Origin of the sequence: Mucilaginibacter sp. Bleaf8, from assembly GCF_018390515.1 — a bacterium.
In the GTDB taxonomy this organism is placed as follows: Bacteria; Bacteroidota; Bacteroidia; order Sphingobacteriales; family Sphingobacteriaceae; genus Mucilaginibacter.
The window spans coordinates 115,344-173,014 of sequence record NZ_JAHBBK010000006.1; the positions used below are offsets into that span (position 1 = coordinate 115,344).

The 57,671-nt window shown below is 46.0% G+C and carries 47 protein-coding genes (2 of these 47 cut by a window edge); 14 read left to right on the plus strand and 33 right to left on the minus strand.

Going from position 1 to position 57,671, the window contains the following annotated elements; all coding sequences use genetic code 11:
* Together KHS38_RS20370 and KHS38_RS20375 are read right to left on the minus strand one after the other, a co-directional pair.
* Positions 1–507, minus strand: the 5' portion of a protein-coding gene (locus KHS38_RS20370; protein WP_213490453.1) for an ABC transporter ATP-binding protein. Its footprint begins 348 nt before the window's first position; only the first 507 of its 855 coding nucleotides appear in the window; its start codon is at positions 505–507; its stop codon lies off the left edge, out of view.
* Positions 507–1,052 (minus strand): hypothetical protein, encoded by a 546-nt coding sequence (locus KHS38_RS20375; protein WP_213490455.1) that lies wholly within the window; start codon positions 1,050–1,052, stop codon positions 507–509. The genes KHS38_RS20370 and KHS38_RS20375 overlap by 1 nt, the downstream gene beginning before the upstream one ends.
* Positions 1,053–1,406: 354 nt before the next feature.
* Between KHS38_RS20375 and KHS38_RS20380 the strand changes: the two genes are divergently transcribed.
* Together KHS38_RS20380 and KHS38_RS20385 are read left to right on the plus strand one after the other, a co-directional pair.
* Positions 1,407–2,165 (plus strand): hypothetical protein, encoded by a 759-nt coding sequence (locus tag KHS38_RS20380; protein WP_213490457.1) that lies wholly within the window; start codon positions 1,407–1,409, stop codon positions 2,163–2,165.
* Positions 2,166–2,526: 361 nt separating this feature from the next.
* Positions 2,527–3,915, plus strand: coding sequence for a peptide MFS transporter (locus KHS38_RS20385; protein ID WP_213490459.1), 1,389 nt, complete (start codon positions 2,527–2,529; stop codon positions 3,913–3,915).
* Positions 3,916–3,978: 63 nt separating this feature from the next.
* On the opposite strand, the gene KHS38_RS20390 is transcribed toward KHS38_RS20385, so the two are convergent.
* The 7 genes from KHS38_RS20390 to KHS38_RS20420 all read right to left on the minus strand — a co-directional run bounded on the left by KHS38_RS20390 (position 3,979) and on the right by KHS38_RS20420 (position 14,698).
* Positions 3,979–5,658, minus strand: a complete 1,680-nt coding sequence (locus tag KHS38_RS20390) for a M1 family metallopeptidase (protein WP_213490461.1) — start codon at positions 5,656–5,658, stop codon at positions 3,979–3,981.
* 24 nt (positions 5,659–5,682) lie between these two features.
* Positions 5,683–8,436, minus strand: a complete 2,754-nt coding sequence (locus tag KHS38_RS20395) for a DUF5695 domain-containing protein (RefSeq protein WP_213490463.1) — start codon at positions 8,434–8,436, stop codon at positions 5,683–5,685.
* A 208-nt stretch (positions 8,437–8,644) separates the two neighbouring features.
* Entirely contained in the window at positions 8,645–9,547 is a 903-nt protein-coding gene (locus KHS38_RS20400) for an AraC family transcriptional regulator (protein ID WP_213490465.1), read from the minus strand.
* Between the two features lie 322 nt (positions 9,548–9,869).
* The gene (locus tag KHS38_RS20405; RefSeq protein ID WP_349627947.1) at positions 9,870–11,153 is read right to left on the minus strand and encodes an NAD(P)/FAD-dependent oxidoreductase; all 1,284 of its coding nucleotides are present in this window, start codon (positions 11,151–11,153) and stop codon (positions 9,870–9,872) included.
* A gap of 17 nt (positions 11,154–11,170) precedes the next feature.
* Positions 11,171–12,172, minus strand: a complete 1,002-nt coding sequence (locus tag KHS38_RS20410) for a 4-hydroxyproline epimerase (protein WP_213490468.1) — start codon at positions 12,170–12,172, stop codon at positions 11,171–11,173.
* A 1-nt stretch (position 12,173) separates the two neighbouring features.
* On the minus strand, positions 12,174–13,754 hold the full coding sequence (locus KHS38_RS20415) for an aldehyde dehydrogenase (NADP(+)) (RefSeq protein ID WP_213490470.1): 1,581 nt from the start codon (positions 13,752–13,754) through the stop codon (positions 12,174–12,176).
* An 11-nt stretch (positions 13,755–13,765) separates the two neighbouring features.
* On the minus strand, positions 13,766–14,698 hold the full coding sequence (locus KHS38_RS20420) for a dihydrodipicolinate synthase family protein (protein ID WP_213490472.1): 933 nt from the start codon (positions 14,696–14,698) through the stop codon (positions 13,766–13,768).
* 240 nt (positions 14,699–14,938) lie between these two features.
* On the opposite strand from KHS38_RS20420, the gene KHS38_RS20425 reads away from it, so the two are divergent.
* The 5 genes from KHS38_RS20425 to KHS38_RS20445 all read left to right on the plus strand — a co-directional run bounded on the left by KHS38_RS20425 (position 14,939) and on the right by KHS38_RS20445 (position 24,210).
* The gene (locus tag KHS38_RS20425; RefSeq protein ID WP_213490474.1) at positions 14,939–17,305 is read left to right on the plus strand and encodes a glycoside hydrolase family 127 protein; all 2,367 of its coding nucleotides are present in this window, start codon (positions 14,939–14,941) and stop codon (positions 17,303–17,305) included.
* 126 nt (positions 17,306–17,431) lie between these two features.
* The gene (gene lacZ, locus KHS38_RS20430) at positions 17,432–20,557 is read left to right on the plus strand and encodes a beta-galactosidase, LacZ type (protein ID WP_213490475.1); all 3,126 of its coding nucleotides are present in this window, start codon (positions 17,432–17,434) and stop codon (positions 20,555–20,557) included.
* A gap of 126 nt (positions 20,558–20,683) precedes the next feature.
* Positions 20,684–21,232, plus strand: a complete 549-nt coding sequence (locus KHS38_RS20435; protein ID WP_213490476.1) for an RNA 2'-phosphotransferase — start codon at positions 20,684–20,686, stop codon at positions 21,230–21,232.
* A 147-nt stretch (positions 21,233–21,379) separates the two neighbouring features.
* Positions 21,380–23,197, plus strand: a complete 1,818-nt coding sequence (locus KHS38_RS20440) for an AAA domain-containing protein (protein ID WP_213490478.1) — start codon at positions 21,380–21,382, stop codon at positions 23,195–23,197.
* A gap of 173 nt (positions 23,198–23,370) precedes the next feature.
* Positions 23,371–24,210 carry an SDR family NAD(P)-dependent oxidoreductase gene (locus KHS38_RS20445; protein WP_213490480.1) on the plus strand — a complete coding sequence of 280 codons (840 nt, stop codon included), beginning with the start codon at positions 23,371–23,373 and terminating at the stop codon, positions 24,208–24,210.
* Between the two features lie 113 nt (positions 24,211–24,323).
* On the opposite strand, the gene KHS38_RS20450 is transcribed toward KHS38_RS20445, so the two are convergent.
* From KHS38_RS20450 to KHS38_RS20500, 11 genes are all read right to left on the minus strand, one after another.
* On the minus strand, positions 24,324–25,862 hold the full coding sequence (locus KHS38_RS20450) for an FtsX-like permease family protein (protein WP_213490482.1): 1,539 nt from the start codon (positions 25,860–25,862) through the stop codon (positions 24,324–24,326).
* A gap of 45 nt (positions 25,863–25,907) precedes the next feature.
* Positions 25,908–26,723 (minus strand): ABC transporter permease, encoded by an 816-nt coding sequence (locus tag KHS38_RS20455; RefSeq protein WP_213490484.1) that lies wholly within the window; start codon positions 26,721–26,723, stop codon positions 25,908–25,910.
* Between the two features lie 486 nt (positions 26,724–27,209).
* Positions 27,210–28,280, minus strand: a complete 1,071-nt coding sequence (locus KHS38_RS20460; protein WP_213490486.1) for a protein-glutamate methylesterase/protein-glutamine glutaminase — start codon at positions 28,278–28,280, stop codon at positions 27,210–27,212.
* 4 nt (positions 28,281–28,284) lie between these two features.
* Entirely contained in the window at positions 28,285–28,773 is a 489-nt protein-coding gene (locus KHS38_RS20465; protein WP_213490488.1) for a chemotaxis protein CheD, read from the minus strand.
* Positions 28,774–28,788: 15 nt separating this feature from the next.
* Complete coding sequence (locus KHS38_RS20470; protein ID WP_213490491.1) at positions 28,789–29,646, minus strand: CheR family methyltransferase; 858 nt, start codon at positions 29,644–29,646, stop codon at positions 28,789–28,791.
* A 15-nt stretch (positions 29,647–29,661) separates the two neighbouring features.
* A complete protein-coding gene (locus tag KHS38_RS20475; protein WP_213490493.1) occupies positions 29,662–31,308 on the minus strand; it encodes a methyl-accepting chemotaxis protein in 1,647 nt (548 codons plus the stop codon).
* A gap of 32 nt (positions 31,309–31,340) precedes the next feature.
* Positions 31,341–32,906 (minus strand): HAMP domain-containing methyl-accepting chemotaxis protein, encoded by a 1,566-nt coding sequence (locus KHS38_RS20480; RefSeq protein WP_213490495.1) that lies wholly within the window; start codon positions 32,904–32,906, stop codon positions 31,341–31,343.
* 12 nt (positions 32,907–32,918) lie between these two features.
* Positions 32,919–33,392, minus strand: coding sequence for a chemotaxis protein CheW (locus KHS38_RS20485; protein WP_213490497.1), 474 nt, complete (start codon positions 33,390–33,392; stop codon positions 32,919–32,921).
* A complete protein-coding gene (locus tag KHS38_RS20490) occupies positions 33,382–35,364 on the minus strand; it encodes a chemotaxis protein CheA (RefSeq protein ID WP_213490499.1) in 1,983 nt (660 codons plus the stop codon). Before KHS38_RS20490 ends, KHS38_RS20485 begins: the two co-directional genes overlap by 11 nt.
* A complete protein-coding gene (locus KHS38_RS20495) occupies positions 35,364–35,732 on the minus strand; it encodes a response regulator (protein WP_213490501.1) in 369 nt (122 codons plus the stop codon). Before KHS38_RS20495 ends, KHS38_RS20490 begins: the two co-directional genes overlap by 1 nt.
* The gene (locus KHS38_RS20500; RefSeq protein ID WP_213490502.1) at positions 35,729–36,046 is read right to left on the minus strand and encodes an STAS domain-containing protein; all 318 of its coding nucleotides are present in this window, start codon (positions 36,044–36,046) and stop codon (positions 35,729–35,731) included. The genes KHS38_RS20495 and KHS38_RS20500 overlap by 4 nt, the downstream gene beginning before the upstream one ends.
* A 262-nt stretch (positions 36,047–36,308) precedes the next feature.
* Here KHS38_RS20500 and KHS38_RS20505 point away from each other — a divergent pair, with 262 nt between their 5' ends.
* The 5 genes from KHS38_RS20505 to KHS38_RS20525 are packed head-to-tail and all read left to right on the plus strand — an operon-like array spanning position 36,309 to position 40,162.
* Positions 36,309–36,944 carry an RNA polymerase sigma factor gene (locus KHS38_RS20505; protein WP_249665502.1) on the plus strand — a complete coding sequence of 212 codons (636 nt, stop codon included), beginning with the start codon at positions 36,309–36,311 and terminating at the stop codon, positions 36,942–36,944.
* Positions 36,941–38,176, plus strand: a complete 1,236-nt coding sequence (locus tag KHS38_RS20510) for a hypothetical protein (protein ID WP_213490504.1) — start codon at positions 36,941–36,943, stop codon at positions 38,174–38,176. Before KHS38_RS20505 ends, KHS38_RS20510 begins: the two co-directional genes overlap by 4 nt.
* A gap of 4 nt (positions 38,177–38,180) precedes the next feature.
* Positions 38,181–38,723, plus strand: a complete 543-nt coding sequence (locus KHS38_RS20515; protein WP_213490505.1) for a YceI family protein — start codon at positions 38,181–38,183, stop codon at positions 38,721–38,723.
* A gap of 22 nt (positions 38,724–38,745) precedes the next feature.
* Entirely contained in the window at positions 38,746–39,696 is a 951-nt protein-coding gene (locus KHS38_RS20520; RefSeq protein ID WP_213490507.1) for a DUF5777 family beta-barrel protein, read from the plus strand.
* Between the two features lie 19 nt (positions 39,697–39,715).
* Complete coding sequence (locus KHS38_RS20525) at positions 39,716–40,162, plus strand: QcrA and Rieske domain-containing protein (protein WP_213490508.1); 447 nt, start codon at positions 39,716–39,718, stop codon at positions 40,160–40,162.
* Between the two features lie 125 nt (positions 40,163–40,287).
* Here the strand turns inward: KHS38_RS20525 and KHS38_RS20530 are convergent, their stop codons facing one another.
* Together KHS38_RS20530 and KHS38_RS20535 are read right to left on the minus strand one after the other, a co-directional pair.
* On the minus strand, positions 40,288–42,426 hold the full coding sequence (locus KHS38_RS20530; protein WP_213490510.1) for an HRDC domain-containing protein: 2,139 nt from the start codon (positions 42,424–42,426) through the stop codon (positions 40,288–40,290).
* Between the two features lie 92 nt (positions 42,427–42,518).
* Entirely contained in the window at positions 42,519–43,118 is a 600-nt protein-coding gene (locus KHS38_RS20535) for a GrpB family protein (protein ID WP_213490511.1), read from the minus strand.
* A 203-nt stretch (positions 43,119–43,321) separates the two neighbouring features.
* On the opposite strand from KHS38_RS20535, the gene uvrA reads away from it, so the two are divergent.
* Together uvrA and KHS38_RS20545 are read left to right on the plus strand one after the other, a co-directional pair.
* Positions 43,322–45,853: an excinuclease ABC subunit UvrA gene (gene uvrA / locus KHS38_RS20540; RefSeq protein WP_213490513.1), complete on the plus strand. Its 2,532-nt coding sequence runs from the start codon at positions 43,322–43,324 to the stop codon at positions 45,851–45,853.
* A 203-nt stretch (positions 45,854–46,056) separates the two neighbouring features.
* Positions 46,057–47,742, plus strand: coding sequence for a patatin-like phospholipase family protein (locus tag KHS38_RS20545; RefSeq protein WP_213490516.1), 1,686 nt, complete (start codon positions 46,057–46,059; stop codon positions 47,740–47,742).
* A gap of 247 nt (positions 47,743–47,989) precedes the next feature.
* Here the strand turns inward: KHS38_RS20545 and KHS38_RS20550 are convergent, their stop codons facing one another.
* From KHS38_RS20550 to KHS38_RS20600, 11 genes are all read right to left on the minus strand, one after another.
* Positions 47,990–49,327, minus strand: a complete 1,338-nt coding sequence (locus KHS38_RS20550) for an NAD(P)H-dependent oxidoreductase (RefSeq protein ID WP_213490517.1) — start codon at positions 49,325–49,327, stop codon at positions 47,990–47,992.
* Positions 49,328–49,358: 31 nt separating this feature from the next.
* Positions 49,359–49,901 carry a dTDP-4-dehydrorhamnose 3,5-epimerase gene (rfbC, locus tag KHS38_RS20555; protein WP_213490518.1) on the minus strand — a complete coding sequence of 181 codons (543 nt, stop codon included), beginning with the start codon at positions 49,899–49,901 and terminating at the stop codon, positions 49,359–49,361.
* Positions 49,902–49,912: 11 nt separating this feature from the next.
* Complete coding sequence (locus tag KHS38_RS20560) at positions 49,913–50,992, minus strand: NAD-dependent epimerase/dehydratase family protein (protein ID WP_213490519.1); 1,080 nt, start codon at positions 50,990–50,992, stop codon at positions 49,913–49,915.
* 20 nt (positions 50,993–51,012) lie between these two features.
* The gene (gene rfbF, locus KHS38_RS20565; RefSeq protein WP_213490521.1) at positions 51,013–51,819 is read right to left on the minus strand and encodes a glucose-1-phosphate cytidylyltransferase; all 807 of its coding nucleotides are present in this window, start codon (positions 51,817–51,819) and stop codon (positions 51,013–51,015) included.
* A 164-nt stretch (positions 51,820–51,983) separates the two neighbouring features.
* Entirely contained in the window at positions 51,984–52,442 is a 459-nt protein-coding gene (locus tag KHS38_RS20570; RefSeq protein WP_213490523.1) for a hypothetical protein, read from the minus strand.
* A gap of 41 nt (positions 52,443–52,483) precedes the next feature.
* The gene (locus tag KHS38_RS20575) at positions 52,484–52,627 is read right to left on the minus strand and encodes a hypothetical protein (RefSeq protein WP_213490525.1); all 144 of its coding nucleotides are present in this window, start codon (positions 52,625–52,627) and stop codon (positions 52,484–52,486) included.
* The gene (locus KHS38_RS20580) at positions 52,617–54,011 is read right to left on the minus strand and encodes an exopolysaccharide biosynthesis polyprenyl glycosylphosphotransferase (protein ID WP_213490527.1); all 1,395 of its coding nucleotides are present in this window, start codon (positions 54,009–54,011) and stop codon (positions 52,617–52,619) included. The genes KHS38_RS20575 and KHS38_RS20580 overlap by 11 nt, the downstream gene beginning before the upstream one ends.
* A 187-nt stretch (positions 54,012–54,198) precedes the next feature.
* Entirely contained in the window at positions 54,199–55,314 is a 1,116-nt protein-coding gene (gene gmd / locus KHS38_RS20585; RefSeq protein WP_213490529.1) for a GDP-mannose 4,6-dehydratase, read from the minus strand.
* A 63-nt stretch (positions 55,315–55,377) separates the two neighbouring features.
* Complete coding sequence (locus tag KHS38_RS20590) at positions 55,378–56,109, minus strand: WecB/TagA/CpsF family glycosyltransferase (RefSeq protein ID WP_213490531.1); 732 nt, start codon at positions 56,107–56,109, stop codon at positions 55,378–55,380.
* 93 nt (positions 56,110–56,202) lie between these two features.
* Positions 56,203–57,066 (minus strand): phytanoyl-CoA dioxygenase family protein, encoded by an 864-nt coding sequence (locus KHS38_RS20595; RefSeq protein WP_213490533.1) that lies wholly within the window; start codon positions 57,064–57,066, stop codon positions 56,203–56,205.
* 47 nt (positions 57,067–57,113) lie between these two features.
* A protein-coding gene (locus KHS38_RS20600; RefSeq protein WP_213490535.1) for a glycosyltransferase family 4 protein crosses the window boundary here: on the minus strand, positions 57,114–57,671 show its end. 615 nt of this gene lie beyond the right edge of the window; the window shows 558 of its 1,173 coding nt (coding positions 616–1,173); its start codon lies off the right edge, out of view — the gene reads right to left on this strand; its stop codon occupies positions 57,114–57,116.

The window sequence follows — 57,671 nt, forward strand, 5'->3', positions numbered from 1 at the left end:
AGCCAGCCGGGTAATCAGCTCAATAAGTGCAGCTACCCCGATTGGATCCAGCCCGGAAAAAGGCTCGTCCAGTACCAGGTATTCTGGCTGACCTAATAAGGCAATGCCAATACCCAGCCGTTGCTTCATACCCAGCGAAAAATTGCGTACAGGATCAGTACGATCCAGCGGCAGGCCCACCTTAATTAAAGTTTGCTCCGTAATCTCCCTGCTCAGCTTTGTGCCTGGCATGCCTGCAAAAATGCGGATATTATCAAATGCATTGAGGTACGGGTAAAGGCCGGGGCGCTCAATAATGCCCCCAACAGGTTTTAACCTGTTCGAGTTCACTGTTATGGAACCCGAATCTGGCTTTACCAAGCCGCAAAGTATTCGAAACAGCGTTGTTTTACCGGCACCATTTCGGCCCAACAGGCCGCATACCTGGCCTGGTTGCAATGTTATAGACACTTTGTTGAGCGCCAGGCGCGCACCATAAGTTTTAGTCAGTTCTTTTCCGCTCAGCATCAGGCAACCGTTTGTGCACCGAGTGCTCTGTAATCAAACTTAGATTTGTAATATTTTTCGGTAAATGTGCGCGACCAGTAATAACTTTTAAACATAAAAAGCGGATCCTTAATCATAAAATTTGGCACAAAGTGATACCACCTGACGCCCAGCCGGCGATAATAGCGCAACGTCTCTTGTTCCAGCCCCAATTCGCGGGCTGCAACCAGAAATGCGGTGCGCTGGCACTTAGAGCCGCTGTACAAGCGGGCAATTTTGGGTTTAAACCCTTGTACAAACAGGTAGTCTTTAATTCTTTTATAATTTTGATAGCGCGACCAGCTATCCATCAGCACCAAAAATATGTGGCTAAATGCAAACAGAACGCTGCCAAACCAGAATGTGCTGAGCCAAAGTTCTTCCTGCTCATAATAATGCCGGAACCTGTCCCAATAAAACCAGGATTCCACAACGAATAGCGCCGCAGAGTAATACAGCAGGCTTCCTACATTCCAGACGGATTGCAGAACAGGCGGTTGTTTGGGCAGCTGATGAACTTCGATCATGAACAAAAACAGTATAACGGAAAATAACCGAATTTATGCCGGGGTATGACACAAATTGTGTTAAAATCTTATTTCGGTACCTATATAGGAAAACCTGATAAACCAGACATTTAAGCCGACACCTTTACAGGTTTTAAATGGGAAGTTAACATTTTGTATGAGGATTGCAAAATTCACCCCTTTGCTGTAATGCGGCAATCAATTACTGACCCTGTTATAACCTATTGATTTCTTAAAGATTAAACTTATTTACAGCATAAGTTAAGTCACAACATATAAAAGGGTTAAATCACCTATTACCTTGTTTCTGAGTTTATTAATTGTAGTTTTGTGTACCGAAAGCTTATCACAACGATGAATATTTTAAAGAAAAAATCACTTTTTGCTGTTTTAATATTAACAGGTATTGCTACGCTATACTTTTCCTGCAAAAAGAATGATGCGATTATAGAAAAGACTGAAATCAATAAAAAAGACTTTGCCTTACAAATAGCTAAAAGCCTGTACGAAAGCTTTGCCCAGGATGGAAATAAGGCCAGCTTAGCTAAGAAAAACGCTTCTAACAGGCAAGCAACCAGCGCCTCACTATGCGGAACAACCCGCGATTCTATCGTTAATAGTCAGAAAACATTAACAGGTAACATCTCGGAGATAGCCAAAGGATACATTCAGTTCACCTACCTTTGCTTACCTAATACCACAGTGCCAAACAGCTACCACCTGAAGGATAGCATACACACCATCAGGGAATCGGCTGTGGCCAGGCAGGAATCAACCGTGAGAGAGGATTACGACGCCATTGGCACAGCATCTTCTTTCGGCGTGGTTTCCGTTACCGGCAAGCAGTTGTCTCACATTAATTACACTACCAAATCAGGCACACCGAAAGTGATAGATCAGTATAACGATTTCACTTTGCAAAACCTGCAAGTTATTTTTGGCGGCATTCAGCTTGGCCGTGTGCCGTTCACGGCAAAAGGTACTATCGATGGTACACCGTTTGATTTTCAGGGAACCGTTACCTTTAACTATGGCGTCAAAATCGTCGTGTCAATTTCGGGCGAAGGTTATATTGTGAACAGCGAAGACTGGACCATTACTGAAGGGGAATAACTCCTTAATACCCCTTCTTTTATTTAATATACTTACAGCGAAAGCTTACCTCATCAGGTAGGCTTTTGCTGTTTTATCGTTATCTATCCCCTGTTATAATTCACTTGGCTACCTGGAGAAAAGGCCGACACTTTGTCTTTCCGTTCCTAAGCCTATGTATTAAAGTTTGCCTTCGGCTGGCCTCCGTGGTACTTTAATCTGCTCCCCTGAAAAAACCGCAATACAAAATGATAAAAACCTGCTATAAGCAGGTAAAATGTTTAAGCTGACTATTTTATGTAATGGTTATTTTAAACGAATTGATAAGCGACGAAAAGTTACGTTATCAATAATTAGTTATTGCCAACTCAATTCGTTATCCATGCAGCAGCAAAAACAACTTTTTGGCCATCCGGTAGGCTTGTATGTACTTTTTATGACGGAACTGTGGGAACGGTTCAGCTACTACGGCATGCGGGCCATTCTGGTGCTTTTTATGGTTACATCCAGCACCAAAAATCCGGGGTTCGGGTGGACGGAAAGCAAAGCCCTTGAGGTGTACGGCACCTATACCTTTTTGGTTTACTTTTTTAATGTACCAGGTGGCATTATTGCCGATAAGTGGCTGGGGCAAAAACGCGCTGCTATGCTGGGCGGCATATTGCTGGTAGCTGGGCATAGTATATTAGCCCTGGCTTCTGTATGGGCATTTTATACCGGGTTGGCCTTTATCATTATGGGTGTTGGGTGCCTGAAAGCCAACGTATCTACCATGGTTGGCGAGTTGTATGCAAAAGGCGATGCCCGTCGGGATAAGGGCTTTTCGATCTTCTACATCGGTATTAATATTGGTGGTTTCATTGCTCCGCTGATGGTTGGCTATGTAGGTGAGGTTTACGGCTGGCATTACGGCTTCGGGTTGGCCGGTATTGGCATGACCTTCGGGTTAATCATTTTTGCCTTAGGGCAAAAATACCTTAAAGGCATTGGCAACACAGCCCAAAATGCCACCCCTGAAAAAATTGCTGCCCGTAATACAAGCTTAAGCAAAACAGACAAAGACCGGATGATAGTTATTGCTGTTACCTGTTTGTTGATTGTTTTGTTTTGGAGCGCTTATGAACAAGCCGGCGGCCTGATGAACCTGTATGCCGAACAAAAGACCAATCGCAGGCTTGCCTTTACCAATTGGACCGTACCAGCTTCCTGGTTTCAGTCAGTCACTTCATTTTTTATCATCCTGCTGGCAGCTCCCATCGCAGCCTTTTGGTATTGGTGGAAAAGAAAAGGGCGTGAAGCATCAGCTATCTTCAAAATGGCCTTGGGCATCATGATTATGGGCTGGGGGTTCTTATTCATGGTGGCTGCCGCTTACCAGTATAAGGCGGATGGCTCTTCTGCAATGTACTGGCTTGTATTAGCTTATTTTTTACATACCGTAGGCGAACTTTGTGCATCGCCGGTTGCGCTATCATTTATTACCAAACTGGCCCCGGCCAGGTATTGTTCCAGCATGATGGGCATATACTTTGCTGCAACGGGTTTGGGCAATTATGTAGCCGGCTGGTTAGGTATATGGTCGCGCTCGGCAGGCGAACTGCAGTTATTTGCCGGTATTGCCGTGGCCTGCACGCTGGCCGGTATACTGGTTATAGCTTTTCTGCCTGCTTTTAAACGGCTTTGCCATGGTGCCGAGAATGATTTAACGACAGATAGCACTCCTGCAGACGCCACCTTGCAAATCCAAATTACTAAACCTGCCCCTTTTTAATAAAAACGGGCGACTAAACTTTTAACGCTTAGCCGCCCGCCTGCTTATTGATTTGTAAAATCGCTATTTGACAATAGCGGCTGTTATATAGTACATCTTTGTGATAGCAGCCGTATCAAACAACATCTCATTACCGGCTTTCAAAGCAATAGTTTTCCATGTAGTACCCGGATATATTTTCAGCGCCGGCTGCGAACCATTGGTTAGATTTAGCGGCAGATTGAAGCCTGATATGCAGTTAGTCCAACGGTAGCTCACCTTGGTGCGGTTGGTGTTAAAGCGTAGTTCAAGTGCCGGTAACTGTGTGGTTTGCAGATATTGTTTAAATACCTTGCTATAATCAAAACCCGCCTTGGCAGATATATAATCTTCAATCTGTTTGGCAGTAACCGTTTGGTGATAAAAAGTTTTATTTAACCCGCGCATTATGCCCCTGAAAAGCTCATCGTTACCTATGCTATGGCGAATAGCGTGCAACATATTGCCCCCTTTCGGATACATATCGCCGCTGCCCTGGTCATTCACCCCATAAGCCGGAATGATGGGACTATCATTATGGATACCTTTACGGGTACCTTCATTATAAGCGTTTGCCGCATCTTTACCGAAAATATAGTCAACATACAAAGTTTCGGAGTAATTGGTGAAGCTTTCGTGTATCCACATATCGGCCAAATCTTTACTGGTGATGTTGTTACCAAACCATTCATGGCCACTCTCGTGTACGATAATAAAATCCCACTTCAGTCCCCAACCGGTTCCTGACCCATCGCGCAGGCGATAACCCGGTTTGTACCAATTGCCATACGCCACGGCACTTTGATGCTCCATACCGGTATGCGGCACATCAACCAGTTTATAGCCGTCTTCATAAAAAGGGTAAGCACCAAACCAATGCTCAAATGCTTTCAGCATCTGGTGTACTTCGTGCGGCATATACGTTTTCGCCTTTGGCAAATTATAATCCAACACCCAGTAGTTAAGATCAAGCTTACCTTTCTCCCCGGCATAAGTTTCACCGAAGTGTACATACTTGCCTATATAGGGAATGATATCATAATTGTTGATCGGATTGCTGACTGACCATTTGTAGGTAGCTGTACCATCGGCGTTTTTTACTTGTGATTGCAGGCGACCGTTGCCCACAGCCACCAGTGTATCAGGCACAATCATGGATAATGACGCACCGCGATCCGGCTCGTCCGACTGGTGGTCTTTACAAGGATACCATATCGAGGCCCCAAGTCCCTGGCAAGTTACCGTCATCCAGGGCCGCTTCAACGAATCCTGGTTAAATGACCAGCCGCCACTCCAAGGTGGCCGGGTACTTTCGTGTGGCTTACCCGAAAAATAAACAGTCACAACATGTTCCGATCCTTTACTTTGCTGCTGTGGTACCTGCACATGCCAGGCATTACCATCGCGGCTGTATTTAAGCGCAACCTTTTTATCCAGTAATATGCTATCAATATTCAGCGGCTCTTGCAAGTCAATTTGCATTGCAGGCACATGCTGTGTGTTCAGCACTTTATAGGTAATGATGTTTTGCCCTGATGTTGTTTTAGCGATATAATCGGGTTTTACGGTGATGTCATAACGCTGTACATCCCACCAGGCACGTTCGGGCGTGATACTGCCGCGCAGTGTATCGGCACGGGTAAAAGTTTTCGGCTTTGCTTCCTGTGCTTGCGAGCAAGCCGCAGTTAGCATTAAAAGAGTAAATATTTGATATAACTTATTCATAATGTAATTTAGCAGCTGTGGCGTTTACTTCCTCTCAGCTAACGTAAGCTGAGTTATTGTCTTTTTAAGCGGTATTGCAAAAGCACCTCTTTGTTGACTAAAAGACTTTGTCAACCCATATTTTTTTCCACCAGTTAAAGCCGTCGGCTGTTGAATGTGCAGATATGCTACCGGCGTATAAGCATCAGCAGCATTTAGGCTGATTTGCAATTGACGGGTTTTAGTATTGTAAGACGCACTTTTGAACGTCCCGGCATCCAGGGTAAGCCATAAACCCAATGGTGCGATATATAACTGTGATTGGGCAGCTGTAGTAACATTCACCTTCACCCAACTGCCGTTAAGTTCCAAATTACCACCAAAGGCCAGCCAACCCAATTCTTTATCGTGTGTAAGATAAGTTGCTGTGTTTACGGCATAGCCAAAAAAGTTGGAACCATAGTCGCCCGACAGGCCGTCTATTTTAAGCGTAGACGGAAAAGAGTGGAATGCTGCCGAACCAAAACCATCTTGCGTAATGTTAGAAATAGCACCCAGTGTACCACCATATCCTACACGGAGTAAATAAGTATCCTCAGGATGGTTTCTATACTCGCTCAGTACAGGGATAGCATTCAGCCCCGAGCCATAATGATGCAGTTGCCGCTCTACCCGCTGCAACTTGCCACCGTATAAAAAATCCCAGTACCGGCGCGCGGAGCCATTGTAGCCCCAGTGTGGCACCGTAGGCATATAAGCTAAGATAGCGTTCATCGTTACAGCAGCTTTATCGCCGTAACCGAAATATTTTGACCAGAGGTAAACCTCTTCCTGCCCGGTCGAATCCCAAGGCATTTCGCTGCCGAAAGGATATTGCAATGTACGCCAGTGGTTAGCGCGGGCCTTCATGGCATTTTCCAACTGGTTAGCCAGTGTAAACCATCCTTCGGCCTTTAAATCCATTAGTATCAGGTAAAATACCGTACCCTCCATTTGGCCAAACTGCGCATAGTAAGGTGCCAGCTTAACCATTGCCATTGAGGTATTATACGCCTTGTCCAGATACCATTGCCAGTTTTGTTCGGTAACCAAACCGGTATGATTACGGGCCAGCCGATACAGCGCCCAGTGAGCCGCAGCTACATGCGGATAGTTATAAGACCGGCCCACATCATTGGCATCCTTATGGCTCCAGGCCGCCCACGTTTTGTAGTTGATGGCTGTATTGTAAGTACCTGCCGGCATTTCATCAGGCTGGTAATAAAACAGGCTCTTTTTTACGCCGTATTTTTCCTTACCCTCACTATGCTGTAATTTTCCCCATAGGGTGTTGTTTACGAATTGTTGCAGCCTAGATACCTCTTGTTTATCGGGTTGCAATAATTCTTTCATCATAGCGCCCAGCCAACCACCAGCACCGCCTTCATCACTTAATCCGGCTATCCATGCCCGGCTATCTTGCGTCACCTGCTCGCCCTTTTCGTAATCGTAGCTGATAACCGAAGGTGAACGACCAAAAGGATCGGACTTATCATTAAACCACTGTTTTTGGGTCAGGAACCGGCCATAATCCTTAACAACTTCTTTTTCGGCCTTAATTACTTTGTAACTAATAGTTTGGCACAAGCCATCGTTGTAAGTGATGCTTAATCTTGCCCGCCCCCATTGGTTGCCTTTAACCTCATAAATGGCATAACCATTGGCAGCTTTACCTTTGGGCTGTAAGGTAAGCGCCCTCTGCGGCTCTACCTGTATCGATTTCACTTTTTCTTTATAACTTAAAAACAGTTGTGCGTTTACATCCTGCGGCAAAATATAGCCCGGCACTCCAATAGCTACAGGCCGGTTACTTTCGGCCAGTTTACGCTCAATACTTTTAACCGAACTGGCCAATAGAAATTGCAAAGCGTACTCCCGCACTTCGCCTGGCTTTAACATGTAAGAAGAGGTGGGCGTATTCCAGGGTTCGGCATCTTTCCACTCCTTATCTGCATATGCCCGGCTATAAATTGTCCATTCATGAAAACCCTCAAAGGTGATTCCTCTTGGCGTAGGGTCGTCCAGCAAAGGGTTATAAGCCTCTAATGATGCGTTTTTATAGGGTACTACCAAAAGTACCGGCCCATGTCCGCTTAAGCGGGTTACCTGCAGGTAGCCTGCATCTTTACCAATATAAGGGTCATAAAAAACATTGCCAGCATGCGCTTCTTCAAGCGATTTGCCTTCCATTATGTTATTAAACACCATAGGTATGCCTAAGGCTCCTATCTCCAACGCTTGCTGCGTTTTGTTTTGAAGCACAAAGCGCAACACCAGGTGATGATCACGTACCTCCCAATAGCGCTGCACAAGCAACGGCGCATCCTGCGGTAAGGTACCGGTCAAATCGGCCGCTGCTAATACCGGTGCGGTCGCAGCTATGGCCGTAACTGTCCCTCGTTTAGCGGCGGTTGAGTAACTTTTCCAATCTGTGGTACCGCCTGATCTTACTTTGAAAGTGATATCACCTAAATGGTACATGCCATCTTTGCTACGCAATTCCAACCTTTCACCAGGTGTGAAATCAAACTTATTTTCGCTGTTAGGATTTAGTGCAGCTACAGTTTGCGAAGCCTTTACTAGCTTTAGTTGAAAATCCGGCGTATTGAAAGCCATTAGTCCGCTGTCTAAACCGAGGGTTGATGGCTTTGCGGCTAATGCATCCCAGGGTGATTGTGCAAAAGCGGTGGGTGTGCCAAGCCAGGCAACGAGCAACATTAGCACATAACCGTATTTTTTATTGAAACAGATTTTCTTCATTTTGCATAGTATCTGATAGAAAGCTTTCGTGTAATATCAGCCGGGGCATCAATTGACCACTGTAAGCATAAAGCGGCATGCCGCCGCGAGAAACGATATTTTAAAATTTACTGAGAAATTGGGCCTTAAAAGTGGTGGCCGCGTTAGCTAACCAGCACTTGCTATGATGCTGCTCTGCCTAAAAGCTTATATCTAACAACGAGTTGTTTTAGCTGGCAAATTTAGTGAGACTACTTACGTTGCTCATATAATTGTCCATATAATCGCGAGGAGAAGTACCGACAATGCTCTTGAACACCCTGTTAAAGTTGGTTATGCTATTGAAGCCGCAACTGTAAGCCACGGTGGATATACATACAAATTTATGAGCCGTTAACTTCTTGCAGGCTTCATTAACCCTTACCTCATTCAGGAAAGAGATAAAGGTATGGCCTGTATGCTTTTTAAAATACCGGCAAAACGCCTGCGGAGTCATGTAAGCGGTGTTGGCCACATCTTCCAACGCAATAGATTCACTATGGTGCTGTATAATGTAATTGAAAATATTACTGATGCGGATGCCTTCACTCTCGGTAATAGAAGATGCATTGCCCCGTTCGCATAGCGGCTCCAGCTTTTGGTTCATATTCTGCAAAACTTTAATCAATTGCAAAAAAGATAAGAGTTGGTCGGAACCAGTGGTATTCTTGATAGAAAGCAGGCCGCTGGTAATGTCGTTAAAGTGCACCGCCGGCACTTTAAAGCCTTGCTGATGCTGTGTCAGAAAACTTTTGCATATTTTCATTTCCGGCAAATCAAATAACGGCTTCAAAACACCCTCCGGATCGAAGTAAATACTACAGGCTTTCACATTTTTAGTGCCCCCCTGTTCAAAGTACTCCGGATTACTTTTGAATAAATGAGGTGTATTGGCACCAATCAAATAAATCTCGCCACTGGTAAAAGTATGCATATTGTTACCTGTAATTAGCGTACCATCCCCTTCCTGTATCCAGGTAATTTGGGCTTCCTGGTGCCGGTGCAGATAAGGATAAAAATAAGGCAATGTTACCTGCTCTGCAATTACGCTTTTGTCGTGAGGAACAGGGAGGGTAAATTGTAATACTTTCATGGCTCAATCAATTGTTTTCGGAATTTACAGATATTAACTTCAAATTCACAAGGAAGCCATTAAAAATGTTAAAATACAACTATAATAAGCTAATTTTTTAAGCGCATTTCCCCTATTGCATTAACTACAGCCATATTTGGGTTAGAAAACACCCCAAAACAGCATCCATATCAAAAGAGCTATCAAAATCCAACAAGCAAATAAGAAATATCAGCCTTTAATCGCAATAGAACGTTAGTATTTTAGTATTCACACAATACATACGCCCCTTTCCCAAGAAAAACCTATCTGTTAACCGTATAATTTGACAGAAATTTAATCCTTAAGACCGATTTGGTGCAAATGCATCAACCGGAATAGTCGTTTTTAGTCCTGCCACTATTTCACTTACTAATTTGCCGGTTGCTGGGCCCAGGCTTAACCCCATCATGCCATGCCCTGTTGCAATAACCAGATTTTTGAATTTAGCCACGCGCCCTATGTAAGGTAAGCCATCCGGTGATGAGGGACGGAAACCAAACCAGATATCTTTGGTGTCGGGCAATTGCGGGTGCAAATCCGGGAAGTACTTAGGTACCGATTCAACAATACCTCTTACCCGGTTCATGTTGATACGATCATTTAGTTTATCAATTTCCATCGTACCACCATAACGGATGCTCCCGTTCATTGGCGTAATGGCCACCCGGGCTTCGCAAAGCAATGCAGGGATCTGCATGCGGTTCTGCTTTTCTTCGACCATAAACGAATAACCTTTCCCTGGCAACAAGGAAACCTTCAGGTTCAGCATCCGGGCAATGGCCGGCGACCACGAACCGCCTGCAATAATATATTCATCGGCATTGTAAGCATTGTTGCCGGCTATTACTTTGCTTATACTACCATTTATCGCTTCAATTTTGGTTACTTCTGTATTGCGCTGAATTTTAACTCCGGCCGCTTCCAAATGCGTTACCAAATCGGCAATGAGCTGGTTAGGATATAAATGAGCATCGCACCGGTAATGCACCGCCCCTAACACGTCGAGTTTTAAATCGGGTTGCAGGGCAGCACACTCGGCTGCCGACAGCACAGCCATATCCAAACCCAGCTTCCGGCCCTGTTCTGCCAGATGCGCTTCTTCTTCGCCTACTTTTTCCGTTTTATAAAATGCCAGTATACCGTTATTGGTTACCTTAAACGCAAAGCCCGGCTGGTTTTGCAGGTCCTGATACAGGCTTTTACTTAGCAAAGATAAATCGGTTAACGGTTGGGCTGATTGGGCCACGTGCTGCCGGGTGGCTTTTCGCATAAACTTTAACCCCCATGTTAGCAATTCAGGGTTGAGGGATGGCTTTACGTAGAATGGACTTTTGCTGTTAAACATCCACCGGATTCCCTGCTGTATCATACCCGGTGCAGCCAGCGGCACAAAATGGCTCGGCACAATCATACCGGCATTACCGAACGAGCAGTTATCCAGCAATTCTCCTTTTTCGAGAATGGTTACCTGATGACCTTGTTTATTTAAATAATAGGCGGAAGTTAAGCCTATGATACCGCCGCCTATGATGATTACTTTTGACATGTTATAATTGATCAGAAAATCAGCATGCGCCGATTCTATTAAGCCCTTGTATTTACTTAAATTACCTGAAACCCGTGTGCATACGGATCATCATCACTGATTTTGATGGTATTGTAACCATACACTTTAGCCCAGCCTTCCACACTTGGCACAATGGCATCATATTGAGCCAGCTCCACTACATCTTCTATATAACCGGTAAACTTGCTGCCGATAATACTTTCATGGATAAATGCTTCACCAAACTTTAATTTCCCCTTGGCATACCACTGCGCCATACGCGCAGAGGTACCGGTGCCACATGGTGAGCGGTCAATTGCTTTATCGCCATAAAATACTGCATTGCGGGCTGTAGCTTCGGGCGACAATGTAGCTCCGGCCCATAGCAGGTGGGTACAGGTATTAATTGTGGGATCTAAAGGGTGCACAAAAGTGTAACGTTCATTGATTTGCTTGCGCAGCACCTGGCTCCAGGCAATTAATTGCGAAGCGGTGTAGTTTTCGATTCCGCTAAAGTTTTGCTGCGGATCCACAATGGCGTAATAATTACCGCCATAAGCCACATCTACCGTAAGCTTGCCCAGATCGGGGCATTCAACCTCCAGGTTTTCGGCCGCCAGGTAAGCAGGTACGTTGCGCAGCTTTACAGATTTTACCTGTCCGCCTTCCTGCTTGTATTCAATAAGCACTAAACCTGCAGGTGCCTCCATACGCACAATGCCTGGCGTTTTAGGCTGGATAAGGCCTTCCTGAATAGCGATAGTGATGGTGCCGATGGTGCCATGCCCGCACATGGGCAAACAGCCACTGGTTTCAATAAACAGAACCGCAACATCGTTTTCGGGATTATGAGGCGGGTACAGAATGCTGCCCGACATCATATCATGCCCGCGGGGTTCAAACATCAGCCCTTTGCGTATCCAATCATAGTGTTGCAAAAAGTACTGTCGCTTCTCGCTCATGTTTTTTCCCTGCAGGTTTGGGCCGCCACCTGCCACCAGCCTAACCGGGTTGCCGCAGGTATGTGCATCTATACAAAAAAAGGTTTTATCGGCCATGTTAGTCTTTAGTGATATGATTATTAACTTGCCTCCATATGCGTAATGGATTGCTGTCTTTCAATTCATCCGGCAAGAGCGACGGATGCCAGTCCTGCCATGCCAGGGGACGTACAAACCGGTATATTGCTGTGGAGCCTACCGAGGTATACCTGCTATCGTTAGTGGCTGGGTAAGGACCGCCGTGCTGCATGGCGGCACAAACTTCAACGCCTGTGGGCACGCCGTTTAATATCAACCGGCCGGTAATATTGGCAAGTTTATTTAACAAACCGGTATACTCAGGCAATTCATCATCCTCGGCCATTATGGTGGTGGTAAGCTGGCCTTGCAAGGCATCGGCAACAGCGTTAAGCTGGGCCTCGTCATCAGCCACTACCAGTAATGAAAATGGCCCAAATACCTCTTCCATCAATTTTGGATTGGATAAAAATTCCTGCGCGGCAACCTCCGCCACCAATGCCGGGGCTTGGTTAACAGCACCACTTTCACCAGCTTCCGCCTGCGCCAGTACAGACACGCCTTTTTCGGCCGCAACAGCGGATGACAGCGTTTGGTAGTTGTTGAAAATCCCGGGCGTTAGCATAGTTGCCGGCTGTATGTTTTTGATGGCGGTAGCCAATGACGTTTTAAACTGATTCAACCCATCCGACCGAATAGCCAGCAGCAATCCCGGATTGGTGCAGAACTGGCCAGCCCCCAACGTGATAGACGCTGCATATTTAGCAGCCAGTTCATCCGCACGTTTATTTAGTGCCTGGGGTAGCAGAACAACCGGATTGATACTACCCATCTCAGCAAATACGGGAATAGGTACCGGTCTTTCCTGTGCCATCTTAATCAGTGCCGATCCGCCTTTGAAAGAACCAGTGAAGGTAACTGCTTTGGTTTGTGAATGCTTTACCAAAGCTGCACCAACCTCGTAGCCCGAATCATAAAGCAATGAAAATACTCCTTGGGGCAGGCCGCAGTGTTTGGCTGCTCTGCAAATTGCATCGCCTACCATGGCACTGGTGCCGGGGTGTGCGGGGTGCGCTTTTACGACAACCGGGCATCCGGCAGCTAACGCAGCAGCGGTATCCCCACCCGCTACCGAAAATGCCAGCGGAAAATTGCTTGCGCCAAATACCACCACCGGCCCCAGCGCAACCAGCATACGCCTGATATCGGGCCGTGGCAAAGGGGTACGTTCGAGCAAAGCAGTATCAATAATAGCGTTAACCCATGAGCCTTCTTGTACCAGATCAGCAAACATGCGTAATTGCCCGGTAGTACGCCCCATCTCGCCCAATAACCGGGCTGCAGGCAAGCCGCTCTCGGCCGATGCACGATCAACCAGGGCGCTACCCAGGCTTGTTATCTCCTCTGCAATCTGCCTTAAAAATGCAGCCTTTTTGTCTTTATCGAGTGATCTGTAAGCCTCGAAAGCTTCGGTAGCCTGTTGCAAAGCATTATTTACATCAGCATCTGTAGCAGGATAGAAATCGCCATCAAGATTTTTACCGGTTGCCGGGTTAATAGCGCTAAAGCTTTGGCCTGATGAAGCAACATATTCGCAGGCAACAATATTATTTCCGTTCATGCAAAACCTATTTAAGCAATAGCCTCAAGTATACCCCAGCTACCAACCGGTAATTCCGGGCGTTGTGCTAATGCATCGTTAATAATTTTTAATACTTTTTCGCGCTCGGCTCCTTTTACCGCTAAACGGGGGGCACGCGTTTTTTCGGTACCAATACCGGTAGCTACCTCGGCCAGCTTGATGTACTGCACCAGCTTAGGATGAATATCCAATTCCAACACCGGTAAAAACCAGCGGTATATAGCAAGCGCCTCATCATATCGTTTAGCTTTTACCAGGCGGTAAATAGCTACCGTTTCTTTTGGAAAAGCATCTACCAGGCCGGCTACCCAGCCATCGGCACCCATTACCAGGCTTTCCATCGCCAGTGGATCAACGCCTGTAAAAATTTTAAAACGGTCGCCAAACCGGTTAAACATGCGGGTGATGTTGGAGATATCACGGGTTGATTCTTTAACCGCCTGTATATTATCATACTTGGCCAAATGGGCAAACATATCCAGCGTTACCTCAATTTTATAATCAACAGGGTTATTATAGATCATGATAGGAAGGGGCGTGCTTTGGGCTACCTGCTCAAAATAATCGAGCGTTTCTTCTACATCAGCGTAGTAACGCATAGGGGGCAACAGCATCAGGCCGCTTGCGCCAAGTTCATGTGCTTTTTTAGCGCAGTTTACCGCATTTTTAGTGGTAGACTCGGCAATGTTTAACAGTACCGGTACCCGCCCTGCAACAAGTTGTAAAGTATGGGTCAGTAAATCATATTTTTCCTGTTCAGAAAGCACGCTGGCTTCGCCTAACGAGCCGCCTAAAATTATACCATCAACACCCGCCTCAAGCTGGGCTTCAATATTCTTATCAAAGGCATCAAAATCAAGTTCGTCGTTATCTTTAAACTTAGTAGTAACAGCCGGGAATACCCCTTTCCAATTAATGCTCATATGTGTTTCAGTTTGTTAAAACCAAAGCTACCGTGTAAAAAACAGGGATATCGCCTATAATTTATCAGGGTATAGCATCATTTTAACCATTAGATATTCGTACAAGCATGATTGAATTCAGCAGTGCTACAGCGCATAGTTAAAGGAGCTAAAATATGGGCAACTCCTGCAAATTATAATCTACTTCGCGCTGGCATATCTCCCTAATTTTACCTTACTTACCCCACCATACTTTAATTTATGCGTAACAAATACTTATTTATTATGCTGGCCGCTTTGGCAGGCAACCTATATAGTATAAATACACAAGCCCAATCTTATGTGCCGGAGCTGAACGATGGCCGCATGAAAATCAAACCTAAAGTTGCCATTAAAGCCTATTCGTTTGACTTGAAGGATGTGAAGCTGCTGGAAAGCCCCTTTAAGGAGGCTATGATCAAAGATGCTGCTTACCTTAAGTCCATTGATCCGGACAGACTATTGGCCGACTTTCGCTCCCACTCGGGTTTAAAGCCAAAGGGAAACATTTATGAGGGATGGGAATCATCCGGTTTGGCCGGGCACACGCTGGGCCACTACATTTCGGCCATTGCCATGCAGTATGCATCAACCGGTGATGTGGAATGCTTGAAACGCGTTAATTATATTACTAAGGAGCTTTATGATTGCCAGGTAGCACGCAAAACGGGTTATGTAGGCGCCATACCGAAAGAAGACACGCTGTGGGCAGAAGTTGCCACAGGCAATATTCGTTCAGGAGGGTTTGACCTGAATGGCGGATGGTCGCCCTGGTATACGGTACACAAGGTAATGGCCGGCTTACTGGATGCCTATTTATATACCGACAATAAGCAGGCGCTTACTGTGTGTAAAGGCATGGCCAACTGGACCGGCGAAACGCTAAAGAATTTGAAAGATGAGCAAATACAGAAAATGCTGCTGTGCGAGTACGGAGGCATGGCCGAAACCCTGGTTAATTTATATGCCATTACTGGTGATGAAAAATATCTAACCCTGTCCTACAAATTTTATGACAAGCGCGTTTTAGACCCGCTGGCCAGCAAGCAGGATATTTTACCAGGCAAACACTCCAACACCCAAATACCTAAAATAATTGCCAGCGCCCGCAGATATGAGCTAACCGGCGAACAGAAGGACCAGAATATTGCTGACTTTTTCTGGGAAACTATTGTTAACAACCACTCCTATGCTACAGGCGGCAACAGCAATTATGAGTACCTGAGTGAGCCGCGTAAGCTAAATGACAAGCTTACTGAAAACACGACCGAAACTTGCAATACCTACAACATGCTGAAGCTTACCCGGCATTTATTTTCGGTAAACCCGTCGGCCAGTTTGATGAATTATTACGAGAAGGGGCTATACAATCATATACTGGCTTCGCAAAACCATGATGATGGGATGATGTGCTACTTTGTGCCCCTGCGCATGGGTGGTAAAAAAGAATATAGTACACCTTTTACCACCTTTACCTGCTGCGTAGGTTCGGGGATGGAAAACCATGTAAAATACAATGAAAGTATTTATTTTCGTGGGAATGACGGCAGCTTGTACGTTAACCTGTTTATTCCATCGGTACTAAACTGGAAAGACAAAGGCATTTCAGTAAAGCAGGAAACCACCTTACCTGCTGACGATCATACCACGTTAACCATCACAGCAGCCAAACCAGCTACCTTTGCTGTTCGCTTACGTAAACCCAGCTGGGCCAGCACCTGCACGGTAAAAGTAAATGGCACCATACAGCAATTATTGCCCGATGCAGAGGGTTATCTGGTAATTAACCGTAAATGGAAAAACAATGACCGGATTGAGCTTACGCTACCCGAAACGATCTACACCGAGGCCATGCCTGACAATGGAAACCGCAGGGCTTTGTTTTACGGCCCGGTAGTACTGGCCGGTATTTTGGGCAACCAGGAGCCGGATCCGTTGAAGGGCATACCGGTGTTTGTAACCAGCGAAACCGATCCTAAACAATGGCTGCAAATGGTTGATAAAAATCAGCTACGCTTTCGCACCGTTAACATAGCCCAGCCAACCGAGGTGCAGCTTGTCCCCTTCAATCAAACCAAAAATGAATACTATTCGGTTTACTGGGATGTATTTACACCGCAGGCCTGGACAGTACAACAAAAGGCTTACGAGGAGCAAAAGAAGAAACAACAGGAACTGGAAGCCCGCACAACCGACGTGATACGTTTAGGTGAAATGCAACCCGAAAGAGACCACAACTTTACCGGCGAGCATGAAAGCATAGGAGAAGATCATCAGAAAAAATGGCGTTCAACCGAGAACGGCGGTTTTTTAACTTATACTATGAAAACTGACCCTACTACGCAAAACATGCTGATTAACACTTATTGGGGTATGGATAACCGCGGCCGGGTTTTCGATGTAATGATTGACGGCACAAAGGTTACGACCGAAGATTTGAACAAATACAAAGAAAGCCGCTTTTATGACATCTCATACGCAATACCGATGGAACTAACCAAAGGTAAGAAACAGGTTACGGTAAAACTGCTGGCCAGAGAAGGTAACAGCGCCGGACCGGTATATGGAAGCCGCATGGTAAAAAACTAATTCTGTTATTCTCAAAACAAGTTTTTTCTGATTTCTGCATTTCAATACCTGTAGCCGGGGTCAAGGCTACAGGTATCTTTTTTATTAATACTTCAAGCCTATCAGCACTTCTGCTCAATCAATATTATGCTTTCAAAGAAACATTTCGTTCTATTGTTACTTACCTGCTTAATTGCTTTTACTTCCCGGGCTCAAAAGCCATACTGGCTCGATGAAACTAAAAATGAGGAAAACCGCCTGCCCATGCATTCCTCCTACTTTGTTTACGAGAATGAAAAGCTTGCCCAAACCAACAACTGGCATGCATCCGCCAATTACCAAAGCCTGAACGGCGCGTGGAAATTTAAATGGGCCGAAAACCCGGCCGGCATCCCGGAACACTTTGAGGCCGTTAATTTTGATGACAGCGCCTGGAAAAACTTCAATGTACCGAGTAACTGGGAAATGAATGGCTATGGCTTTCCCATTTATACTACCTCAGGGTTTGAATTTGCTTACCTGATGAATAACCAGGTAAATCCGCCTGTGGTGCCGCTTAGTTTTGACCCGACTGCCGTTTACCGGCGCGAAGTTACCTTACCCGCCAATTGGCAGGGCAAACAAGTGGTGTTACATATCGGCGCTGCAAAATCCAACTTAGCAGTTTGGGTAAACGGCAGGTATGTAGGTTATGGAGAGGACAGCAAGTTGCCGTCTGAATTTGATGTTACTCCCTACCTCACCTCCGGTAAAAATTTGATTGTACTGAAAATCATGCGCTGGTGCGATGGTAACTATATCGAAGATCAGGACATGTGGCGACTGAGCGGCATTACACGCGACTGCTACCTCGTGGCACGCAATCCGGTTCACATCTACGATACCGAGGTAATTCCAGACCTGGACAGTACTTATCACAATGGACGATTATATATCAAGCTCCATCTCAACAAAAAACCCGTTGCTCCTGTTAATGCCGAGGTTGAACTGAAATACGGCACAGTAAAAGTTGCCATTGGTACCGTTGCATTTGATACCTCGGCCCTTGGCACAACGCAACTACAAGTATTGGCACCGCACTTATGGAGTGCTGAAATACCCAATTTATATCAACTCACTATCAGGCTTAAAAATAGTGATGGCCAGGTAACAGAGGTGATACCACAACGCGTGGGTTTCCGTAAAATTGAAATTAAAAATGGTGCATTTCTGGTAAACGGCAAGCCGGTATTAATTAAAGGTGTAAACCGGCACGAGACCGATCCGGTTACCGGGCAAACCATTTCAAAAGAAGCTATGCTGCGCGATATCAGGCTGATGAAGCTTTTTAATATCAACGCCGTACGCACAAGCCATTATCCCAATAGCGAATACTGGCTCGACCTGTGCGATCAGTATGGAATTTATGTTGTGGGCGAAGCCAATATCGAATCGCATGGTATGGGGTATGATATTACGCAAACCATGGCCAACCGCCCTACCTGGGTTAATGCCCATTTGATGCGGGTACAGCGCATGGTTGAGCGCGACAAGAACCATCCCGCCATCGTTATCTGGAGCATCGGTAATGAAGCCGGTAATGGGTATAATTTTTACAGCTGTTATTTGTGGATGAAAAACCGCGACCATAGCCGCCCCGTACAATACGAGCGCGCAGTGGCCGATTACAGAACTTACACCTGGGAGTGGAATTCGGACATTATATGCCCCATGTATCCTACGCCGGATGGAATGCTGGCCTATGCTAAGCGCAACCCAACGCCCAAGCGCCCGTTCATTATGTGTGAATATGCACATGCCATGGGCAACTCCTTAGGTAACTTCAAGGATTACTGGGATATTATACGCGGCAACAAGACCGTATTCCAAGGCGGGTTTATTTGGGATTTTGTTGATCAGTGCTTTCAGCGGGTAAATGCTAAAGGCGATACGGTATATACTTATGGTGGTGATTATGAGCCTAAAGAAGCCATTACCGATTGGAACTATGCTGCCAAAGGTATCTTTTACGCCAACCGCACGCCTTATCCCCATGCTTGGGAAATGAAAAAGCTTTATCAAAGCATCCAAACCAAATTTATTGACGGGCATACCATCGAGCTTTACAACGAAAACTTTTTTAAAGATCTCAGTAACGTTTCGCTGAACTGGGAGGTGATTGTAAACGGCAAAAAGCAGCAGAACGGTGATGTGCAAAATATAAGCGTTGCACCACAGCAAACCGGCCGGATCAGCTTACCGATTAAACCAACAGCCGACGGAGAAGCCTTTTTAAATGTCACTTATAAACTAAAAAAGGAAGAACCGCTTGTTGGCGCGGGCCATATCATAGCTACCGATCAGCTGAAATTACAGGGCAATTACCGAAATATCCTTCTCGTTGAAAGCAAAGGCAGGTTGAAAAAAGAGGAAAGCGAACATAGTATAACCTTCACCTCAACTATTGCCAGAATAGTTTTTGACAAGCAACAGGGTTGGATGCATAGCTACAGCTTGAAAGGAACGGCAATGTTGGATGACCAAGCAGCATTAAAGCCCAACTTTTGGCGCGCACCCAATGACAATGACTATGGAGCCAGCTTGCAAACCAAACTTAAAAAGTGGAAAACAGCAGTAAACAATGCCAAACTGATTAGCTTTACCAACCAGTTACAGCATGATGTAGCCACGATTAAAGCGGTTTACAGCCTGCCGGATGTGGCTTCTCAACTTACCCTATCTTATACCATCAATGCAGCGGGTGAGGTTCTCATCAACCAACAATTAAAAGCAGATACCACGCAAAAAACAGATATGCTGCCCCGTTTTGGCATGCAGTGGATTTTGCCCATAGGGTTTGAGCAGATCATTTACTATGGCCGCGGGCCTTTTGAAAACTATCAGGATCGTAATTACAGCGCACATGTTGGATTATATAAACAAACCGTTAGTTCGCAGTACTTCCATTACGTTACCCCACAGGAAACGGGCAATAAAACCGATATCCGCTGGTTTAGGATCACGAATAAAAACGGGAAAGGATTGGAAATTACATCCGACCAAAACTTAAGCATGAGTGCACTGCATTACCGCGACAGTGATTTGGACGATGGCGACAAACGCCACCAACGCCACGCTGCCGATCTGATTGCACGCCCGCAAACCCAGCTGAATATTGATTACAAACAAATGGGGGTAGGCGGTATTGACAGCTGGCATTCCCGGCCTATGGCTAAGTACCAGTTACCTTTTGGCAACTACCAATACAGCTTTATGATCCGTCCTATACTTTAAGTGTGGTACACATTCTTATTGATATATTAAGTCGGTGCCACAATGCATATCTACTATTGATTATTATATTCGCTGTAAAGTAATGCCATACTGTAAAAGCAGCTATCAAGTAATATCAAAGTAACTATGAACGAGAAAGAAACAACCAAGCTCAGTAAGTTTTTAAGCCTGGTGTTGCGGCATCAGCCCGATCTTATCGGTATTGAACTGGATGAACAGGGCTGGGTTAAGGTGGATGAGCTGCTGAAACAGTCCGCCAATCACGGACATTTGATTACCCTGGAGATGCTTAACCACGTTGTGGAAACCAATGCCAAAAAGCGCTTTGCCTTTAGTAATGATGGGCATAAAATTAGAGCAAACCAGGGGCATTCCGTTGAGGTAGACTTAGGTTACGAGCCGCAGGTTCCGCCTACTGTTTTATATCATGGTACCGGCAGCCAGTCAGTAGCCTCCATTCTGCAATCAGGCCTCGAAAAGCGCAGCAGGCAGCATGTACATTTGAGTGCAGACCGGGATACGGCCATCAAAGTAGGCAGCCGGCATGGCAAACCGGTAGTGCTTGAGGTGCTTGCCCTTGAGATGCATCAGAATGGCTATACATTTTTCTTATCTGCAAACGGCGTGTGGTTAACTGAAACCGTACCCGCGAACTTTTTGCAGTTATCACAATAACTAAGCAGATTCGGTTTATATCTGGCGAGATAACTGCAACAGGCTGAACAATGAGTTGCAGACAAAATATATACTTACGTTTACCACATGAACTCAAAATAGCTTAACTCACTTCCAAGCTATGCAATAATCCTACATTTGCAGGGCATGAACAGCTATTTTCAGGATCTCACAAATTTACTTTCGGCAGAACGTGCTGCCGATGAAGCTTCATTTGCGGGCTTAACAGCCGGTACAGGAGCGGCACAGCGCCGGGCGTTGGGCTTGTGCTGGTATCCAATTGCTATCCGCGGCACGGAGCCTGTACGTGGCGACTATCTCAGCATTGAGGTTGAACGTACCACCCATAAAGAACTGTCACATCAGATCCGCTTTGGCAGTTCGGTTGCCTTGTTTTCAAATCACGATCAGCAAGACAGGGCGCAAGGAACGGTAACTTATTTAGGCACTGACCGGATGAGGATTACCTTAACGGTGGAGGAACTGCCCGACTGGGCCGCCGACGGTAAGTTGGGTATCGACCTGTTGTTTGACGACTATAGTTACGACGAGATGCGCAATGCCTTGAAAAAAGCAGCGCAAACCGATTCCCGCATCATCAAGGTGCTAACAGGTGAAACAAGCCCATCGTTTGTTCCGGTAACTTATACAAATGCAAATTTAAACAAGTCGCAGGAGGCTGCTGTTCGCTGTATCTTAAGCGCACAGGATCTTGCTATTGTGCATGGCCCGCCCGGCACAGGTAAAACCACCACTTTAGTAGCAGCAATTCAAGCCTTAGTTGCGCAAGGCGACCAGCAGATACTGGTGGTTGCGCCCAGCAATACGGCAGTTGATCTGTTAAGCGAAAAACTGTCCGACACCGGCCTGAATGTACTGCGTATTGGCAACCCCGTCCGCGTGACCGAACGCCTGCAAAAACTTACCCTGGATAGCCGCGTCGCTTTACATGAGCAGGTTAAGGAAGTAAAAAAGCTACGGAAAATGGCTGCCGAGTACAAAAACATGGCGCACAAATATAAACGCAGCTTCGGCAAGGCAGAACGGGAGCAGCGTAAGGCACTTTTTGACGAAGCGCACCGCATTATGCGCGATGTGACTGCTATTGAAGAGTTTGTCAGCAATGATGTGATCAGCAAAGCACAAGTGATTACCGCCACGCTTGTTGGCTCGGTGCATCATACCATCAAAAAGTTGCAATTCCATACCGTGGTTATGGATGAAGCGGGCCAGGCCCTGGAACCTGCCGCCTGGATACCCATATTGAAAGCGCAGCGGGTTATCTTAGCAGGCGATCACCTGCAGCTACCGCCAACGGTTAAATCATCATCGAGCGCGCTAACCACAACCCTGTTAGAAAAATGCGTAGCCCTGCACCCTCAGGCGGTAACCTTGTTAGAGGAGCAGTACCGCATGAATACCCAGATCATGGGCTTTTCATCGCTCAAATTCTACAACAACAATCTTGTTGCACATCCTTCAGTGGCTAACCGTGTATTAGTGCCCGGCGACAAACCTTTTACCTTTATTGACACGGCCGGTGCAGGTTATGAAGAGCAGGCCGAAGGCACCAGCACTGCCAACCCCGAGGAAGCTGCCTTTATTATTCGGCATATCGACACTATGAATTATACAGGCGTAAGCGTTGCCGTTATTGCCCCTTACAAAGAACAAGTTACAATTTTAAAAGAGCAATTAGCCGGAACAACCGTAGAAGTAAATACCGTGGATGGCTTTCAGGGCCAAGAGCGGGATGTGGTTTATATCTCGCTTACGCGAAGCAACAGCAACGGCACTATCGGTTTCCTGTCAGATTACCGGCGCATGAATGTGGCCATGACCAGGGCAAGGCGAAAGCTGGTTTTAGTTGGTGATAGTGCCACCCTGGCGCAAACGCCGTTTTACGCAGAAATGATAGCCTATGCCGAAAAGCTGGGCGGCTATGAAAGTGTTTGGGAATATTGAAGTGATATAGATAACACTTAAGCATCCATTATAGAGGCTGCTTTTTAACCACTGTATGTGGCTAAATGATGAGCCGTATCAAATGATTGTTTGAATTTTGCAAGCTTTCGTTTGATGATCGCAAACGCCACAGGGCCATCCTGATGCACCTTTGCTTTATTAAATTTAAGCAAATGGATAAGAAAGTTTGGTATGTTACCGGTGCATCCAAAGGCTTGGGATTGGCATTGGTAAAACAATTATTAGCTGCTGGCTACAGGGTAGCGGCAACATCAAGATCAGCAGATGCCATGCAAAGCGCCGTTGGTGATACAAACAGCAACCAGTTCCTGCCACTGGAAGTTGACTTGGGCGATGCGGCCTCTGTTAACGGTTCTATTGAACAAACCGTAAGCAAATTTGGCCGTGTTGATGTTGTGGTAAACAATGCGGGTTTTGGTATTGGAGGTAGTTTAGAGGAGCTATCCGAAAAAGAAATAGTGGACAGTTTTGGCGTAAATGTATATGGTACGATTAAAGTAATCAAAGCAGCATTACCGGTGATGCGCAAGCAACGCTCGGGGCACATCATCAACATCTCTTCTATAGCCGGCTTTGCAGCAGCAACAGGCTGGTCGGTTTATGCAGCTACCAAGTTTGCAGTTATAGGCCTGTCGGAAGTACTGGCAGATGATGTACGCGAATTTGGCATTAATGTAACGGTAGTTGCGCCGGGCGCATTCCGCACAGAATTCCTGAGCGAACAATCGTTGGTTTTAGCCGAAAACAAGATGGAAGAATATGAGGCCGTAAGGGCATCGCACACTCGCTACCTTACCATGAACGGCAAGCAGGCCGGCGATCCGCAAAAAGCAGCCGAGGTGTTCATCCGCTTGGCGGAAATGCCCGAGCCTCCCGTCCGGTTCTTTATGGGTACGGATGCCTATAACCGGGCCTTGCAGAAAACCGATCAGCTTAAAGCCAACCTGGAGCAGTGGAAAGAGTTATCGTCAATTACCGATTTTGGTGCGTAATACCAACTTATACTTTTGTAAGCAGTAAAAGAGGCTGATTGATTATTTGTATATTCACTACCCGGTTCCCAAAAGGAAAATTGGGTAGTGAATATTCAAACTATTATCTGCAATTACTCGCTTCTTAAACTATTTACCGGGTTAGCCACAGCCGCTTTGATAGCATGCGAGCTAATGGTAAGCAGCGCAAATACAATAGCAGTGATTCCCGCAATAACAAAAGCCCAGGCGTTTATGTGTATGCGGTAACTGAATGCCATTAGCCATTGGTTCATGATATACCAGGCTATTGGTGAGGCAATCAGGATGGAAAGTGTTACGAGTTTCAGAAAATCGCCTGTCAGTAATTTGGCAATGCCCGGTACGCTTGCGCCCAGCACTTTGCGAATGCCTATCTCCTTGGTTCTTTGCTCGGCTATAAAAGCCGCCAGGCCAAACAGCCCTAAGCAAGCCACAAATATGGCCAGTATGGAGAAAACGGTAGCTGTTGTGGCCATATGCTGTTCGGCATTATATAAGTTTTGAATATGGCTGTCCAAAAATTCGTAATCAAAGCTCGAGTTGGACATATCCGCTTTAAAATCGTTCTGTATTTGTTGCACAAAGCGGGGGATATCTTTAGTGTTATAACGGATCAGTAACGTGCGCAATGATTCCGGTGCCTCATTCATCGTATAGTAAACATAGCCGCCTACCTCGCTTTTAAGCGACTGGTAATTAAAGTCTTTAACTACACCGGTTACAATGGCTTTGCTGCCCATCTCTGTGCCAATGTACTTACCCACGGCATCCTGCGGCGACTGAAAGCCAAGATATTTGATAACGGCCTCATTTAATAAAACATAGCAAGTGGTATCGCCAGCCGCAACAGTATGCGGCAAACTATTGCCTGCCAGCAGCTTCAGCCGCATGGTTTTTACGATGGAGCCATCAGTATGGCAGGTTTTTACCGGCATACCTTTATCATCGCCTCCTAATTTCCATACGCTTCTGCCACTCTCTACATCGCCCGGAATAGACTGTACCGCCGAAACGCTTTCTACACCGGATAGCCCCTGCAAATTGTTCATGAACGCCGTTACCTGCTGCTGGCTTTGTGCAGCTTTAATGTTCACGGCAACTATACCCTTCGGGTTATACCCCAAATCCTTGTTACGGATAAACTGGATCTGCTGCAGGATAATGATCACAGCTATAATCAGAATAATAGAAGCGGAAAACTGGAATACCACCAACGACCGGCGGATAAAATCGGCAACGGAATGTTTTAACTTCAGTTTATTCATTAAAACCAATGGGGAAATGCGTGACATTGAAAATGCCGGGTAACTGCCTGCTATAACAGTTACCAGCAGCCATGTTACAAACAGGCAAAGTAATATAGGCACAGCAAAAAATGCCGTTGAACTTAACACAATACCTGTAACGCGCTGAAATAGCGGCTGTAATATAAAGGCAAAACCATATCCTATAAGTATAGCAACTAAGGACAGTAAAGCTGTTTCAGTGTAAAAAAGCGCTACTAAATGGCGGCCATTTGCACCCAATACTTTGTTTACGCCTACCCCTTTAGCGCGTTTTTGCGAACGCGCAGTTGCCAGATTCATGTAGTTGATACAGGCGATAAGCAACACCAATATGGATAAAAACATGAGCGCTTTTACTGTACTGATGTTACCGATTTTGGACGAGTAACCCTATCTGATATCGGCTGAATACAGGTGAATAGCTGTGAGTGGCTGAAACAAAAATCGGGTGAAGTACTTTTGATCCTTTGCTACATTCTTATCAATAAGGGCCGTTGCCTGCGCTTGTACGCGTTGTATACTTGCTGCGGGCTGTAACAAACAATAAGTTTCATAACTGGCATTACTCCAGTAAACGTTTTTACCAGCCCAAGTGTCCATAATATTGTAAATCATATCACAATCAATGGTACTGTTTGCCGGTAAATTGGCATAAACGCCCGAAACGTGAAGGGTGTCGCGGTTGTTTACATAAATGATCTTCCCGAGGGCCGATGCCTTGCCATACAATCGTTCTTTTGCAGCCTGCGAGAGGACAATAGATTTAGGCTGTATAAATGCGGCATGGGCGTTTCCTTCTGTAAACCGCATATCAAACATGCTAAAAACTGTTGAGTCGGCCATGTACAAGCCCTTTTCGGTAAAGTTTTTTTCATCTGTTTTTAACGATACCCGGGCGCCAAAATCGTGCTTAATAAGCCGCGTCACAGCTTTTACCTCCGGAATGGCCTGAGCAACAGCAGGCCCAACCGCATTAGGTAACTGCGCCCATACTTTGTAATTATACTGTGCAGTGGTTTGCATGTTTATCCGGTAAATATTTTTCGAGTTCTTGTACATGCGGTCAAAACTCAATTCATAAGATATGCAGGCAAACAGCGTAATGCAAACACACATCCCAATTGCCAGTCCGGCAATATTAAGCGTAGTAAAAAGCTTATTGGTAACAATATTACGCCAGGCTATCTTTATGTAATTCTTTATCATATCGTCTATTTAACAATGGCTTAGTTATGCGGTGTCGCCTCTATTGAGTAAACAGGTCTGCTTAATTGACTATCAGGGTTCTTATCGCTCATTAGGGCTCCAACCAAATTGCAAAGCCTATACCTATATGTTAAAATATTGACTTAAAGCCGATTATCACACATAATACATTAATCAGTGTTCGCTTTCGATACAATAAACGTTCGTTTTCGATTAAGATGAGCTTACCTAAAGGTGGTGGGAAATATGCTGTTATATCCTGATAAAGATAGTATGTGTAAAGCTACGCTGATGTATGGAGATCAAAGCCAAATGTTGGCAATTGAAAACAAAGTGAAGGCCAATTAATATTTCGTTAGACTAATCTGGGTACGCCTAACGTCAAATAAAATCAAATTTAGTTTTGAATACTTTTATAGCAAATAGCCATTTAATTTAAAGCTGCCATTTCTATTATACGATTAACTTCTGATACAAAGCACTTGGCTAAGCTAATAACTCATCCATAACGTATTGTGCTATCCCACCGAGAGGCAGTACCGATTCTGCGGCGTTGAGCTGAATAGCTTCTTTCGGCATACCGAATACCACACATGAGCGCTCATCCTGTGCAATGGTTCTGCCGCCCGCTTCACGGATTTCCAACAGACCTTTTGCGCCGTCATCGCCCATACCGGTCATCAGGATGCCGATGCAGTTCTTGCCTGCGTAAATAGCTGCCGAACGGAATAATACATCAACCGATGGCCGATGCCGGTTTACCAGCGGGCCGCTATTCAGTTCCACATAGTATTTTGTACCTCGTCGTTTCACCATCATGTGCTGGTTACCAGGGGCAATGAGAGCAACTCCGGCTTCAATCAAATCACCATCCTCAGCTTCTTTCACGCGTATCTGGCAAAGGTCATTTAAACGGTCGGCAAATGCTTTGGTAAAGTTTTCAGGCATGTGCTGTACGATAACTACGCCGGGGGCATCAGGCGGCAAGGCCTCTAAAAACACCTTAATGGCTTCAGTACCACCAGTTGATGCACCTACAGCCACAATTTTGGCTGACGTGAGCTGACTGTTTGTCCTCGTAGCCTGCAACACAGCATCTGCAGATAATTTAGGCGGCACTACTGCCATATCAGCAAAAAACCGCTTTTTTAACTGCGTATGTGCAGCCCTTTTTACTACCTCTCGTATCCTTGAAGCGGCTTCTTCTGTGCTGCCGGAGGTGACAAAAATTTCTTTTGATAAAACATCCACGGCACCATATTCAAGTGCTTTGTATGCAATTTCGCTACCTTCAGAATCAATATCAGCCAGAAAGACAACCGGTATAGGGTGCTGCGACATGATTTTTCTGAGAAACGTAAGGCCGTTCATTCTGGGCATGTAATAATCCAGGATAATTACATCCGGCACCTGCTTGGTTAGTTTATTGGCTGCAATATAAGGATCAGCAGCGGTAGCTATTACTTCAATACTGGGATCGCCATTTAATATTTTATGCAACAGCTGCCTGAACAGGGCCGAGTCATCTACAATCAATACAGAAACTTGCTCGTTCATGTGATCAGTATTTGAGTTTATTTGGGGCTGGTGCAATGGCATCGGCCGGCTTCATGAATTTTAGCATTACATCGCCATTTTCAGAATAAAAAATCAACTTACGGCCCAGGCAGCCGCCTACACTCTGGCTAACAACCGGAATCTTTTCTACGTCCAATATATCAAAGGCAAATTCCGCATTACGCTGGCCAATCTGAAAAATACCATTTGCATCATGCCTGATGCTTCCGCCGAAAACCTTGGCTTTAAGGTTTGTTTTATAACTGCCCAACCGCAACATTTTCTGGATAAGGTTTTGCATAGCAATGTCACCGTATTTGTCGGACAATATACCATTTCCCGTTAGCTTGGGTAACATGAAGTGATTGATGCCGCCAAAACGCAACACCGGATCCCACAACACCACAGCCACACACGATCCAAGCACCGTATCAACCACATGCGGGCTCCGGTCTGCAAATACTTTTCCGGGAAGTAAATAAAACTTATCCATTTAACAGGCTAATTATTAAACCTTCTTGAAAACTGTGGGCCTGATTTGTACCAGGGGTAAATTCATATGGGCCACCGACTCGGAGTGCCCCAAAAATAAAAAGCCACCGCTTTGTAATTGTGTACACAGCTTTTTAATCACTTTCTCCTGCGTTTGCCGGTCAAAATAAATTAAAACGTTACGGCAAAATATGACTTGAAATTGCTGTAGCGGACTATAATCATCCTCAATAAAATTCAACCGCTCAAAGTTTACCCTGGCGCGCAACTCAGGCACAATCCGTACCGTTTTATTTTGCACATCCTTGCTTTTAAGTAAATACCTGCGTTTTAATGCAAGTGGCACAGGATTTACCTTATCTATTGCATAAACAGCGGTAACCGCACTGTTTAAAGCGCGTGTGGAGATGTCTGTACCCAGTATCTGGTATTCAAAACCCTTGTTTTTACTTTGAAATTCGCTGAGTACCATCGCCAGTGTGTAAGGTTCCTCACCGGTTGAGCAGCCTGCGCTCCAAACACGGAAAGCCTTACCAGCGGGCAATGCGTCCTGAGCAGCAGGCAACACCTCATTATACAGAAAATCAAAATGTACCGCTTCGCGAAAAAAGTCAGTTTTATTGGTCGTAACCAGATCCATCATGGGCACCAGTTCCAACCGTTGCCCTTCCGCACTAAAAACATAATCGCAATAGGCTTTGTACGAATTCAGATTTAGCGCTGTTAGCCTTTTTTGCAAACGCCCTTCCAGCATCAGCTTTTTTGATGACGGGAGCTTGATGCCATAATGCGTATAAATAAAAGCGCTTAACCGGCTAAAATCTGTATTGGAAAGCCCGCTGCCTAAAGGCTTAGATGGGGGAACATAACTCATATTGCTGCACCCTCATTAAAACTTTTCGTATTCTGAATCCAGCGAATCCATATTCAATTTCACCCCGTTCAATTTCTGCTTCGGTAACTTACCCGGTTTATTAGCACTGTTATTATAGCGCTTAGAAATCAGGTCGGATCGTATTGCAGTACGGGTTACTTTAGAAGCTGTTTCAAGCTTAAAGAAAGAGATCATATCTTTCAGCTGCTCGGCCTGAGCGGAAAGTTCTTCGGCACTGGCCGCCATTTCTTCTGATGTAGCCGCATTTTGCTGCGTTACCTGGTTGAGTTGCTGCATGGCATCGTTAATTTGCTCCGCACCCAAGTTTTGCTCGGCGCTGGATGCACTGATTTCCTCTACCAGGCGAGCCGTGTGCTGGATATCGGGCACAATGAGTCCTAATAAAATACCTGATTTTTCGGCAATGGTGACGCCCGATCTCGACAATTCAATAATTTCTGTTGCAGCAGCCTGCGATTTTTCAGCCAGCTTTCGCACCTCTGCCGCTACTACTGCAAAGCCCCTTCCCTGATCGCCTGCACGGGCGGCTTCCACGGCGGCGTTAAGCGCTAATATATTGGTCTGGCGGGCAATTTCACTGATTACATGAATCTTATCAGCAATCGACCGCATAGAGCCCAGGGCGTCTTGCACCGCGGTACTGCCATTCATTACATCGGTGGAAGCTTTAACCGCAATCTTTTTAGTTTCGATGGCGTTCTCGGCACTTTGCTGCACATTCGCTACCATCTCTTCCATTGAAGATGACACCTGCTCGGTGGCCGCGGCCTGTTCCGTTGCCCCTTCAGACATTTGTTCTGACGACGCACTTAACTCCTGGCTGGCTGCCACAATATGATCTGATGCAGAATTTACATACACAATTACCTCCTTGATTTTATCTGTCATCATTTTGAGGTCACTTAACACTACGCCAATCTCGTCATTGTTTTTTGGCTGTATGTCTACGGTCAAATCGCCTTCAGATAACCGCGAAATAACCTGTGATGCATAATCAATAGACCTACGTATACTTTTGATGATAGCTATTGAAACAACAACGGAGATAACAATACCCAACATAACAAAGATGCACGCACTGATTTTGGTTTCGGTATAAACGGCCTCCCCCTGCTGGTACTCGCGCTCAGCTACCGTCATTTGAATATTGATCAGTTGCCCGATCTTATTAATGGTAGGATCAATAGCCGGGTGAAGTGTATTCGGAATAAATACCGACAGCGCTTTTTTATCTCCTTTTGCCAAAATTTCATGCAGTTGGCCAAGCACGGCATCTGCATTTTGCATCAGTTTTTCTGCGTCTGCCGCTATAAGTTCTTCTTCGGGTGTACTATCGGCCGTTAAATAAGTTTTCCAGCTATCTTTAATAACTTGCTCGGCAGCTTTTATTTCCCGGTCGCCCGCTTTAAAGGCAAGCGCGCCCTTACTCATTTTGTGAGCATCATTCAGTATGCCGATGCCATACTGCGCAGCAATGATGTTTAATTGCTTTAAGCCAACCACACGGTCCTTGTAGATCGTTTCCAGCGAGCTGTTTACCTTGCTGATGTTAACAAGGTTATACACGCCCATAGCAACCAGTACTACAGATGACAGTAAAGCCAGAATAAAAAGCTTGGTTGATATTTTAATACGGTTCATAATCAATAGTTTATTTTTTTAGGTTTAGAAGATCAATACCGCTCGTACTTATCGTCTAACGTGTCTTTTCCGTTCATATTAAGCTGAATGCCTGAACGGCTTTTATAGCTTGCCGTGCTTCTGCTTTTAGGTGTCTGCTTTTTAACGGCAGGTATATTTGCGTTGCGCTGGCTAACCATTTGGCCGGGGTATGGTGCAGTTAAGCGCACATCGTTACCCAAATCAAAGTTAATTACATCCCTTAATTGCTCTGCCTGGCTGGCCAGTTCTTCCGAACTTGCAGCCATTTCTTCAGAGGTTGCTGCGTTTTGCTGAATAACCTGATTGAGTTGCTGCAGCGCATTATTCACTTCGGCTGCGCCGCTGTTTTGTTCGATACTCGATAAGCTGATTTCCTGTACCAGCCTGGCCGTTTTTTGTATCTCCGGAACAATAGCTTCTAAAAGCTGCCCTGATTTTTCGGCTACGGCAACGCCCGACCGGGAAAGGTTATTGATCTCAAGCGCTGCAGTCTGGCTGCGTTCGGCCAGTTTTCTTACCTCTGCCGCCACCACGGCAAAGCCTCTTCCATAATCACCGGCCCGGGCCGCCTCCACAGCAGCATTCAGTGCCAAGAGATTGGTTTGACGTGCAATATCACCGATAATAGTAATACGCTCAGCAATCTCTTTCATGGATTGTACCGTGTGATTAACAGCCTTACTGCCGTCCACAATATGAGTGGCGGCTTCGAGAGCAATACGCTCGGTCATGCGGGCATTTTCTGTATTTTGTTGTATCCCGGCGGCTATTTCTTCCATAGCAGAAGATACCTGTTCGGCAGATGCAGCCTGCTCCGTTGCCCCTTCAGACATTTGCTGGGCAGATGCGCTCATTTCGCCGCTGGCGGCCGATATATTGTCGGAAGCGGTTTGTACATAAGCCACCAATTCTTTAAGTTTTTTTACGATATTTTCGACGTTACGTACAATGATTATAGAAAAGCCCAAACCAAATACGATAGCACCGATAATAAGATATAAAGATTGCGAACGGGCATGCTCATAAATATCTGCTGATGTTTTATTAGCATTTTCGGCAGTTTTAAGCTGCAAATCGGACAGCCTGCTGATATTCTGCGTAACGGGATCAATTTTAGCATAAAGCTCTTTTTTAGCATAGGCCTCCAGGGCTACTGAATCTTTTCGTTGCAGAATATCTTCCAAATGATCAATCGATGCGTTGGCTTCTTCAATAAGAGGTGCTGTTTGCGTAGCCAGTTCTTTTTCATCTGCCGAAAGTACCGTGTTGCGGTAACTATACCAGCTTGCCTGTATATCATGACGTGCCTGACTGATACCGTGCAGGCCTGCCTGCCAGCTCAAATTACCGGCTCTGATCTTGTGAACACCGTCAACAATGGTTACGGCATACTGGTCTGAGACCACTTTTAACTGCCTTAACGGTAAAACATCGTTGTTAAACGTGTTCGCCTGAGAGTCATTTACTCTTTTAAGATCCCGTTCGGCATTAAAGCCTATAACCCCGATGATCAGAATCAGCATACCGACCAGCATATATAGCTTGGTAGATATCTTTATATTATTTATGCGCTGCATGGTTGCGGTTTGTTAATTTTCGGACAAGGCACTGATGTCGTCGACAGCAAAAACTTTGTCGATATTGATGGTTAGGATAAAATCTTCGTCGGCTTTGGCAATTCCCGAAACGTAATCCTCCCGGTAGCTGGCTCCCATACTTACGGGCGGTTGTATCTGGTCGGGCGTCAGGTCAATTACCTTTTGCACCGCATCTACAATGGCACCAACCTGCACCGGCCCGTTTTCGGTTTGGGTAGTTAGCACAATAATGCAGGTATCAATAGTAAAATCTGTTTCCTGCATGCGGAACTTGATGCGGGTATCAATAACCGGCAAAACATTACCCCTGAGGTTAATTACTCCACGCATAAAGTCAGGCGCGCCTGGTATTTTGGTAATAGGCTTCATTTCCAGAATTTCGAGCACCTGCCCTACATTAAATGCAAACAACTCCTGCTCCAGCCTGAAGGTCAGGTAGGCATGTATTTCGGTGTTAGCTGACATGTGTTAATCTTTTTCTTTGTAAATATTGTTCGGCTACCTTGATGGTATCCAGCACCAGGGCAATACTGCCATCGCCCAGAATGGTAGCCCCGGATATATTTTCTATCTTTTGATAGTGCTTGCCCAAGGACTTTAATACGGCCTGAAACTTGCCTATTACCCGGTCTACCAGTAAGGCTATCCGTTTTTCTTCAAAATACACAAGCACCACCTCACGCGCGGCGCTATCTGCTGCGGTACCGCCATATTCCTGTGAAAGATCAATGTAAGGTATCTGCTGACCGTCCAGAATCAGTACTTTATGGAAATGGTTGATTTGCTGAACTGCCGGAGCCTCCAGGCACCGCTCAACGGCCGAAAGCGGAATCACGTATGAGCCATCATTGATCTGTACCAGCAGCCCATCAATGATAGAAACAGTTAGCGGCAACTTAATAATGATTGTGGTGCCCTGGTTAACAACCGAGGTTATCTTGATTTGCCCCCGTATGTCTTCTATTTTACGCTTTACCACATCCATGCCTACGCCCCGCCCGGATATAGAACTGATCCGTTCGGCCGTAGAAAATCCGGGAAGGAAAATCAGGCTAAATATCTCTGCTTCACTTAAAACTTCATCCTTACCGATTAAGCCCTTTTCGATAGCCTTTAAACGGATTTTTTCCGGATCCATACCCCGGCCATCGTCCTGTATTTCAATGTAAACGTTTGTGCCTGCGCAATAGGCTTTGAACACAATGCGACCTTGTTTTCTCTTACCAAGCTTTAAGCGGGTTGCCTCGTCTTCAATACCGTGGTCAACACTGTTGCGCAACACGTGCATCAATGGGTCTGATAATCCCTCGATGATATTCTTATCCAGCTCGGTTTCCACCCCCTCGGTCACAAACTCAATTTCTTTATGCAGCTCATCTGCCAGGTCTCTTACCAGTCGGTTAAACGGGGTAAGCATTGTTTTAACAGGTAACAGGCATAAACTGAAAGCGTTGTCGCGTAGCCGGGTTAGTATTTTTTCGAAGTTTTCGGAAACTCCCATCAGCTCGGGCTGTGCACTCTCCCCCGCTATGATGCCCAATTTGGCCTGCAGGGTAATCAGCTCGCTAACCAGCCCCATCAGGTTATCCAGCTTTTCGGATGGCACCCTAATGCTCGAAATCACGTTGGTGCGTTGTGGCACAACTGTATTTGCGGCACCTGCCTGCGCTGGTTGTTCGGCTTGTATGCTCTTTACATCAACCGCGTCTACTTTCGGCTGTACCTCTTTGATATCAAGTTTACAACGCCCGGTTACAAATAAAAAAACCTGCTGTATAGCATCCAGACCGGCCGCTGTTTGAAGTTCAATATCCCACGAAGTGTAACAATACGTAGGCTCGATATCTTGCAGCGCTGGTATAGCTGCCGTGTTACAGGAAATATGGCACTCACCTAATGATTGCAGGTCGGCCAGTAAAGTAAGCGGATTGGTACCGTTATAAAACAGCTCCTGATGCGGTGCAAAATGAATAGCGTAGATTTTTACCCCTGCCTCCTGCTCATCATTATTGCTTGTAATAGATGCAGGTGTTTGATGTACCTTATTCAAGGCAGCTTCAATATCCTGAAGCAAGGTTGCTATGCGAACGTTAAGCGCTTTGTGTGTTTCACTGGCGGCCACAGATTGATCAGTAGGGCTTTTAACCAGCGTAAACAGATGATCTACCGCGGCCAGCGTGGTATTGAGTATCGGTTTAGTAAGCTGCTGCTGCCCGTTACGGATATATTCGTAAACAGATTCCAGCTGATGGGTAAAGTTTGCAACGATGCTAAAACCGAACATACTGCTGTTACCTTTAATGGTATGCAGGGCCCGGAAAACCTGCTGAATCAGCGCAGCATCATGTGGCGTTACCTCCATTAAAAGCAGCGCTTTTTCCACTTCTGAGAGCAATTCCAGGCTTTCTTCTATAAAGGTATCGTTGTACTGCTCCATTATTGTACAAGCTTGGTTACGGTGTTAACCAGTTTATCTTTAATTCCGTCTTTGTCAAACAATATCGTAGCCATAGAGGTACTAATAGTTTCCTCTACATGGTTAAACGGCGCACCCATAAAAAGGATAGCCGGCAAAAAGCGATAATAAGCTATGCTTCGCATTGCCTTAATGAGCGCAATGCCGTCCATTTCGGGCATATTCAAGTCGGTTATCAGTAAATCTATATCCTGCCCGTTCAGGTGTGCCAGGCCTTCGCTGCCACTGGTTGCCGAAATAACCTGATAACCTGCTTTTTTTAGGGCAAGGCTGGTTAGCCGGATCACCATATCCGAATCATCAACCAAAAGTATAGTGCGGCTTTTCATACTTTTTCTTTCGATACAAGATGAGTAAATCCTGAGAGGGCAAGCACGCGCTGCAGATACTCATCAGGTTCAAAAAGCAATTGGATGCGTTTACCCTCCACCTCAACGCTCTTTTTAAGTGCCGATAGCAACTGCAGACCAGCTACATCTATGCGCTCAATGTTTTGCAGATGAATATTGGCCCGGCTGTAAGTACGCAGAATGGTAAGCAACTCCGCTTGAATTGCGGCTGCATCGCGAACAATCAGACTACCTTCGAGAAAAATTTTTGCTGTATTTTCACTTACAGAATCCAAACGCACTTCAAAACTCATCAACCGGAAAAGAATAATTTCTTAATTGATGATTTTACGAATTCCATACAGATAAGTTACACCCTGCTGGAATAAGTTGTAAGGAGCAGCACACGCTGCTTATTGCGCTTGTAGCAGCTATTAAAGCCTAATATATTTATAAATGGAGGCGTTGTTTAATTACTACGGAGACAGCAAAAATTTATTTTTATTTTCAGGCAACCTTTTGTTTGCGGCATGCGTGATACACACAGATAAGGATTACAATTTAGCAGAAGCCCTCATGATGGGAGAAGCAGAACTACAACAACTGATTGCGGGATGCTTGCAGCAAAACCGGCAGGATCAAAAATTGCTGTATAAAGCATTTTATGGTTTTGCTATGTCGATATGTTTGCGATATGCGGGCAACAGGTATGAGGCTGCCGAAATTATGAACCAAGGTTTTATGAAAGTATTTACCCGTTTGCATAAGTACGAAAGCCATAAGCCCTTTGCCGCCTGGGTTGGCCGTATTATGATGAACACTTCGGTAGATTACTATCGCAGCAACCTGAAAATGGCTTTTATGGACAGCCTTGATTTAGCGCAGGACGTTGCCCATGATGACCGGACCGACAAGAAGCTGAATTACGATGACCTGCTGGCTATGGTTCAGCGCTTGCCAAGTGCTTACCGGACGGTTTTTAATTTATATGCTATTGAGGGATACAGCCATGAAGAGATTGCCGAGTTGCTGGGCATCAGTACCGGCACCTCTAAATCAAATCTTTTTAAAGCGCGTGAAAAGTTGAAACGCATGATAACGGATGCCGACTATCAGGCAACCGACAAGCCGGATGATTACCGGCATAAGATAGTAACCATAGGCGCCGTGAGCATCGGCATGTCTTTTCTGATTAATATGATAATGCAATGAAAGAACCTGACGAAAATAAACTGGACAAGCTTTTTAGAGACGGTTTTGCCGGCTCTGAAAAACGGGTTGCTTTTCGTGAGGAGGATTGGGCTGCCATGGAAAAATTACTGGATAAAAAATCCGGTAAACGGGCCGGTGCCTACCGCTTTATCTATTACGCATCAGGCATTGCCGCTGTGTTGCTGCTGGTATTGGGCTTGTACTTTTTCAATGGCAAGCAACAGCATACAGATAACCGTCAACAAAAACTAACTAAAAATTCCCCTTATAAACCTAAAAAGCATAACGACCAATCCGGGCAGGTTTCACATCATCCAGTTTCCGGGCCGCTGGTTAAACCAGAGCAGCTTGTAAACCGTAGTAGCCGAAAAAGCAAATCGTTCTTTCCCTTATCTGCTGCCCGGAAAGGTCGTTACCCTGATGCCAAACAAGATTTGTTGATTCAGGAAACAGTGGCGCAAACACCTGACAGTATGATAGCGCCGCCAACAGCAATACTTGCCGAAAATCAAACACAAACAGACAGGGCACCCGATAGTGCGATTGATACCGGCAACACAGCTACAGCACCTATTGAAACTGCGAACCCACTGGATAAGAAGACAAAATCTATTAAACCATATCTGAGAAACAAGCCACAGTTTACACTTAGCATACTGGCTGCGCCAGATTTAAACAACACGGGTAGCTTTGCAGGCGGCCAGGTAGGTACCAACGTCGGTATCCAGCTGGGGCTGCAGCTAACCAAACGTTTCAGCATTGCTACCGGCTTTGGCTATGCAGCTAAACCCTACCGGGCAAGCGGCTTTGCCTATAGCAATGCCTTCCAGCCGCCGGTACCGCCAACCTCTATTGCCGCCAACTGTAAGGTGCTGGATATACCGGTGAATGTCAATTATCAGTTATATGCAAAAGGCAGGGATGCCATTACCGTAGGTACGGGATTATCATCTTACCTGATGCTGCGCGAGCATTATCGCTTTGATTATGATAATACACCCGGCTTAGCCCCTTTCCGGCTGGATATCGCCAACCAGAACCAGCACTGGTTTGGGGTACTGAATATCAATGCCACTTACCAGCGGCGCATCAACAGCAAGTTTAGTGCTGTGGCGCAGCCGTACCTGAAACTGCCGCTTACGGGCATTGGTAACGGCAATGTTAATCTGCGCTCGGCCGGTGTGGCATTGGGTGTAAGCTGGAATATAAACACGTTCGGAAAACCAAAATAACATCATGAAATATATCGCCCTTATTTTACTTGTTTGGTTCGGTAACCAGGCGAGACAGGAGACTTACGTCTGCAAAAATGCCAAAATCAGCCTCTATTCTAAGGCTCCTTTAGAGGATATTGACGCTACGAGCACCCAAGGCACATCCGTGTTTAACGCCGCAACCGGCGATCTGGCCTTTAGTATGCCCATCCGGACGTTCAAGTTTGAAAAGTCGCTGATGCAGGAACATTTCAACGAGAACTATATGGAAAGCGACAAGTACCCTAACGCTACTTTCAAAGGCCGGATACAGGAAAAAATTGATGTACATAAAGACGGCACCTACCCTGTAACGGTTAGCGGCATACTGGATGTACATGGTATAAAGCAATCGCGCAGCATAAAAGGAACCGTAACGGTAAAAAATGATGCGGTAAGTATGGCCTCCGAATTTATTGTACAATGCAAAGACCATCAGATTGATATTCCACAACTGGTTTTCAAAAAAATAGCGGAGAGCATTCAAATTAAAGTAGCCGCTAATTACACACCCTACAAGAAATAACCCTACATAACCTTACTGCTTTATGATTAAAAGATGCTTCTTTTTGGCATGCCTTATAGCTACCGCTACACTCAGCAAGGCTCAGCAAACAACCGCACCAACCGACTCATCGGCCACCGATTCGCTGCTCAACAGCCTTACTGCCGATGAAAAACCGCAGCCGGTAATAGCTACCTTTAAATCTACCCGGCTTATTTTATCAGAAACCTCCGAAACCATTAAAAAGAATAATCTGAATTTTATGGTGATACACCGCTTTGGCGATATCGGCGGTGCTAACGGCGGCGGTAAAACGCTTTGGGGGCTTGATAATTCATCTGACATCTATATTGGTTTTGAGTATGGGCTTACCGATAACCTGGATATTGATTTTGGCCGAAGCAAATACGAGCAGTTATTGGAACTGGGTTTAAAGTACAACATACTACACCAAACAACCGACAATAGCATGCCGGTTGCCGTTACCGTAGTAGGCAAAACCGGCCTGAAGCCGTACGAGGTATCTACCAAAGTATTTGATGACTACACCAACCGGCTTAACTATTTTGCCCAGATTATTTTTGCCCGAAAGTTTTCATCGGCATTGTCTGTGCAGGTATCCCCTTCTTTTGTGCGCAACAACTTACCGTTCCCGTACATGGCCGGCAACCGCCAGGGATTTTTTGCCCTATCGGCAGCGGGGCGCTTAAAGTTCAGTAAGCGTATGGGTATCGTGCTTGATTATGCACATCCGTTTTCCTCTTACCGCGACAAAAGCACCAGCCCTAAGTTTTATGACCCTTCGGGCGTGGGGTTGGAAATTGAAACCGGTGGGCACGTATTTACTATAAACTTCACCAATGCCCAGGCCATATCGCCCATGAACTACCTGAGCGATACAGAATCAAAATGGACCAAAGGACAATACCGCTTAGGCTTTGCCATTACCCGGGTATTTGATTTTAACCGCAAACACAAAGGCACTTATAAATAACCTACCTCAACTTAACATTATGGACAGACAAGAATTTTTAGCCAAATTTGGTATAGGCATCGCAGCTATTTGTGCAGGATGTACGTTTGCATCATGCGGCAGCACCGTAAAAGATGATGATCCAACGCCTGATGACGGAACGGGCAGCAATCCGCCCGCAGGTGCGTTAGTGAGTGCCGACTTAAGTTCGGAATTAAGAAACGTGGGAGAATCCAAGGTAGCCAACGGCATCATCATCGTAAGGCTGGCTAGCGGCAATGCGCCAGAGTCGTTCACCGCTGTACAGGTGGCCTGTACACACCAGGGTGTAGCTATTAATTACAATAATGCCCAGGGTAGATTTGTTTGCCCTGCACACGGCAGCCAATTCAATACAACAGGCGATGTATTAGCCGGGCCTGCTACATCGGCGCTTAAAAAATATACCATCAATGTCAACGGCAGCACATTATCGGTTTCATCTTAAAACTGGTTTACTACATTTACCTATCGGGCAATTAAGCCTGATAGGTAATAGGGTTTACTCCTGCTTAATTATTTTATTAAGAAGCATACATGGCCGCTGCATTAGGTACACGACGTGCTTACAAATTAAAAAAGCTGATCGGCACCCAAGTACTGATTAACCAAACGAATAAGATCATTCCCAATTTGCCGGGCTTTGGCTGGCCCTATGCTTTTGATTGCCGCCAGTTGCTCAACCGACCGTGGTAGCTTTTCGGCTATTTGCCGCAGCATGGGGTCCGATAAAACGGCGCGTTCCATCACCTTTTGCTGCTCACTGTAATCTTTACGCCAAGCCAATAAGCTCTCGTAAAGCTGCAGGTGCCGAAGCTGCTTATCGGCCGGGGCTTTATTTTTGCGCAGGCTTTTGTACCCTGCGGCGGCGGCTTTACGGGCAGCCAGGTAAGCTTCGGGAGTAAATCCACTTTCTGCAATTTTAAGCTGTGCGCGCTTTTCCACCAAAAGATTAAATACGGTGTCGAGCAGCGATAACAATTCCGCTTCCTGAATTGCAGGCGCCCAAGGCAAGGCCACCACTTTTTGCAGATGAGCTATCGAGCTTTCCAGCTTGGGGCCAAAATACGCAGCTGCTTTTTGCAATCGTGCTAATAGTGCCGGCTGGCTGGCTATCCGCTCCAGGCTTTGGAGTGTGAGCACTTCCTGCCGCAAAAACTTGTGCGCTACCTGGCTCACTTCCTTTGTCAGAACAGTATCTATAAACTCATACGCCACTCTAAGCTCAGCACCCGGTGGCAAGCCGGATGTTTCTAACAGGCTTCCAATCTTTTTCCATCGGCTGTTTACGGTATCAAAATTCAGCATATCTTCGATCAGGTTGCGCTCATAAGCGCAAACCGCCTGCTCCAACATTGCCCGATCGGGCAGGCGGCTGGTGGCCGATGCCATAAAGCGGATCACGCCAGGGTCGGTGATCAGGTTACGAGCCTCAACCGGCGCGTTTAAAACAAGCCCTTCCAAACTGCGGCATCGGCTTAGCGCTACATAAGCCTGCCCATGCGCAAAGGCGCTGCTTACATCAACCACCGCGCGGTCAAAAGTAAGGCCCTGGCTTTTATGAATGGTAATAGCCCATGCCAGCCTGAGCGGATATTGCGTAAAGGAACCGGCATCCGTTTCGGCAATTTGTCCGTCAGTTTCGCTCAGTGCATACTTTACGTTTCGCCATATCTCCGGCAAAACGGTAAACTCCGAGCCATCGTCCTGAAAGCGTAGCTGAATAGCGCCATTGCTAATGGCAATTACTTTGCCCATACGCCCGTTGTAATATTGCTTTTTACCTGATGAATCGTTTTTAGTGAACATTACCTGTGCGCCTGCTTTTAACATCAGATCTTCCTCAACAGGAAAGGCATCCTTCGGAAAGTCGCCCGATATGGTGGCTTTAAAGGTGTGCACAGTACCCTCCATGCTTTCCAGTCGCTCGCGGTTAACCGCTGTAACCATACCGTTGTGCGTGGTCAGGGTGATATATTCCTGCAACTCGGCCGGGTCGGCCGAAGGCCGGTAAGCGGCATTTAGCTTATCGAGCAACCGGTTTTCCAGCTGACCGCTCCGGATACCGTTCAGGATATCAATAAACACAGGGTCAGACTGGCGGTATACCTGTGTAAGTTCAAATGTAATCAGCGGTGCTGATTTGATAACCTGGCTGTCAAAAAAATAGGGACTTGCATAATATTTATGCAGCAGTTGCCAATCCTGGTTTACCACGGGCGGTAGCTGGTACAGGTCGCCGATCAGCAGTACCTGCACACCTCCAAACGGCCTTGCCGAACCATTGATCCAGCGCAGTGCCCTATCCACATAATCCAGCGTATCGGCACGCACCATACTGATTTCGTCGATAATGAGCACTTCCAGGCAGCGTAACAGCTTGCGCTTATCTGCCGAAAAGTTAACCCGAAAAGCGTCGTCTTCCACGCCTGCCTCCTGTTGCGGAATTACCGGGCCGAATGGAATTTGAAAAAGCGAATGCAGCGTAACGCCACCGGCATTCAGCGCTGCAACTGCTGTGGGCGCTGCAACTGTCAGGTTCCTGGACAGGTTGGCCCGTATATAACGCAATAAAGTGGTTTTACCTGTACCTGCCTTACCGGTTAAAAACACCGGCTCGCGGGTTTGCATTAAAAAATCCAGCAGTAAACGAGCTTGTTCATTTAAACTGTCTGTATCACCTGCGGTGGGTATCTGTTCTGCTCTTTCCATCTCCAATTGGCAAAGGTAAGCACCATCAGGCGATTGAAGTGCAAGACATCCATAATAACCGCAGGATATTATTAGACTATTAACCAGCCCATTTAATCTGCATCGGAGTTAGCAGCTTGATTTTGAGTACGGATAACTGCCAGCGAATCCTGCTCAAATCCGAGCTTATGAAGGATGTCGGTAATAAAGGTTGTTTTGCCCTCCACATAGCGATCAATATCCGTAGCGAACTGCGCTGCAAGCTTTTCTTTTAAAAGTGCATAAGCTTGTGCCTCACCGGGGTAAGTACGAAGGTAGTTGCGGAACTTAAGATGATTCATCAGGCTTAAGCTATCCTGCAGGCAAACATACAAATGATGATCCGGCCATATCCTATCAGTTCCATCTAAGGGCACCTGCGGCGATAGGCATTCAAATGCTTCTCTGCCGGCTATGCCCAAATCCCCTTTATGCCGGTACCCCAGCTCCCCCAGCTTCATGATGGTAGCGTTCAGCTTATCCGTATCGTTTACAATGATATCGATATCAATTATAGGCTTTGCTTTAAGTCCGGGTACGGATGTGCTCCCCACATGCTCAATTGCCAGCACCAAGCCTGATAGCTTTTTCTGGTAAACTTCCTTTAACTGCCTGAATACAACCGGCCATTGGTTTGAATAAGCTGTAACCACTATTGATTTTGATGATGCCACGATGCCCCCCTGTTAAATTAACTACTTACTAAAGTATAAATAAACCCTATCATTACCCATTTCACTCTATTCGTTGCTATTTACCTCGTTTTTCTTAAACTTCAATTAAAGATAATTTTGCGCAACCACTACGGGAAACAAAACCGGCATTCAGCAACTTATCCTAAAGGTTTGCTTGCCCAGAAAGAAACCGAAAAACATACATGCAGAAAGATCGTCATACAGAAAAAGAATACTTAGAACAGTTTGTACGCGTAAAAGGCGCCCGGGAGCATAACCTTAAGAATGTGAGTGTTGATATTCCGCGTAACGCCCTTGTGGTGTTTACGGGCGTGTCAGGCTCGGGCAAATCATCCCTGGCCTTTGGCACACTGTACGCCGAGGCTCAACGGCGGTATCTGGAATCGGTTTCGCCTTATGCGCGCCGGCTGTTTAACCAGATGAGCGTTCCGGAGGTGGATGATATTGAAGGCCTGCCTCCGGCTGTTGCCTTACAGCAGCAACGGGGCGGTGTGAGTACCCTCTCATCGGTTGGAAGTGTAACCACTTTATCCAACCTGTTGCGTATGCTTTACTCGCGGGCAGGCGATTACCCCGAGGGGCAATCGATCCTGTATGCCGAATCCTTCTCGCCCAATACACCGGATGGTGCCTGCCCGGAATGCCATGGCCTGGGGCGGGTTTATGAAGTTACCGAGCAATCGATGGTGCCTAATCCAGATCTGACCATTCGTGAGCGTGCCATTGCCGCCTGGCCTACGGCCTGGGGCGGACAAAACCAGCGCGATATACTAACCACCATGGGGTATGATGTAGATATACCCTGGAAGGACTTACCTGCCGACACCCGGACCTGGATTTTATTTACGGAAGAGCAGCCCGTTGTGCCGGTGTACCCCGGCCTGGATAAAGACCAGGTAAAAAAGGCTATTAAAGCCAAGCAACCACCCGACTATATGGGCACCTTTACCGGGGTTAAGCGGTATGTAATGCAAACATTTGCCACCACGCAAAGCCAGCTGATGAAAAAGCGGGTAGCACAATACATGCTGAGTGCAGCATGCCCGCTTTGCCAGGGTAAGCGACTGAAGCCGGAATCACTGTCGGTAAAGTTTGCTGGTTTGGATATAGCCGAAATGGCACGCGAGCCGCTTGCACGTTTGGCAGATTTGTTCCGCCCGTTTGCAGCACCGCAAAACCAGCCTGAAGGAACTGACGCACAACCTGAAAAAGCCCTGGTAAAACAACGCATTGCCGAAGATTTGGTTGCACGGTTAAACGTGATACTGGATTTGGGCTTGGGTTATCTGACACTTGAAAGAAGCACACCTACACTTTCTCCCGGCGAACTGCAGCGCCTGCGCCTGGCAACGCAGGTACGGTCCAACCTGTTTGGGGTGGTTTATGTATTGGACGAACCTTCGGCCGGACTGCACCCTGCAGATACGGAGGCACTATTGCGGGCACTTGACCGGCTAAAGGCTGCCGGTAATTCCCTCTTTGTGGTTGAGCATGAGATTGACGTTATACGCCATGCCGACTGGATTGTGGATGTAGGCCCGGCCGCGGGCGAAAACGGTGGCCAGGTACTGTACAGTGGTTTACCTGAAGGTTTGAAATCTGTAAAGGAGTCGGTGACCAGACGCTATGTTTATAGCGAACACCGAATTGAAGCCGAACCTGTACGAGAGCCTAAAGGCTGGCTGCAACTGCAAGGCGTCAGCCGCAACAACCTCAATAACCTGGAGGTTACATTCCCGCTCGGTGTGTTTACCAGCGTTACGGGCATCTCTGGTTCAGGCAAAAGCAGCCTGGTTAGCCAGGTTATGGTAGAACTGGTGGCAAAAAGTTTGGGCGTCAAAGCAGATCTATCCGCAGAAGAAGAAACTGACCCGCTCGAAACAACGCCGGCACCTGTTACCGGCGGACATATTACAAGCGGCCTGGAACTCATTAAGCGTATGGTGGTGGTTGATCAGAAACCTATCGGCCGTACGCCGCGGTCAAACCTGGCTACCTATACCGGCCTGTTCGACCAGATGCGAAAACTGTTTGCAGCCACGCCAATGGCGAAAGCACGCAAGTACGATGCAGGACGTTTTTCATTCAATGTAGCCAAAGGGCGCTGCCTGCATTGTGAGGGCGAAGGCTTTGTAATGGTAGAGCTGCTTTTTTTACCCAGTGTATATGCACCCTGCCCTACTTGCCAGGGCACCCGCTACAATGCCAAAACACTGGAGGTTACCTATGGCGACAAAAACATAGCCGACATACTGGCCATGACCGTAGATGAAGCTTATGAGTTTTTTGCTGAAGAGCCGCTGTTAGGAAGATCTTTGGATGTAATACGCCAGGTTGGGCTGGGATACTTGCGGTTAGGCCAGCCGGCAACTGAGCTGTCAGGCGGCGAGGCGCAACGCATAAAGCTGGCCACAGAACTGCAGCGTACGCAACATGGCAATACGCTGTACATACTGGATGAGCCCACCACCGGCCTGCACCCTGCCGATGTAGAAAAGCTGATGATTCAACTGCAAGGACTGGTTGATGCCGGCAACACCGTAATTGTGGTGGAGCATGATATGGACGTAATTGCAGCCAGTGATTTTGTGATTGATATGGGGCCAGACGCAGGCCAGGAAGGCGGTCGAATAGTTGCCAGCGGCACACCGGCAAGCGTTTCTACATCGAAATACAGTAAAACTGCACCCTATTTGAAGAAACGTTTAAAATAAATCTTATCAAACCGGCCTTCGCCGGTTTGATAGCTATAGGTTATAGATATAGGTGAACGTTTTGTCAGGTGGCTTTATTTATGCATTAATAACCATTCCCTTAACTCCATAAAAGGTTGGTAAAAGGCAAAATAAAAAGGTTATAACAGTTGCTTTAGTTAATGCATTTGGGTAAATTTAATTAATAAGCAACATTTTTTGCAATGCTATCCGCCAACCAAATATCTGCAACTCCTTTTCAAAAGATTGCGCTCAGCATGTCGGGCGGCGGTTACCGTGCGGCATCCTTTCATCTCGGCTCTCTTGCCTATCTCAACCACTTAACCTATCAAAACAAGCCCTTGCTGGAGCAGGTCAGTATGATATCGACGGTTTCCGGGGGAACCATAACCGGTATCGTTTATGCCCTTGGGCAGCAAAATGGCCAGTCATTCGATCAGATATTCGACTATCTGATGAAAACGTTGCAGCAAGTAGATCTGGTAAAGGAAGGGCTTACCCAGCTTAACCCCGATGCGGTATGGGATAACAAAACCAAACGAAAAAACCTGATCAATGCGTTTGCAAACCTTTATGATAAGCACTTTACCAAAGGCGCTACATTAGGTATGCTAGAAGCAGAAGGCCATTTGGAGCATATAGTATTTAACAGTACTGAATTTAATCATGCTGTAAACTTCCGTTTTCGCAACAGGCAGGCCGGTTACAGCGGCAACCATTACATGAGGTATAATACGCCGCTTACCAACGAGATTAAGCTGAGTGATGTGATGGCGGCGTCATCCTGCTTTCCGGGCGGGTTTGAGCCGCTGCTGTGGCCGCATGATTTTGTTCATGAAGCAGCACCGGCACTGGCCGCTTTAGCCAAGGCCAATTTGCCAGTTGGTATTATGGATGGCGGCATTTACGACAACCAGGGCATTGATAGCATCCTCAACTATAAAGATGATTCGAAAAAGCCGCCTTACTTTGATCTGGTGATTATTTCGGATGTAGCGTCGCCTGATATGGCGCCGTTTAAACCTTTTCAGGAGAATCCTAAAAAAGGGCTATTTACCAAAACAATTGGTGAGATAAGGGACGATATTGGGCGGTTTATCATCCAGTCCACCTGGGCATTACTGCTCCTGATTTTGCTATTTGCCCTGCTACCGGCTTGCTGGAACTATACTAATAGCATTGCCAGCGGCATAATGCTGGCTATTGCAGGTGTAATGCTGCTGTTGCTTATCGGAAAGCTTTGGCTGGTGGCAGAAGCTAAAAAGGTTTATGAAGAAAAAGCAGCGTGGTTTAGGGCTACTTATAAAGGTTTTTACCTTGACAAAATCAGCGCGCTGGACTTTAACTCAATATCGCTGCACCGGGCACAGCCCCTGATTATGGACAGGATAAACTCGCTGGCCACCTTACTGATGGACGTGTTTTTGAAGGTGGTACGCCGGTTAAACTACAACCGCCTTTACCAGGACGACCGATATCAATACCGCCGCATATCGAACCTGATTAAAGAACTGATATCTGAAGATAGCCCAGGCATAAAACAGAGCAAAACAAAAGCAACTGAAAACACCCCTACTGCCGCAAACGAGCTGGAGAATATTGCTCCTGAAACCATAGGCCGCGTAGCCGGAAGAGCCGCAGCCTTCGGCACCACATTATGGTTCACCGAAGAAGAAAATGATGCTGATCTGCTCAATGACCTGGTGGCTACCGGACAATTTACCATGTGCTACAACCTGCTTCAATACCTGGAAAGAATCACCACCGATTCGGGGAGTGGGTTTGCAGAGCTGCCGCCGGAGGCTCAAAAAGCTTTACAGGAAACCCGTGCAGAATGCCAGCGCCACTGGGAACAGTTCACGGCAAATCCTTATTATTTGATTGATTAGCCCTTAACGAAAACTTTCACTTAGCCTGACGCGGGTAACTGAAAACCCCGTTATCTAACGGAAAAGCCAGCACCCGCTTACAGAACTATAATAAGCTATTGCTTAAACAAGAAAAGGTGCCTGCCTTATCAGCAAACACCTTTTCTTATTACAATTATTGGATACAATTTTGTGGCCTAATGCTTCTCAACTGCCCATGCAACACATGGCTTAGCCGGAAGCAACTTTGAGCTTTATAAGCGCCATATCAAAGCAATTGGGACATCTGCGCTTTAACAGCCCCTTCCCCAACAGTTTTGAAATAGGCTTTCTGCTCTTCTCTTAGCCGGTCGATTGTTCTGCCAACAGGCAAAATAACGTCGTCGTAAGTAAGTGCCTGATCTTTGGGGATATCGTGCTTTAAGATACAGTTTTCGGCTACGCCCATGGGCAATAAGTTCTCCCGATCTGCAATGTCAGCATTTTCGCATACACCGTAGGTCATGTAATGCCCGATACCATCAATCACATCACCGGCTTTTAAATCTATCTTTGCCGTAGCTACCACTTCCACACAGGGCTTGCCTATGGGACCCAGGGCAGCATCATTAAAGAGCACGGCCCTGGCCACGGTTTGCGGCACCTCAAAATGGCAAAGATGGTAAGGCGTATAAAACAGATATAAAGGCCCTTCGCCCAGCTTATATAAATTAAGGTAATGGCGTTGTGCAGGGTGGTCATGCGTTCCCAAAATAAAGATTCCCGGACCGGGCTCGGCCCCAACTACGTAATCAACAATCCCGGGCCCCTCCAGCAATTCATCTAAAGGATAATTGCTTACTACATCCTTTAAAGGCGTACCTGGTTCTACCGATGGTCCAAGCATACCTCGTTTGGCAACGCGCATCCCAGTGCCGTTGGCAACAATAGCCTGCTCAAACGATATCTTTGTACCATCAGCAAACGAGGTTACCATAGCCGGGTTTTGGCCCCATTTTTTTGCAAAGCCTTCCTGTGTTGTAGGGTTACGGTAAGGATCCTGCAGGCCTTTAATATTACCACACAATACGGGTTTTACACCAAGCGTTTTTACAAATCGGTAAAGATTCATTTCTACGCCGGGCTGGTCACCGTCGGCATTGGTATATATCACGTTAGCATTATCTGCATAAACCTTCAGTATAGGGCCAACTGTTCCATCAAGCTCCGCATTCATCAAAATCAAATGCTTTTTATTCTCAATAGCACACAGCGCCACATTCGCACTTAGCTCAACAGCACCTGTTACTTCAATAACAGCATCGATGCCTTCGGCCCGGCAAAGCAGCATCGCATCATCGGTTATTGAGCATATACCATTACGAATGTTATCTTCCAGATCAGAAAGCGAGGTTACCTCCCGGCTTTCAGTTATCCCTGCCTGTTCGTAAGCGTATTTGGCTTTAGCTACACTCCTGTTTGCAATGGCAACCAGTTGCATTCCGGGTGTATAATTGCAAATTTGAATGGCAATGCCTTTTGCCATAAAGCCGGCACCTACCATTGCTACCCTGATCGGGTTGTTTTCCTGTTCGCGCTTGGCCAGCGCGGTATCAACTATGATCATTGCGTTAGTAATTAATTAATGTTTAGGTTATTCAGGCAGATATCTTGGCTTCGAACGGTAAATGTGCCTGGTCTTTTGCTGAAACCAATACCGGTTCAAAAGGCCACTCAATGCTAAAGGCAGGGTCGTCCCAGCGGTAAGCCTGCTCGGCCGGGGCGGTGTAAAATTCCGTAACCTGGTAAGTAACGGCGGTATTATCCTCGAGCGTTATAAAGCCATGCGCAAAGCCCTCAGGTACATACAGCATGCGATAGCTTTCGGCATTAAGCTCCACGCCAATCCATTCTTTATAGGTTTCTGAATCCGGTCGTAAATCCACAATCACATCGAAGATAGCGCCGGTAGTACATCTTACCAACTTAGTTTCTGCAAAGGGCTCACGCTGCATATGCATTCCGCGCAGTGTGCCTTTTATTTTATTGTAGCTTACATTGGTTTGTACCAGGTTGCTGTTCAGCCCATGGGCCTCGAACTCCTTTTGGCAATAAGAGCGGCCAAAAAAGCCGCGTTCGTCCTCTATCCGATTTACATCGATAATAAAGGCCCCTTTCAATTTAGTTTCGGTAAATATCATGATAAGTACGATTACACAGTTGTTACCAAAGCTTGATGGTTAACCGGATGGGTCCATTCCAGCCTGCTGTTCATTAAGCCATTATCCTGCAAATGGCTTAAAACTCTCAGTCTCATCAAAAGGGAGTTTCTAAAGGCATCATCGGTAAAATTCATCATCACCAACCCGTTTTGCAGTTCTTTCACTGTTTGCTCCAAGGTATACAGCGGCTGGTGATTAGGCGCCAGTTCTTTGTACAAGCTGAAATCTACCCGGTATGATCGTTTGTCGGGCGGAGCGCTTTCGTTAACCGACACGATGGTACCTGGTATTACGTTAGCAACCGTTTCGGCAATTTGCTTTACCTGGTAATTCCAGCTATTGCAGCCAACGTTCACCGCCAAAAAATCACCCCCGCATACGTTTTCTCTGGTTATGGCCCAATCAATAGCACGCGCCATGTCCTTTACATGTATCAACGGCCTCCACGGGCTACCATCGCTCAAAACATTGATTTTTCCCGAGGCAACCGCACCTGCTACAAAATCGTTCAATACCAGATCGAGCCTGAGCCGGGCACTCATGCCGCAGGCTGTGGCGAAACGCAGGCAGGTCACTAAAAAGCTGTCGTCTGCTAAAGGTTTCAGATCTTGCTCGGTAAGCGCCTTTGAACGCGCATAGGCCGTTAGTGGGTTCAATGACGATTGTTCTGTTTTAGGACGATCTTCGGCCGCGCCATACATACTGCAGCTCGACGCAAATACAAACGACTTAACGCCTGCTGCTTTGGCCATGCCGGCAATCCTTACGCTCGACCGGTAATTAACATCCATCGTGACGTTTTCATACCGGCTGCCCATTGGGTCGTTGGAGATGGCCGCAAGGTGCACAACCGCATCTACATCCTGAAAAATCTCCGGCGAAATGGATCTTACATCCCCGAACAACTGTGCATCAAGCTTGCTTTCGGGTAGAACAACCGCGTTGGTGAGGCAAGAACCGAAGTAACCCATGTCATACCCAATCAAGGTTGCATCCGGGTGATTACTGCGTAAGGTATCTACAACACCAGGCCCAACGTAGCCCATGTTGCCGGTTATCAATATTTTCATTTAAATAAGGGTTAAGCAGGTTAATAAAGCATTTTATAAGGCGTGGAAGTAACCAGATCATACCAGGGCGCTTTGCCGGCCTGCCATAGTTCTTCCAGCAGGGATTTATCCTTCAGCGTATCCATAGGCTGCCAGAAACCGGTATGTCGGTAAGCAGAAAGCTCTTGGTGCTGGGCAAGGTATTCCAGTGGCTCGTGTTCCCACATCACATCGTCGCCGGTTATATAATCCAGTACTTCGGGCTCCAATACAAAATAGCCGCCGTTTATCCAGGGCATATCCACCGTGTTGGGCTTTTCATGAAAATGGTTGATCTTGTTATCTCCACCCGATAGATTGAAGGCACCAAACCGGCCCGGCTGCCGAACGGCCGTAAGGGTAGCCAAAGTACCCTGGGCTTTATGAAATTTAACCAGTTCTTCGATATTCACATCGCTTACGCCGTCACCATAGGTCATGCAAAAGGTTTCGTCGCCAATGTAGTCTTTAACACGCTTTAAACGGCCGCCGGTAAGCGTGTGCTGGCCGGTGTACACTACCGTTACCCGCCACGGCTCGGTTCTGTTTTTATGTACCTCAATAGTATTGTTGGCCATATCAAAAGTTACATCGGAATTATTGAGGCTGTATTGCGCAAAATAATCTTTAATGATATGGGCCTTATAACCTGTACATATAACAAAATCGTTAATGCCGTAATAGGAATAAATTTTCATGATATGCCATAAAATGGGCTTACCACCAATATCTACCATTGGTTTTGGGCGAATGCCGGTTTCCTCACTGATTCTGGTACCCAGCCCTCCTGCAAGTATTACTGCTTTCATAATTTAGTTTTTAAGTGTGTGTTTATGTTTGAATTGGAGAATCACTCAGTAAATTATATATCGGCACATAAGCGCCAAGGCGTAACGGAGAGAAGAAGAAAATAAGCGGGAAACTGATATCGAAGCTGCCCGCTTACTCTCTTGATAGGATTAGGTTTATACTGTTAGATGCTTTTGATTTTACTCTTGTTGACAAACAGAAAAGGTTCGATTTTACCCGGAGTTATTTTGCTGATACTCCAATCGGGGATATAATTGGGATCGAACACCCAGCAACGGGAACTTTTGGTAACCTTGCCATTGCTTTTTACATGGGCCGCATCAAAGTAAATGAGGTAATCGCCTAAGGAATCGATGCTGTCCTGTGCAACACAGTCGCCACTGATGGTGATCTGCTCGGGTATGAACACGGCACCACTGAAATAAATATTTCTGCCGGTTGTGTTTACAACGTGCACACTCGATTCAACGAGGTAGATTTCTTTTTTGGCAATGCTGCAATAAATGCTTTTAAGGGTCTGGTTTTTTACCAGGAATGCTATACCGTCTTTTTTGTAAAGCACTGTTTGTGCATGGCAATAGCTTGAAAAGAGTAGAGTTACGGCAATAATTAGCGTTTTCAATTGTTAGGGGTATTGTAAAGTTATTGTATCGGATAGATTGACTATGAGAAGTGGAATGCTGCTCCAAACAGGGAATACCCGCGTTTGGCTGCATTACTCATGGCAGTTTTCACCAGTTTTACCGGATGCCGCTTGCTGGAAGCAGCCGCATGCGATTTAAGTAACAAAGTGTTTTCAGTAAGCATTGGATTCGCCTTTGAAGATATTTACAACAGTTAAAAAGATAATTTTCAGATCAAGCGCTATTGACCATTTTTCGAGGTACCAGATATCGTGTTCCACGCGTTTAATCATCAGCCCGGCTTCTTTTGTTTCCCCTCTGAAACCGTTTATCTGTGCCCATCCGGTTATGCCGGGCTTTAAGTAATGCCGTACCATGTATTTGTTGATGGTGTTGCGGTACTGCTCGGTGTGTTTAAGCATGTGCGGCCTTGGCCCTACAACACTCATGTTGCCCAACAATACGTTAAAAAACTGCGGAAACTCATCTATGCTCGTTTTACGCATAAACCTGCCTATGCTGGTTATCCGTCCATCACCTTTAGTGGCTTGCTTATCATCTGCATCCATGTTCACTGTCATGCTACGGAACTTGTAGCATAAAAACTGCCGGTTGTTTTTGCCGCTACGTAACTGGGTAAAAAGTACCGGACCAGGGCTTTGCAGTTTTATTAAAACGGCCAGTATGGGATAAAGCCAGGTAAAAACAAACAAGATAACGCCCGCACTCACTATTAAATCGAACATTCGTTTAACAAAGCGATTGTTCATATCTTCAAGCGGCTCCGAAAATGCGCTTATACCATGCAGCTGAGTGATGTGATCAGAAGAATAGGATTGCGTATACGCGTCACCCGGTTGCGGAATCAGTTTTAACCTGATGCATTGGTTGTGAGCCTCGATCATTAGTACCTCTATCTCATCGTTAGTCGTATCCGGATTGATAGCGACATACACATCGGTTATACCCTTATTTGCAGCGGCTTTTATTTGTTCGCAAGTTGCAGGTAACGACATTTTTGCTTCACTCACCATCCTGCACTCATGCTGCTCCAGAAAGTTTGCGAGGTCATATCTGCGATGGGTACTTTGCAAAAAGCTGGCTAAGTGTTCGCTGTTTTTAGAAATACCCAGCAGCGCTATTGGCTTTTTAAATCTGTACTTGGTTTTTAACAGCGGTTCTGCTATCCGGTAAGTAAGCTGGCTGCATATAAAATGTATACCCAAAAACAGGAAAAACAATAGGTACAGCGCCAAACACACGGCCAACTGGCCCGTTAAAACCAGATATACAGCAAACACAACCAGGTGTATAAAGCCACATTGCCATCGTAAACTGAAAAGTATTGCAGAACGATAGACGGCTTTATTATGATACCGGTGCAGAACCAACACATTAACTACCCAGAGTATACTGTTTATGACCGTTAGCTCTAAATAGTAATTGACCGAATTTCCACCGCTTTCAGGAAAAGCAGCATAATAAGCTACGGCAAAGATCAGGTTGATGCATAAAAAATCGATAGAAGCCAGTACGATACGTAAGGAGTATAAATAACGATTTTGCATTTAATTTAAAATAAAATTGTAAGCAACTCAGTTATTTAGCCCAGCAGGAACTGAATAGATTTGCACGGAAGATTTCAACACTTGCCCGCTTGTAAACGAAACCGGATAGCTGTCTTTTGTTCTTAAACCAGGCTGCCAATGATTACCACCTGCCTGCAGGCATGGTAATGCTGTCAACATTCTATTATTATTCGTATTGGTTTTTTATGGCGTAGCCTGAATCTTTCAGTAGTTTTTCTCGCTCGAAGAGTTCTACGTCTGCAGCTACCATTTCTGCAACCAAGCCTTTCAGGTCATACTTAGGTTTCCAGCCCAGCTTGGTTTGTGATTTGGTGGGATCGCCGATCAACAGATCCACCTCCGTAGGCCTGAAGTATTTAGGATCTACTGCTACCACTTCCGTACCAACCTCAAGTTGATAATCGGGATTACTGCAGCTTACTACATAGCCTTTTTCTTTATTTCCTGTACCGGCAAAGTCCACCTCAATGCCCACTTCTAAAAACGCCAAACGCACAAACTCACGTACACGGGTAGTTACGCCGGTGGCTATCACAAAATCTTCGGGTGTTTCCTGCTGCAATATCAGGTACATGGCCTCTACGTAATCTTTGGCATGGCCCCAGTCACGTTGTGCGTCCAGGTTACCTAAGTACAGCTTATCCTGCAGGCCCATTGCTATTTTAGCTACCGCGCGGGTGATTTTGCGGGTAACAAAGGTTTCGCCTCTTAAAGGACTTTCATGGTTAAACAAAATACCGTTGCAGGCATACATACCGTAAGCTTCCCGGTAGTTTACAGTAATCCAGTAAGCATACAGCTTGGCTACCGCATAAGGCGAGCGTGGGTAAAAAGGCGTAGTTTCAGATTGTGGCACGGCTTGTACCAAACCATACAGCTCCGAAGTGGATGCCTGGTAGATGCGGGTCTTCTGCTCTAAGCCCAGTATGCGGATTGCTTCCAAAAGTCGCAGCGTACCAATACCGTCGGCATTAGCGGTATACTCGGGCGTATCAAAGCTTACCTTCACGTGCGACATGGCACCCAAGTTGTAGATCTCGTCCGGCTGTACCTGCTGTATGATACGGATCAGGTTAGTGGAGTCTGATAGGTCACCATAGTGCAAGGTGAGCACCGGATTAATTTCATGCGGATCCTGATACAAGTGATCGATACGATCGGTGTTAAACAAAGAGCTTCTGCGCTTGATGCCGTGTACTTCGTATCCTTTTTCTAAAAGTAACTCCGTAAGGTAAGCGCCATCCTGGCCTGTAATGCCAGTAATTAAGGCTTTCTTTTTCATGAATTGTAAGGGTTTGGTTTTATTGATGAGTGATTGTTTTAAAATGAGGGGCCGACTGTTCGGCTACCTGGCTGTTTTAACTTTCCGATGAAGTAAATGCCAGGTAAACAGCGGCCCATAGTATAGGTATCTCTTCCACATCCTTTTAGGTTCTGCAAGCAACCGGCCGAACCATTCCATGCCTAAGGATATCCACATTTGCGCGGGCCGGTTAACGGTACCTGCATAAAAATCGAATACGGCGCCAATGGAGCCAATTACTTTGGTATTCAGGTGCAGCTTATGATGATGTATCCATTTTTCCTGCTTGGGGGCAGTCATGCCAATAAATAAAACATCAGGTGCAAAGCGGTTCACTTCCTGGATCATCAGCTGGCTATCCTGCTCATTGAACATGGCTTTGTAGGGTGGCGAGTAAGAATGAACACTAATATTCGGATATTCATTTTTTATGCGGTTCCGTATCTTTTGCAACGTGCCATTGGATGAGCCCAGATAGAAACAGGACCCCTTCTCCTGATTGAGTTTATGCAACAGGTGCTGGTGTAAATCGGCGCCGGCAATTTTTTGAATCCTGACGCTGTCCAAAAACCGGGAAGCAAACACCATCCCAATGCCATCGGGCAACAGCATATCAGATTCCATCAAGGCTTTTTTAAATTCGGCATCCTGCTCGGCCATGCAGTACGAATATTGATTGATCGTATTCACAACCGTTTTCTTTTGAAGGGAGATATCTGTTAATGAACCATTAAACAAAGGATATCCCATGCAAGTGGTAAATGTATTATTCATAGCTATAATGGTTAGGTGAATGAACAGCACACTACCCTTGAACGGGATACTGTGCGTTTAAAATGAGGTATAGGCAACCGGGAGGTTACCAGATCAAGTATTTAACCCTGTATTTAAAAACAAGCTTCGTATGTGCGAGGTGAGGTGCATGGCTATTTTCCTTCTCCTGGCAACCATATTTTTAGGCAGATAATAGAGAACGCTTTTAAGTAACCGGTCATAACTGCCTATCTGTTTGGTTGGGATGATCTTGTTGATATGCGATTCGTCCTTCCCGTTGATCAGCAAGCATTCCGGATTTGATTTTTCCCAAACAACTTTTGGTAAAAAGCGGCTTTTTAGCGACTTTACCTTTTGTCCTGTATTGCAGTACTGCAACACCAGCGCATATCTTGTGAACTGGGTCAGATTGCGGGAGGCATGCCAGGTAAGGCCGTCAAAAATAAAGAACTCCCCATCCGAGACATCAATCTCTATAAGTTCCGCATCCGGCGACAGCTTTTGTGCCTGATTTAACACCTCCGTATCATTGTATAAGTCCAAGCCATCGCATTTTAAATCATCCGGTGTTACATCAAATTTGTGCGACCGGGTAATTACCCTCATACATTCTTTTCTTATTACATTTTTTAACCCTACCCAAACCGTTATCCCTTCCCACTCCGTATGCTCGGTATCCACATGCCATTCATGTACCGCATCTGCATGCTGATGAATTAACTGGCTTCCTGATAAAAGAATATTATCGCCCAGAATAGGCTTTATCTTTTCCAGAATTTCCTTTCTCAATGCTACGCTGGCGATAGCCTGGCTGGTTACATGCCGTTGCTTAACCGTTGGTAATAGCAGGTTCGAGAGCAGGTTCTCTCTCGATACCAGGAGTTCACTTTCCCGTTTGTTTAATAAAGGATAAGGCCCGGCGTATCCCTGCGCCAAAAAGTCGTCTAAGTATGTCATTGCATTAAAGGATTGGATAAAACAGCGATTATGGATCTGCAAGCAGTTTAATGCTTACTATATGAGGCATGATTTTCAACTATGGCTTGGTTATAGATAGCCATCAGCTGCTCATAATTATGATCGGGAGTATAATGCTCCTGATAAGTTTTCATAGCGTTTTGGCGATACCTGCTTTTTATTTCATCCGGATATCCGGCCCATTGGTGCACTGCCTGTATAAGGCTGTTTGCATTACCGGGTTCAAAGTGCAGCCCGTTTTGGCAATGACTTACCAGTGCAGAAGCGGCGCCAATGTTTGAAGCAATAACAGGCGTCGCTACAGCAAACGCTTCAATGATGGTGAGCCCGAAAGTTTCATACCATATTGACGGGAATATTAATGCCGTGCACTGCTGCATAGCCGTTGTGATGGCCTGTTTATCCTGAAACCCGCAATAGTTAATATTAGCATGGGTCTCTGCTATAGTTTTCACATACTCATTATAAGGGCCGTCGCCAATAATATCCAGTGTATAAGGCGAACCTACAAAGGCTTCCAGTAATACCTTGATACCTTTCTCATCACTCAAACGCCCTACATATAAAAAATGGCTATTCCTTAC

Bases quoted from the DNA above. Each gene is read 5' to 3' on its own strand.
- KHS38_RS20375 (WP_213490455.1), bottom strand. From the start codon at position 1,052: ATGATCGAAGTTCATCAGCTGCCCAAACAACCGCCTGTTCTGCAATCC.
- KHS38_RS20380 (WP_213490457.1), top strand. From the start codon at position 1,407: ATGAATATTTTAAAGAAAAAATCACTTTTTGCTGTTTTAATATTAACA.
- KHS38_RS20385 (WP_213490459.1), top strand. From the start codon at position 2,527: ATGCAGCAGCAAAAACAACTTTTTGGCCATCCGGTAGGCTTGTATGTA.
- KHS38_RS20390 (WP_213490461.1), bottom strand. From the start codon at position 5,658: ATGAATAAGTTATATCAAATATTTACTCTTTTAATGCTAACTGCGGCT.
- KHS38_RS20395 (WP_213490463.1), bottom strand. From the start codon at position 8,436: ATGAAGAAAATCTGTTTCAATAAAAAATACGGTTATGTGCTAATGTTG.
- KHS38_RS20400 (WP_213490465.1), bottom strand. From the start codon at position 9,547: ATGAAAGTATTACAATTTACCCTCCCTGTTCCTCACGACAAAAGCGTA.
- KHS38_RS20410 (WP_213490468.1), bottom strand. From the start codon at position 12,172: ATGGCCGATAAAACCTTTTTTTGTATAGATGCACATACCTGCGGCAAC.
- KHS38_RS20415 (WP_213490470.1), bottom strand. From the start codon at position 13,754: ATGAACGGAAATAATATTGTTGCCTGCGAATATGTTGCTTCATCAGGC.
- KHS38_RS20420 (WP_213490472.1), bottom strand. From the start codon at position 14,698: ATGAGCATTAATTGGAAAGGGGTATTCCCGGCTGTTACTACTAAGTTT.
- KHS38_RS20425 (WP_213490474.1), top strand. From the start codon at position 14,939: ATGCGTAACAAATACTTATTTATTATGCTGGCCGCTTTGGCAGGCAAC.
- lacZ (WP_213490475.1), top strand. From the start codon at position 17,432: ATGCTTTCAAAGAAACATTTCGTTCTATTGTTACTTACCTGCTTAATT.
- KHS38_RS20435 (WP_213490476.1), top strand. From the start codon at position 20,684: ATGAACGAGAAAGAAACAACCAAGCTCAGTAAGTTTTTAAGCCTGGTG.
- KHS38_RS20440 (WP_213490478.1), top strand. From the start codon at position 21,380: ATGAACAGCTATTTTCAGGATCTCACAAATTTACTTTCGGCAGAACGT.
- KHS38_RS20445 (WP_213490480.1), top strand. From the start codon at position 23,371: ATGGATAAGAAAGTTTGGTATGTTACCGGTGCATCCAAAGGCTTGGGA.
- KHS38_RS20450 (WP_213490482.1), bottom strand. From the start codon at position 25,862: ATGTTTTTATCCATATTGGTGTTGCTTATCGCCTGTATCAACTACATG.
- KHS38_RS20455 (WP_213490484.1), bottom strand. From the start codon at position 26,723: ATGATAAAGAATTACATAAAGATAGCCTGGCGTAATATTGTTACCAAT.
- KHS38_RS20460 (WP_213490486.1), bottom strand. From the start codon at position 28,280: ATGAACGAGCAAGTTTCTGTATTGATTGTAGATGACTCGGCCCTGTTC.
- KHS38_RS20465 (WP_213490488.1), bottom strand. From the start codon at position 28,773: ATGGATAAGTTTTATTTACTTCCCGGAAAAGTATTTGCAGACCGGAGC.
- KHS38_RS20470 (WP_213490491.1), bottom strand. From the start codon at position 29,646: ATGAGTTATGTTCCCCCATCTAAGCCTTTAGGCAGCGGGCTTTCCAAT.
- KHS38_RS20475 (WP_213490493.1), bottom strand. From the start codon at position 31,308: ATGAACCGTATTAAAATATCAACCAAGCTTTTTATTCTGGCTTTACTG.
- KHS38_RS20480 (WP_213490495.1), bottom strand. From the start codon at position 32,906: ATGCAGCGCATAAATAATATAAAGATATCTACCAAGCTATATATGCTG.
- KHS38_RS20485 (WP_213490497.1), bottom strand. From the start codon at position 33,392: ATGTCAGCTAACACCGAAATACATGCCTACCTGACCTTCAGGCTGGAG.
- KHS38_RS20490 (WP_213490499.1), bottom strand. From the start codon at position 35,364: ATGGAGCAGTACAACGATACCTTTATAGAAGAAAGCCTGGAATTGCTC.
- KHS38_RS20495 (WP_213490501.1), bottom strand. From the start codon at position 35,732: ATGAAAAGCCGCACTATACTTTTGGTTGATGATTCGGATATGGTGATC.
- KHS38_RS20500 (WP_213490502.1), bottom strand. From the start codon at position 36,046: ATGAGTTTTGAAGTGCGTTTGGATTCTGTAAGTGAAAATACAGCAAAA.
- KHS38_RS20505 (WP_249665502.1), top strand. From the start codon at position 36,309: ATGATGGGAGAAGCAGAACTACAACAACTGATTGCGGGATGCTTGCAG.
- KHS38_RS20510 (WP_213490504.1), top strand. From the start codon at position 36,941: ATGAAAGAACCTGACGAAAATAAACTGGACAAGCTTTTTAGAGACGGT.
- KHS38_RS20515 (WP_213490505.1), top strand. From the start codon at position 38,181: ATGAAATATATCGCCCTTATTTTACTTGTTTGGTTCGGTAACCAGGCG.
- KHS38_RS20520 (WP_213490507.1), top strand. From the start codon at position 38,746: ATGATTAAAAGATGCTTCTTTTTGGCATGCCTTATAGCTACCGCTACA.
- KHS38_RS20525 (WP_213490508.1), top strand. From the start codon at position 39,716: ATGGACAGACAAGAATTTTTAGCCAAATTTGGTATAGGCATCGCAGCT.
- KHS38_RS20530 (WP_213490510.1), bottom strand. From the start codon at position 42,426: ATGGAAAGAGCAGAACAGATACCCACCGCAGGTGATACAGACAGTTTA.
- uvrA (WP_213490513.1), top strand. From the start codon at position 43,322: ATGCAGAAAGATCGTCATACAGAAAAAGAATACTTAGAACAGTTTGTA.
- KHS38_RS20545 (WP_213490516.1), top strand. From the start codon at position 46,057: ATGCTATCCGCCAACCAAATATCTGCAACTCCTTTTCAAAAGATTGCG.
- KHS38_RS20550 (WP_213490517.1), bottom strand. From the start codon at position 49,327: ATGATCATAGTTGATACCGCGCTGGCCAAGCGCGAACAGGAAAACAAC.
- rfbC (WP_213490518.1), bottom strand. From the start codon at position 49,901: ATGATATTTACCGAAACTAAATTGAAAGGGGCCTTTATTATCGATGTA.
- KHS38_RS20560 (WP_213490519.1), bottom strand. From the start codon at position 50,992: ATGAAAATATTGATAACCGGCAACATGGGCTACGTTGGGCCTGGTGTT.
- rfbF (WP_213490521.1), bottom strand. From the start codon at position 51,819: ATGAAAGCAGTAATACTTGCAGGAGGGCTGGGTACCAGAATCAGTGAG.
- KHS38_RS20575 (WP_213490525.1), bottom strand. From the start codon at position 52,627: ATGCTTACTGAAAACACTTTGTTACTTAAATCGCATGCGGCTGCTTCC.
- KHS38_RS20580 (WP_213490527.1), bottom strand. From the start codon at position 54,011: ATGCAAAATCGTTATTTATACTCCTTACGTATCGTACTGGCTTCTATC.
- gmd (WP_213490529.1), bottom strand. From the start codon at position 55,314: ATGAAAAAGAAAGCCTTAATTACTGGCATTACAGGCCAGGATGGCGCT.
- KHS38_RS20590 (WP_213490531.1), bottom strand. From the start codon at position 56,109: ATGAATAATACATTTACCACTTGCATGGGATATCCTTTGTTTAATGGT.
- KHS38_RS20595 (WP_213490533.1), bottom strand. From the start codon at position 57,066: ATGACATACTTAGACGACTTTTTGGCGCAGGGATACGCCGGGCCTTAT.